This window comes from Halococcus morrhuae DSM 1307, from assembly GCF_000336695.1.
Taxonomy (GTDB): Archaea; Halobacteriota; Halobacteria; order Halobacteriales; family Halococcaceae; genus Halococcus; species Halococcus morrhuae.
This window is the reverse complement of sequence record NZ_AOMC01000046.1, coordinates 1-53797: the sequence shown is the minus strand read 5'-3', so window position 1 is coordinate 53797 and position 53797 is coordinate 1. Positions and strand designations below refer to the sequence as shown.

The 53797-nt window shown below is 65.9% G+C and carries 58 protein-coding genes, 2 tRNA genes and 3 pseudogenes (1 of these 63 cut by a window edge); 34 read left to right on the top strand and 29 right to left on the bottom strand.

The window, feature by feature from the left end:
- Positions 1 to 28 carry the 5' end (the start) of a histidine phosphatase family protein gene (locus C448_RS02770; protein ID WP_004051751.1) on the bottom strand. The gene continues 584 nt to the left of window position 1, outside the view, so the window shows 28 of its 612 coding nt (coding positions 1-28); its start codon is at positions 26 to 28; its stop codon lies beyond the left edge, outside the window.
- Positions 29 to 130: 102 nt separating this feature from the next.
- Here C448_RS02770 and glmM point away from each other — a divergent pair, with 102 nt between their 5' ends.
- On the top strand, positions 131 to 1459 hold the full coding sequence (glmM, locus tag C448_RS02765; protein ID WP_004051750.1) for a phosphoglucosamine mutase: 1329 nt from the start codon (positions 131 to 133) through the stop codon (positions 1457 to 1459).
- Here the strand turns inward: glmM and C448_RS16235 are convergent.
- Complete coding sequence (locus C448_RS16235) at positions 1456 to 1614, bottom strand: DUF7563 family protein (RefSeq protein ID WP_004051749.1); 159 nt, start codon at positions 1612 to 1614, stop codon at positions 1456 to 1458. The two genes, glmM and C448_RS16235, sit on opposite strands and share 4 nt — an antisense overlap.
- Positions 1615 to 1811: 197 nt before the next feature.
- On the opposite strand from C448_RS16235, the gene C448_RS02760 reads away from it, so the two are divergent.
- From C448_RS02760 to C448_RS02750, 3 genes are read left to right on the top strand one after another with little or no spacing between them, the layout of a single operon-like run.
- The gene (locus tag C448_RS02760) at positions 1812 to 2897 is read left to right on the top strand and encodes an ABC transporter ATP-binding protein (protein WP_049916030.1); all 1086 of its coding nucleotides are present in this window, start codon (positions 1812 to 1814) and stop codon (positions 2895 to 2897) included.
- A complete protein-coding gene (locus C448_RS02755) occupies positions 2890 to 3675 on the top strand; it encodes an ABC transporter permease subunit (protein ID WP_004051747.1) in 786 nt (261 codons plus the stop codon). Before C448_RS02760 ends, C448_RS02755 begins: the two co-directional genes overlap by 8 nt.
- The gene (locus tag C448_RS02750) at positions 3672 to 4475 is read left to right on the top strand and encodes an ABC transporter permease subunit (RefSeq protein WP_004051746.1); all 804 of its coding nucleotides are present in this window, start codon (positions 3672 to 3674) and stop codon (positions 4473 to 4475) included. The genes C448_RS02755 and C448_RS02750 overlap by 4 nt, the downstream gene beginning before the upstream one ends.
- Before the next feature lie 170 nt (positions 4476 to 4645).
- Here the strand turns inward: C448_RS02750 and C448_RS02745 are convergent, their stop codons facing one another.
- Positions 4646 to 4813 (bottom strand): hypothetical protein, encoded by a 168-nt coding sequence (locus C448_RS02745; protein ID WP_004051745.1) that lies wholly within the window; start codon positions 4811 to 4813, stop codon positions 4646 to 4648.
- Positions 4814 to 5044: 231 nt separating this feature from the next.
- Here C448_RS02745 and larB point away from each other — a divergent pair, with 231 nt between their 5' ends.
- The 7 genes from larB to C448_RS02715 all read left to right on the top strand — a co-directional run bounded on the left by larB (position 5045) and on the right by C448_RS02715 (position 10703).
- Positions 5045 to 5809, top strand: coding sequence for a nickel pincer cofactor biosynthesis protein LarB (larB, locus tag C448_RS02740; protein ID WP_004051744.1), 765 nt, complete (start codon positions 5045 to 5047; stop codon positions 5807 to 5809).
- A 115-nt stretch (positions 5810 to 5924) separates the two neighbouring features.
- Complete coding sequence (locus C448_RS16230; protein ID WP_004051743.1) at positions 5925 to 6074, top strand: DUF7563 family protein; 150 nt, start codon at positions 5925 to 5927, stop codon at positions 6072 to 6074.
- Between the two features lie 9 nt (positions 6075 to 6083).
- Positions 6084 to 6323 carry a GIY-YIG nuclease family protein gene (locus C448_RS02735; protein ID WP_004051742.1) on the top strand — a complete coding sequence of 80 codons (240 nt, stop codon included), beginning with the start codon at positions 6084 to 6086 and terminating at the stop codon, positions 6321 to 6323.
- Positions 6324 to 6359: 36 nt separating this feature from the next.
- Positions 6360 to 7742 (top strand): phosphohexomutase domain-containing protein, encoded by a 1383-nt coding sequence (locus C448_RS02730; RefSeq protein WP_004051741.1) that lies wholly within the window; start codon positions 6360 to 6362, stop codon positions 7740 to 7742.
- Positions 7743 to 7924: 182 nt separating this feature from the next.
- Positions 7925 to 9085: a multicopper oxidase domain-containing protein gene (locus tag C448_RS02725; RefSeq protein WP_004051740.1), complete on the top strand. Its 1161-nt coding sequence runs from the start codon at positions 7925 to 7927 to the stop codon at positions 9083 to 9085.
- 5 nt (positions 9086 to 9090) lie between these two features.
- Entirely contained in the window at positions 9091 to 10098 is a 1008-nt protein-coding gene (locus C448_RS02720; RefSeq protein WP_049916029.1) for a halocyanin domain-containing protein, read from the top strand.
- 257 nt (positions 10099 to 10355) lie between these two features.
- The gene (locus C448_RS02715) at positions 10356 to 10703 is read left to right on the top strand and encodes a group I truncated hemoglobin (RefSeq protein WP_004051738.1); all 348 of its coding nucleotides are present in this window, start codon (positions 10356 to 10358) and stop codon (positions 10701 to 10703) included.
- A gap of 147 nt (positions 10704 to 10850) precedes the next feature.
- On the opposite strand, the pseudogene C448_RS02710 reads toward C448_RS02715, so the two are convergent.
- Positions 10851 to 11709 (bottom strand): annotated as a pseudogene (locus C448_RS02710) (IS5 family transposase).
- A 227-nt stretch (positions 11710 to 11936) separates the two neighbouring features.
- Between C448_RS02710 and C448_RS15805 the strand changes: the two are divergent.
- A complete protein-coding gene (locus C448_RS15805; protein ID WP_152415507.1) occupies positions 11937 to 12434 on the top strand; it encodes a hypothetical protein in 498 nt (165 codons plus the stop codon).
- Between the two features lie 133 nt (positions 12435 to 12567).
- On the opposite strand, the gene C448_RS02700 is transcribed toward C448_RS15805, so the two are convergent.
- Genes C448_RS02700 through C448_RS16085 form a run of 3 tightly spaced genes read right to left on the bottom strand, consistent with a single transcriptional unit; the run spans position 12568 to position 14636 of the window.
- A complete protein-coding gene (locus C448_RS02700) occupies positions 12568 to 13290 on the bottom strand; it encodes a hypothetical protein (protein ID WP_004051736.1) in 723 nt (240 codons plus the stop codon).
- A 60-nt stretch (positions 13291 to 13350) separates the two neighbouring features.
- The gene (locus C448_RS02695; protein ID WP_004051735.1) at positions 13351 to 13743 is read right to left on the bottom strand and encodes a DUF5611 family protein; all 393 of its coding nucleotides are present in this window, start codon (positions 13741 to 13743) and stop codon (positions 13351 to 13353) included.
- A 26-nt stretch (positions 13744 to 13769) separates the two neighbouring features.
- Entirely contained in the window at positions 13770 to 14636 is an 867-nt protein-coding gene (locus C448_RS16085) for a DUF7093 family protein (protein WP_080503146.1), read from the bottom strand.
- 88 nt (positions 14637 to 14724) lie between these two features.
- On the opposite strand from C448_RS16085, the gene C448_RS02685 reads away from it, so the two are divergent.
- Positions 14725 to 15018 carry a DUF6432 family protein gene (locus C448_RS02685; protein WP_004051733.1) on the top strand — a complete coding sequence of 98 codons (294 nt, stop codon included), beginning with the start codon at positions 14725 to 14727 and terminating at the stop codon, positions 15016 to 15018.
- A 37-nt stretch (positions 15019 to 15055) separates the two neighbouring features.
- The gene (ygfZ, locus tag C448_RS02680; protein WP_004051730.1) at positions 15056 to 16138 is read left to right on the top strand and encodes a CAF17-like 4Fe-4S cluster assembly/insertion protein YgfZ; all 1083 of its coding nucleotides are present in this window, start codon (positions 15056 to 15058) and stop codon (positions 16136 to 16138) included.
- On the opposite strand, the gene C448_RS02675 is transcribed toward ygfZ, so the two are convergent.
- The gene (locus C448_RS02675; RefSeq protein WP_004051728.1) at positions 16135 to 17220 is read right to left on the bottom strand and encodes a geranylgeranyl reductase family protein; all 1086 of its coding nucleotides are present in this window, start codon (positions 17218 to 17220) and stop codon (positions 16135 to 16137) included. The genes ygfZ and C448_RS02675 overlap by 4 nt on opposite strands.
- Before the next feature lie 85 nt (positions 17221 to 17305).
- Entirely contained in the window at positions 17306 to 18334 is a 1029-nt protein-coding gene (gene hemB / locus C448_RS02670) for a porphobilinogen synthase (protein ID WP_004051718.1), read from the bottom strand.
- Positions 18335 to 18414: 80 nt separating this feature from the next.
- On the opposite strand from hemB, the gene C448_RS02665 reads away from it, so the two are divergent.
- Positions 18415 to 18942: a DedA family protein gene (locus C448_RS02665; protein WP_004051717.1), complete on the top strand. Its 528-nt coding sequence runs from the start codon at positions 18415 to 18417 to the stop codon at positions 18940 to 18942.
- A gap of 21 nt (positions 18943 to 18963) precedes the next feature.
- Here C448_RS02665 and C448_RS02660 read toward each other — a convergent pair whose 3' ends face one another.
- From C448_RS02660 to C448_RS02640, 5 genes are all read right to left on the bottom strand, one after another.
- The gene (locus tag C448_RS02660; RefSeq protein ID WP_004051716.1) at positions 18964 to 21120 is read right to left on the bottom strand and encodes a heterodisulfide reductase-related iron-sulfur binding cluster; all 2157 of its coding nucleotides are present in this window, start codon (positions 21118 to 21120) and stop codon (positions 18964 to 18966) included.
- Positions 21121 to 21214: 94 nt separating this feature from the next.
- On the bottom strand, positions 21215 to 21529 hold the full coding sequence (locus tag C448_RS02655) for a hypothetical protein (protein WP_004051715.1): 315 nt from the start codon (positions 21527 to 21529) through the stop codon (positions 21215 to 21217).
- Between the two features lie 53 nt (positions 21530 to 21582).
- Entirely contained in the window at positions 21583 to 22287 is a 705-nt protein-coding gene (locus tag C448_RS02650; protein WP_004051714.1) for an energy-coupling factor transporter transmembrane component T family protein, read from the bottom strand.
- Positions 22281 to 22994: an energy-coupling factor ABC transporter ATP-binding protein gene (locus C448_RS02645; RefSeq protein WP_004051713.1), complete on the bottom strand. Its 714-nt coding sequence runs from the start codon at positions 22992 to 22994 to the stop codon at positions 22281 to 22283. The genes C448_RS02650 and C448_RS02645 overlap by 7 nt, the downstream gene beginning before the upstream one ends.
- Positions 22991 to 23572: a biotin transporter BioY gene (locus C448_RS02640; RefSeq protein ID WP_004051712.1), complete on the bottom strand. Its 582-nt coding sequence runs from the start codon at positions 23570 to 23572 to the stop codon at positions 22991 to 22993. The genes C448_RS02645 and C448_RS02640 overlap by 4 nt, the downstream gene beginning before the upstream one ends.
- Positions 23573 to 23677: 105 nt before the next feature.
- Here C448_RS02640 and C448_RS02635 point away from each other — a divergent pair, with 105 nt between their 5' ends.
- Entirely contained in the window at positions 23678 to 24268 is a 591-nt protein-coding gene (locus tag C448_RS02635) for a hypothetical protein (RefSeq protein WP_004051711.1), read from the top strand.
- A 280-nt stretch (positions 24269 to 24548) separates the two neighbouring features.
- On the opposite strand, the gene thiL is transcribed toward C448_RS02635, so the two are convergent.
- A complete protein-coding gene (gene thiL / locus C448_RS02630; protein ID WP_004051710.1) occupies positions 24549 to 25418 on the bottom strand; it encodes a thiamine-phosphate kinase in 870 nt (289 codons plus the stop codon).
- 102 nt (positions 25419 to 25520) lie between these two features.
- On the opposite strand from thiL, the gene C448_RS02625 reads away from it, so the two are divergent.
- Both C448_RS02625 and C448_RS02620 read left to right on the top strand, forming a co-directional pair.
- Positions 25521 to 26540, top strand: coding sequence for a lysylphosphatidylglycerol synthase transmembrane domain-containing protein (locus tag C448_RS02625; RefSeq protein ID WP_004051708.1), 1020 nt, complete (start codon positions 25521 to 25523; stop codon positions 26538 to 26540).
- Between the two features lie 61 nt (positions 26541 to 26601).
- On the top strand, positions 26602 to 27057 hold the full coding sequence (locus tag C448_RS02620) for a 30S ribosomal protein S19e (RefSeq protein ID WP_004051707.1): 456 nt from the start codon (positions 26602 to 26604) through the stop codon (positions 27055 to 27057).
- A 6-nt stretch (positions 27058 to 27063) separates the two neighbouring features.
- Here the strand turns inward: C448_RS02620 and C448_RS02615 are convergent, their stop codons facing one another.
- Positions 27064 to 27906, bottom strand: coding sequence for a polyprenyl synthetase family protein (locus C448_RS02615; protein ID WP_004051706.1), 843 nt, complete (start codon positions 27904 to 27906; stop codon positions 27064 to 27066).
- Between the two features lie 144 nt (positions 27907 to 28050).
- Here C448_RS02615 and C448_RS02610 point away from each other — a divergent pair, with 144 nt between their 5' ends.
- The gene (locus tag C448_RS02610; RefSeq protein WP_004051705.1) at positions 28051 to 29100 is read left to right on the top strand and encodes a phytoene/squalene synthase family protein; all 1050 of its coding nucleotides are present in this window, start codon (positions 28051 to 28053) and stop codon (positions 29098 to 29100) included.
- A gap of 14 nt (positions 29101 to 29114) precedes the next feature.
- On the opposite strand, the pseudogene C448_RS02605 reads toward C448_RS02610, so the two are convergent.
- From C448_RS02605 to C448_RS02595, 3 genes and pseudogenes are all read right to left on the bottom strand, one after another.
- Positions 29115 to 30049, bottom strand: a pseudogene (locus tag C448_RS02605) (electron transfer flavoprotein subunit alpha/FixB family protein).
- Entirely contained in the window at positions 30046 to 30837 is a 792-nt protein-coding gene (locus tag C448_RS02600) for an electron transfer flavoprotein subunit beta/FixA family protein (RefSeq protein ID WP_004051703.1), read from the bottom strand. Before C448_RS02600 ends, C448_RS02605 begins: the two are co-directional and overlap by 4 nt.
- Positions 30838 to 30879: 42 nt before the next feature.
- On the bottom strand, positions 30880 to 31953 hold the full coding sequence (locus tag C448_RS02595; protein WP_004051702.1) for a helix-turn-helix transcriptional regulator: 1074 nt from the start codon (positions 31951 to 31953) through the stop codon (positions 30880 to 30882).
- 98 nt (positions 31954 to 32051) lie between these two features.
- Between C448_RS02595 and C448_RS02590 the strand changes: the two genes are divergently transcribed.
- Together C448_RS02590 and C448_RS15320 are read left to right on the top strand one after the other, a co-directional pair.
- Positions 32052 to 33371 carry a DUF7096 domain-containing protein gene (locus C448_RS02590; RefSeq protein WP_004051701.1) on the top strand — a complete coding sequence of 440 codons (1320 nt, stop codon included), beginning with the start codon at positions 32052 to 32054 and terminating at the stop codon, positions 33369 to 33371.
- Positions 33372 to 33397: 26 nt separating this feature from the next.
- The gene (locus tag C448_RS15320; RefSeq protein ID WP_080503144.1) at positions 33398 to 33868 is read left to right on the top strand and encodes a type IV pilin; all 471 of its coding nucleotides are present in this window, start codon (positions 33398 to 33400) and stop codon (positions 33866 to 33868) included.
- Here the strand turns inward: C448_RS15320 and C448_RS02580 are convergent, their stop codons facing one another.
- A complete protein-coding gene (locus C448_RS02580; RefSeq protein ID WP_004051699.1) occupies positions 33869 to 34489 on the bottom strand; it encodes a methyltransferase domain-containing protein in 621 nt (206 codons plus the stop codon).
- Between the two features lie 382 nt (positions 34490 to 34871).
- Between C448_RS02580 and ahaH the strand changes: the two genes are divergently transcribed.
- The 9 genes from ahaH (at position 34872) to C448_RS02535 (ending at position 43836) form a co-directional block, all read left to right on the top strand.
- Positions 34872 to 35198: an ATP synthase archaeal subunit H gene (gene ahaH / locus C448_RS02575; RefSeq protein ID WP_004051690.1), complete on the top strand. Its 327-nt coding sequence runs from the start codon at positions 34872 to 34874 to the stop codon at positions 35196 to 35198.
- 10 nt (positions 35199 to 35208) lie between these two features.
- Positions 35209 to 37416 (top strand): V-type ATP synthase subunit I, encoded by a 2208-nt coding sequence (locus C448_RS02570; protein ID WP_004051689.1) that lies wholly within the window; start codon positions 35209 to 35211, stop codon positions 37414 to 37416.
- Positions 37417 to 37585: 169 nt separating this feature from the next.
- Complete coding sequence (locus C448_RS02565) at positions 37586 to 37849, top strand: hypothetical protein (RefSeq protein WP_004051688.1); 264 nt, start codon at positions 37586 to 37588, stop codon at positions 37847 to 37849.
- A gap of 13 nt (positions 37850 to 37862) precedes the next feature.
- A complete protein-coding gene (locus tag C448_RS02560) occupies positions 37863 to 38441 on the top strand; it encodes a V-type ATP synthase subunit E (protein ID WP_004051687.1) in 579 nt (192 codons plus the stop codon).
- Positions 38438 to 39499: a V-type ATP synthase subunit C gene (locus C448_RS02555; protein ID WP_004051686.1), complete on the top strand. Its 1062-nt coding sequence runs from the start codon at positions 38438 to 38440 to the stop codon at positions 39497 to 39499. Before C448_RS02560 ends, C448_RS02555 begins: the two co-directional genes overlap by 4 nt.
- A 40-nt stretch (positions 39500 to 39539) precedes the next feature.
- Positions 39540 to 39866 carry a V-type ATP synthase subunit F gene (locus tag C448_RS02550; RefSeq protein WP_004051685.1) on the top strand — a complete coding sequence of 109 codons (327 nt, stop codon included), beginning with the start codon at positions 39540 to 39542 and terminating at the stop codon, positions 39864 to 39866.
- A gap of 3 nt (positions 39867 to 39869) precedes the next feature.
- Entirely contained in the window at positions 39870 to 41627 is a 1758-nt protein-coding gene (locus C448_RS02545; RefSeq protein ID WP_004051684.1) for an ATP synthase subunit A, read from the top strand.
- A gap of 9 nt (positions 41628 to 41636) precedes the next feature.
- On the top strand, positions 41637 to 43097 hold the full coding sequence (locus tag C448_RS02540) for a V-type ATP synthase subunit B (RefSeq protein ID WP_004051683.1): 1461 nt from the start codon (positions 41637 to 41639) through the stop codon (positions 43095 to 43097).
- Positions 43098 to 43122: 25 nt separating this feature from the next.
- Complete coding sequence (locus C448_RS02535) at positions 43123 to 43836, top strand: V-type ATP synthase subunit D (protein ID WP_004051682.1); 714 nt, start codon at positions 43123 to 43125, stop codon at positions 43834 to 43836.
- On the opposite strand, the gene C448_RS02530 is transcribed toward C448_RS02535, so the two are convergent.
- Both C448_RS02530 and C448_RS02525 read right to left on the bottom strand, forming a co-directional pair.
- Positions 43833 to 44126, bottom strand: a complete 294-nt coding sequence (locus tag C448_RS02530; protein WP_004051680.1) for a hypothetical protein — start codon at positions 44124 to 44126, stop codon at positions 43833 to 43835. The genes C448_RS02535 and C448_RS02530 overlap by 4 nt on opposite strands.
- A 40-nt stretch (positions 44127 to 44166) precedes the next feature.
- Complete coding sequence (locus C448_RS02525) at positions 44167 to 44760, bottom strand: DUF6663 family protein (protein ID WP_004051678.1); 594 nt, start codon at positions 44758 to 44760, stop codon at positions 44167 to 44169.
- 69 nt (positions 44761 to 44829) lie between these two features.
- Here C448_RS02525 and C448_RS02520 point away from each other — a divergent pair, with 69 nt between their 5' ends.
- Entirely contained in the window at positions 44830 to 45747 is a 918-nt protein-coding gene (locus tag C448_RS02520) for a cobalamin-binding protein (RefSeq protein ID WP_004051676.1), read from the top strand.
- On the opposite strand, the gene ubaA is transcribed toward C448_RS02520, so the two are convergent.
- A complete protein-coding gene (gene ubaA / locus C448_RS02515) occupies positions 45744 to 46556 on the bottom strand; it encodes an SAMP-activating enzyme E1 (protein ID WP_004051675.1) in 813 nt (270 codons plus the stop codon). The genes C448_RS02520 and ubaA overlap by 4 nt on opposite strands.
- Positions 46557 to 46647: 91 nt before the next feature.
- On the opposite strand from ubaA, the gene C448_RS02510 reads away from it, so the two are divergent.
- Positions 46648 to 47418: a DUF7282 domain-containing protein gene (locus tag C448_RS02510; RefSeq protein ID WP_004051674.1), complete on the top strand. Its 771-nt coding sequence runs from the start codon at positions 46648 to 46650 to the stop codon at positions 47416 to 47418.
- A gap of 201 nt (positions 47419 to 47619) precedes the next feature.
- Here the strand turns inward: C448_RS02510 and C448_RS02505 are convergent.
- Together C448_RS02505 and C448_RS02500 are read right to left on the bottom strand one after the other, a co-directional pair.
- Positions 47620 to 47692 (bottom strand) — tRNA-Ile (locus C448_RS02505).
- Positions 47693 to 47841: 149 nt separating this feature from the next.
- Positions 47842 to 47914 (bottom strand) — tRNA-Asn (locus C448_RS02500).
- An 84-nt stretch (positions 47915 to 47998) separates the two neighbouring features.
- Here C448_RS02500 and cca point away from each other — a divergent pair.
- Positions 47999 to 49348, top strand: a complete 1350-nt coding sequence (cca, locus tag C448_RS02495; RefSeq protein ID WP_004051671.1) for a CCA tRNA nucleotidyltransferase — start codon at positions 47999 to 48001, stop codon at positions 49346 to 49348.
- Here cca and C448_RS02490 read toward each other — a convergent pair.
- From C448_RS02490 to C448_RS15790, 4 genes and pseudogenes are all read right to left on the bottom strand, one after another.
- Complete coding sequence (locus C448_RS02490) at positions 49327 to 50337, bottom strand: histone deacetylase family protein (RefSeq protein WP_004051669.1); 1011 nt, start codon at positions 50335 to 50337, stop codon at positions 49327 to 49329. The genes cca and C448_RS02490 overlap by 22 nt on opposite strands.
- 34 nt (positions 50338 to 50371) lie before the next feature.
- Positions 50372 to 50818 (bottom strand): histone family protein, encoded by a 447-nt coding sequence (locus C448_RS02485; protein ID WP_193363106.1) that lies wholly within the window; start codon positions 50816 to 50818, stop codon positions 50372 to 50374.
- A gap of 45 nt (positions 50819 to 50863) precedes the next feature.
- Positions 50864 to 52303, bottom strand: coding sequence for a single-stranded DNA binding protein (locus C448_RS02480; RefSeq protein WP_004051666.1), 1440 nt, complete (start codon positions 52301 to 52303; stop codon positions 50864 to 50866).
- A 314-nt stretch (positions 52304 to 52617) separates the two neighbouring features.
- Positions 52618 to 52719: pseudogene (locus C448_RS15790) on the bottom strand (IS5/IS1182 family transposase); the annotation flags it as partial.
- Between the two features lie 134 nt (positions 52720 to 52853).
- On the opposite strand from C448_RS15790, the gene C448_RS15315 reads away from it, so the two are divergent.
- On the top strand, positions 52854 to 53279 hold the full coding sequence (locus tag C448_RS15315; RefSeq protein WP_080503143.1) for an NAD(P)-binding protein: 426 nt from the start codon (positions 52854 to 52856) through the stop codon (positions 53277 to 53279).
- The last annotated feature ends 518 nt before the right edge of the window (positions 53280 to 53797 follow it).

The following is a 53797-nucleotide window of genomic DNA, read 5'->3' as shown; positions in this document are numbered from 1 at the left end:
CGCCGTGGCGAACGAGTACGATGGTCATGATCTGTGTGCGTCGGCCGTCCGAAAGAACGTTCGTATCCGAATCGCGGGGCGGCGTGGTCGCGTGAGTCAGCGTTTTGTATGGCTCGACATTCGAACGACTATGTTCGGCACCAGCGGTATCCGGGGACCGGTCGGCGAGGAAGTCACCGCGGCGCTCGCCCTCGACGTTGGGCGCGCGCTCGGCATCGACTCCGAGCGTGTCGTCGTCGGACGCGACCCGCGCGCAAGTGGCCGTCTCCTGACCGACGCGCTGACGGCCGGCCTGCGCGAGTCCGGCACCGACGTCCTGGACGCGGGGCTGGCGGCGACGCCGACGGTGGCCCGGGCTGTCGGCTGGCAGGATGCCGACGCAGGCGTCTCGGTGACGGCGAGCCACAACCCGGCACCGGACAATGGACTCAAACTCTGGCAACCGAGCGGACAGGCCTTCGACGAGGAGCGACGCGAGGAGATCGCCCGGCGCGTGCGCGATGGAGAGTCGAGCCTCGTCCCGTGGGACGAGCTCGGCGAGCGATGCGAGATCGACGCGGGCGAGCACCACCTGGACGTGCTCGGCGAAGTCGAGATCGACGACCCGCCGTCGGTGATCGTCGATCTCGGCAACGGTGCCGGCGGGCTCACGGTCGAGGCGCTCCAGGAACTCGGCTGCGAGGTCGAGACGCTCAACGCCCAGCCCGACGGCTCCTTCCCGGGACGACCCTCGGAGCCCACCGCCGAGAATTGCGAGTCGCTTCGCGCGCTCGTGGAGGCGAACGACGCCGCGGTGGGACTCGCCCACGACGGCGACGCCGACCGCATGCGTGCCGTGACCGGCGAAGGGGAGTTCATCCCGGGCGACGTCCAGCTCGCACTCTTCGCCCGCGAGGCAGTCGCCGAGAGCGACGTCGACGACCCCCAGGTTGCCGTCCCCGTCGACACGAGCCTCGCGGTCGACGACGCGCTCGCGCCGGCGGCATCGGTGACACACACGAGGGTGGGTGACGTCTTCGTCGCCGAGCGCGCGACCGATGCGGACGTGGTCTTCGGCGGCGAACCGAGTGGCGCGTGGATATGGCCCACACAGACTCTCTGTCCCGACGGCCCGCTCGCGGCCGTTCGGTTGGTGGCCCTCGCCGCCGAGCGTCCGCTCGCCGAACGCGTCGCCGAGATCGAGACGTACCCGATTCGCCGCGAGAGCGTCGAGGTCGCGGAGAAAGGCCAGGTGATGGAGCGCATCGAGAAGCAGGTGACTGCGGAGTACGACGACGTGCGGACGCTCGACGGCGTTCGGATCGATTTCGACGATGGCTGGATCCTAGTGCGAGCGAGTGGGACACAGCCGCTCGTGCGGATCACCGCCGAGGCGCGCGACGAGGGGCGCTGTGAGGAACTGTTCGAGCTGGCGAGCGCTGTCGTCGCGGATGCACGTCAGAAGGAGGGGTCGGGTTAACTTCGCCGCGTCGAGCGCGCCTGTCTGACGTCCGCGCCGTCGCGGATCTTGTCCTCACACTGGGGACAGACGCGTGGTTCGTCGATGCCGCTTGGGGTGAACACTCGCGCATACGCCGCCGTCACGAACGCACCACAGTTCTGGCATTCCGGCATACAGTGTCATTTCGTGCCATCCAATATATAGGCGACGATACGCTCGCGGCCGGTCTCCGGGTTCCTGTCGGCCGTACGACCGCTCTTCGTGGCAGTCTCGTCGTGGAGCGAAAATCGCGGATCGAGCGGTCGTGAAAACGAATCGGACGAACGTTCATGTGTTCATCGAGCGTAGCGATCGGGACGGGCCGAGAACCATGGCTGCAATCACAACCGAGGGGCTGACCAAACACTACGGCGACGTCCGGGCCAACGAGGAGCTCTCTTTCGAGGTGCGCGAGGGCGAGGTGTTCGGCTATCTCGGGCCGAACGGCGCGGGCAAGTCAACCACGATCCGTACGCTGATGGGCTTCCAGTCGCCGACGAGCGGGAGCGCAACGGTGTTGGGCCACGACGTCACCGATCGGAAAGCGATGATCGAGGCCAAGCGCCACCTGGGATACGTTCCCGCCGAGATGGGGTTCGACGAGGACGTCACCGGCAACCGATTTCTGCGCTACCAGGCGTCACTCAAGGGTGACAGCCGGAGCGAAGAGTTGTTGGAGCTGTTCGATCCCCCGATGGACCGGGAGATCGGCGAGTATTCGACAGGCAACAAGCGCAAACTCGCCATCGTGCTCGCGTTCATGCACGACCCTGATCTCGTCATCATGGACAAGCCCACCTCGGGGCTCGATCCGCTGATGCAGGAGCGCTTCTACGAGTTCATCCGCGACGAGCAGGCGAGGGGAAAGACGTTCTTCTTCTCCTCGCACATCCTGAGCGAGGTCCAGAAGATCTGCGATCGGGTTGGCGTCATCCGGAACGGCCATCTCGTCGAGCTCGAAGACGTCGAAACCCTGCTCGATCGTGGCGGCAAGCGCGTCTCGGTGCGCGTCGCCGACCCCGTCGACAGAGAGGCGTTCGCCATCGAGGGCGCACACGACGTGAGCGTCGCCGGTGACGAGCGATCGCCCCAGCCGACCACGGCCGATGGGGGCGAGAGCGGCGACGGGGCGCGAACCGCGAGCGATCGGCCGTCGTCCGCCGACGAACCATCCGGGAACGGGAATTCCTCGTCGGGCGGCCGCGACGGCACGAGCGTGAGCTTCACGTTTACCGGCGACTACAACGATCTCCTCTCGCATCTCGTGGCGTACGATATCCTCGATCTCGACATCGCGGACGCGCCCCTGGAAGACGTGTTCATGCGTTTCTACGGCGAGGTCGATCCCGACACGGAGTCGGCGGCCGGCGGGACGGCCGAAGCGGAATCGAGCCCGGAGGAGAGCGCGGATGTTTGAGGTCGCGCGCTACGAGGGCGAGCGCCGGGCGATGCTCGCGCTCACGATCGTGGTCGCGGCGGCGTTCTACGGCACGATGTTCGTGGCGATCGCCCCCTCGTTCACCGACCTCGATCTGGCGAGCCTCTTCGCCGAGCTCCCCAAACAGCTCACGGAGGGGCTCGGCATCGAGAGCATGAACACCCTTTCCGGCATCCTCTCGGTCGAGCTCTACCAGGTCGGCTGGCTGCTCGTGCTCGGCATCTACCTCGCGTACAACGCGGCCTCGATGATCGCCGGCGAGATCGAGTCCGGCCGGATCGACAGCCTGCTCGCCGCGCCGGTTTCGCGGACGCGACTCGCCGGCGAGGAGTTCCTCTCGCTACTGCTCCCGATCCTCGCGATCAACGCGGTCACACCGATCGTGCTCTTCGTGGCTGCGAGCTTCCTCGACGAAACGCTCGATCCGGTGAACCTCGTCGTGCTGCACGCGCTCGCCGTCCCCTACCTGCTCTGCTGTGCGGCCGTCGGGTTCGTCTTCTCGGTGTTCCTCACGGACGAGAGCCACGCACGGATCGCCGCCGTCGGAACCCTCGTCGTCACGTATCTGCTCGAAACGGTGTTCATCGGCACCGATTACGAGGTTCTGGGAACCATCGCGCCAATGAACTACATCGATCCGACCGCGATCCTCGTCGACGGCAGCTACGACTTCGCGGGCGGGGCGATCCTGCTCGTGGCCGCGGCGGTGTTGGTGCTCGCCGGTCTCGTTCGGTTCGGGAGGATGGATATCGGATGACGCTCGACGTCTTCCGGTACGAGGGCGAACAACGAATCGCCGCCGCGCTCGGCCTCAGCGCGGCCTTCGGGCTCATGGGGCTCGCGTTCGTCGCCACCGCGCCGCTCGTGACGTCCGACGTCGCCACGAGCGCACAGTTCGAGCAGCTCACCACGCAGCTGCCACAGCCGTTCGTTCAGGCGTTCGGCCTCGAAAGCCTGTCGAGCGCCGAGGGGTTGCTCGCCGGCGAGTTCTACACCCTGTTCTGGAGCCTGTTCTTCGGCATCTATCTCGCCTACACCGCGGCGGGGTCGATCGCCGACGACGTCGAGACCGACCGGATGGACGTGCTGCTCTCCGCGCCGATCTCGCGGGGCGCGGTGGTGTTCGAGAAGTTCCTCGCGCTGCTCGTCCCGATCGTCACCGCGAGCGTCGTCACACCGGTGGTGATCGTCCTCGCTGCCGCGTACATCGACGTCACCGTTCCTCTCGCGGAGCTCGCCGTCCTCCACGCGCTCTCGATCCCGTATCTGCTCTGCTGTGGGGCGATCGGACTGGCGCTCTCGGTGTCTCTCGACGACGCCGACACCGCGAGAAACGCCGCCATCGGGCTGCTGTTCGCGCTGTATCTCTTCCAGTCGTTCGTTCCCGTGACGGACGTCGGCTGGCTGGCGAACGTCGCCCCGATGGCCCACTTCGACCCGAACGACATCCTGCTGGACGGTGTGTACGACGTCGCCGGCGCGGCCCTCCTGCTCGCCGCCACAGTCGTTTTGGTGGGACTGAGCCGGCTCCGCTTCATCCGGATGGACATCCAATGACACGTCCCGCGACGCGGCCCTGACGATCGAATCGGACTGTGACCATCGCCATTCGGTAAACGGATGAACGGGTTCGGCGATGACGCTACTGGCGATACTGCATTGATGTTCGACACGCCATAGCCGTCGCTGATCGGCGGTAAAATAGTTCGAAAATCGAGAGTTCGACCTTACAGGTCGCGCGGCTGCACGGTCTTGCGGTCGTTCTCGTCGGCGCGACGGGCGGCGTTTTCGAGCAGCGCCGAAACCTCCTCGTCGAGGGCATCGTAGAAGTCCGACGAGACATTCATGTCACTCAGCTCATCCTTCACGGCGGCTTTGACGATCAGGTCTGCCATACAGGGCCGTTTTCAAAAGGGCGCTTTATAAATATTGCCATAATCGCTCGATATCGGCGCTCTCGAAGCGGTTCATCCGGTCACCCGGGGTGATGGCGACGCCGGCGGTCGGAAAATACCACGATCGGCGTCGTGGAATCTACCGACGACGGCCGAAGCGGACCGCTGGTCGACGGCGGGCGGCCGTCGGAAAGACGACGAGGAGTAGTACGTCCAGCACCCAGGGAGCGCATGCGCGAAACGCTGGCCGCCCTCGCGGCGGGCGAGATCTCGATAGCGACCGCCGAGGCGCGCCTCGCGGGCTACGCGACGGGCGAGGCGGGACGGTTCGACGCCGCCCGCGAGACACGAAGCGGGGTGCCCGAGGCGGTGTTCGCCGAGGGAAAGACGACCGACGAGATCCACGAACTGCTCGATCTCGCCCTCGAAACGACGGGACGAGGGTTGGCCACCAGGATCGACGACGACACCGCCACGACGGTGCGTGACCGATTCGTCGACGACCGACCCACGGCGGAGATCGATCACGAGGCACGGGCGAACGTCCTCCGGGTGCGGACGGCCGATTTCGAGCCGCCAGTCCTGGAGGCGACGATCGGGATCGTCACCGCCGGCACGGTCGATGCGGGGCCGGCGGGCGAGGCGGCGGCCGTCGTCGGCGAGATGGGAGCCACCGTCGAGCGCTACGACGACGTCGGCGTCGCCGGCGTCCATCGGCTGTTCGACGAGCTCGACGAGCTCCGGGGAACGGACGTACTCGTGGTTGCCGCCGGGCGCGAGGGCGCGCTGCCGACCGTGATCGCCGGGCTCGTCGACGTTCCGGTGATCGCCTTGCCGACCGCCTCGGGCTACGGCTATGGAGGCGAGGGTGAGGCGGCGCTCGCCGGCGCGCTCCAGTCGTGTACCGCGCTCACGACCGTGAACGTCGATGCGGGGTTCGTCGCGGGCGCGCAGGCAGGGTTGATTGCACGGGCGCTCGACGGAGCACGAAAATGAGCGAAGACGGGCACGGAGGAGAGGGTTGTGCAGGGCCGATACCGCCGCGGAAAGGGTATTTACCGCGTGAGACCCTACAATCTACGTTGGCGAAACCACTGCCAGCACACCACACATGCCAGAATGTGACTACTGTGGCGAGCACGTCTCGGAGCAGTTCGAGCGGGTGTTCGCCGACGAGGACGGGCGGCTGTTCGCCTGTCCCGGCTGCGCGGCGAACGCCGGCATCGCCGAGGCGGCCAAAGAGCGTGCGAAAAACGCCTGAACGCCCTCCGTGAGCCACCACGTCTACATCGTCGAGTGTAGCGACGGCTCCCTCTACACCGGCTACACGACCGACGTCGAGCGACGGGTGGCCGAGCACAACGCCGGCACCGGCGCGAAATACACCCGCGGGCGGACGCCCGTCGAGCTGCGCTACACGGAGACGTTCGACTTGAAAGGGGCGGCGCTGTCGCGCGAACACGAGATCAAGGGGCTCTCGCGCAGCCGGAAAGAACAGCTGTGCGAGTGACGGGAAGTTTTTGTTCACGGCGGCGACACCGGAGGTATGGACGCTATCTCGTTCGGTACCGACGGCTGGCGGGCGACGCTCGACGTCTTTACCGCCCCTCGTGTGCGGATGGTCGGCCAGGCGGTCGCGACCCATCTCGACGGGCGCGACGCGCCGGTCGGCGTCTGCTACGACGCCCGTGAAAGTTCGCGTGGGTTCGCCGAAGAGCTCGCGCGCGTGCTCGCGGCCAACGGGTTCGACGTCCTCCTCCCCGAACGTGATCGCCCGACACCGCTGCTGGCCTGGGCGATCGACGATCGCGACCTCGCCGGCGGGCTGATGGTCACGGCCTCGCACAACCCCGCAGACTACAACGGCGTGAAGTTCATCCCCGACGACGGCGCGCCCGCGCTGCCCGAAGTCACGGAATCGATCGAGGCGAACCTCGCCGAGCCGGAACCGCTCCCCGAAGCGGAGTGGGGCACGATCCAGGAAACGGGTTTCGTCGCCTCGCACGCCGAGCACGCCCACGATCTCGTGGCGGAGTACGCCGACGAGGCCGCCCTCGACGACCTGACCGTCGCCTACGACGCCATGCACGGCAGCGGCCGTGGCGTCACCGACGAACTGCTCTCGGAGGCGGGTGCGTCGGTCGAGCGCCTGCGCTGCGAGCGCGCACCCGATTTCGGCGGCACGCCACCAGAACCGAGCGCCGAACATCTCACCGAATTGGCGACGCGCGTCCAGAACGGGGACGCGAGCCTCGGCATCGCCAACGACGGCGACGCCGACCGGCTCGCCGTGGTGACACCCGAACGGGGCCACCTCGACGAGAACCTGTTTTTCGCCGCGCTGTACGACTTCCTCCTGGAATCGGCATCGGGGCCGGCGGTGCGAACCGTCTCGACGACGTTTCTCATCGATCGGATCGCCGAGGCCCATGGCGAGTCGGTCGTCGAGACGGCGGTCGGGTTCAAGTGGGTCGCGCGGGCGATGGCCGAGGCGGGCGCACTCGTCGGCGGCGAGGAATCGGGTGGTTTCTCGGTCGACGGTCACGTCCGCGAGAAGGACGGCGTGCTGCTGGCGCTGCTCGCGGCGGCCGCCGAACGGGAGGAATCGCTCGACGACCGTGTCGATCGCCTGCTCGACGAGCACGGGGAGATCCACCAGTCGAAGATCAGCGTCGACTGCCCGGACGACGAGAAGGCGCGCGTGCTCGACGAGCTGGAGGGTGGGCTGCCCGATCGTGTCGCAGGCGAACCGGTCGCGGACATCGTGACCAAGGACGGATTCAAGACCGTACTCGAAAGCGGTGCGTGGCTGCTCGTCCGACCGAGCGGGACGGAGCCCGTACTCCGGGTCTACGCCGAGGCCGAAAGCGGGGAGCGGGTCGCGGCGTTGCTCGACGCTGGCGAAGAGCTGGTCGCGCCGCTCGTCTGAATCAGGCAGCGGCTATCGGACCGTCGGCGGGATGGCGCGCTCGTCGAAAGCCGATCGTGACGGAAACGTGCGAGATCGGCATGGAAATATATATCACTATCGACCACCAGTGGGCCGGTTCTCACTGGATGAAAATCGGGTTCGCGGTTTATTCAACTCTCATTCGAACGTACAACTGTATCATGACCGACCGCATCGGCGCTCCGGGGACGGGCATCTCACGGCGGGAGTTTCTGGCGGCGAGTGGTGGTGTCGGCACGGCGATGCTCGCCGGCTGCACGGCGGGCGGGCGGCAGTCGGCGACGAACCCGACGGTCGGCGAGCCGCCGGCGAACGTGAGCGGGAGCGACGGCAAGCTCCCGTACACATCCCCGCCCGAGGTCGTCCAGGTCGACGATCAGGGCGGGGAGGTGACGCTCGCCACCGAGCAGTGCAGACACGCAGTGCATCCGAAGGAGACGATGGGCGGGCCGATCGAACTTCCGCAGGTCTGGGCGTTCAAGGCCGACGACGGGCCGGCGAGCGTGCCGGGACCGATCCTCCGGACCACCGAGGGCAACGACATGGCGGTGACGCTCGACAACACCGACGGAATGCGCCCGCACACGGTCCACTTCCACGGCTCACAGAAGACCTGGAAGAACGACGGCGTGCCGACCACGACCGGGATCCAGGTCGAGCCGGGGGAGAAACACACCTACTCCATCCCGGCGAACGTCCCCGGCACGCACTTCTATCACTGCCACTACCAGACCCATCGCCACATCGATATGGGGATGTACGGCATCCTCCGCGTCGACCCGAGGGGGTACGAACCGGCCGACAAGGAGTACTTCATGACGGTCAAGGAGTGGGACTCCCGGCTCAATCGGATGATGGCCGGCGGGGACGCCCAGTACAGCCCGCGCGATCGCAACCCCGACGTGTTCACGATCAACGGCAAGAGCGCCCCACGCTCGTTCCACCCCGAGGACGGCTCGCCGATCATCGTCGACAAGGGCGACACCGTTCGGGTCCACTTCGTCAACGGCGGCTACATGTCCCACCCGCTGCACACCCACAACCACCGCTTCGAGGTGATCGAGCACGACGGCGGCGTGATTCCCGAGGTCGCCCGCTATGATCAGGACGTCACCAACGTCGCGCCCGCCGAGCGCCGCGTGATCGAGTTCACCGCCGACGCCGACCCGGGCATCTACCTCCTGCACTGCCACAAGGTCAACCACGTGATGAACGGCGACAGCTATCCCGGCGGGATGCTCGGCGCGATCGTCTACCGCGAGGCGATGGATTCCGACATCTTCGGCCAGCTCATGGAGTATGCCGGCTACGACGGGAAGTGATCGCGATGCAGGGAACCACAGCGGACCCGAGCGCGGCACGATGCGGTCGACGGGGGTTCCTGAAAGCCGCCGGCGGAACGGCCGTCGGCATCGGGGCGATCGGCGCGACGGCAGGGACCGCGAGCGCACAGGAGGGCGGCGCTGCGGGCTGGTTCGACGGCGTCAGCAATTTCGAAAAGGTGGTCGACAAGACGGGAACGAAGCAGACCGAAGTGGCCGTCGGCGCGAAAGGTAACGGCGGGAACTTCGCGTTCTCGCCGCCAGCCATCCGCGTCGATCCCGGGACGACGATCACGTGGAAGTGGACCGGCGAGGGCGGCGGCCACAACGTCGTCGCCGAGAGCGGGGCCTTCGAGAGCGAGATCGCGAGCGAGGCCGGCCACACGTTCGAGCACACTTTCGAGGAAAAGGGAGCGGTCAACTACGCCTGCGTACCCCATCGGAGCATGGGGATGCGCGGGGCGGTCCTCGTCGGGGCCGATGCAGCCGTCGGGAGCGGCGCGGAGAACGGTAGTGAGGAGTCGTCGTCGCCATACGGTGGCTGGCTCGACGATGTCGATGGTTTCGAGGAGGTCGTCGACGGAACGGGTCGCGATCGCGTCGAGATCGGGGTGGGCGCGCCGGGCAACGGCGGGATCTTCGCGTTCGACCCGCCGGCGATCCACATCGATCCCGGGACGACGATCGTCTGGCGACGGCTGGAGGAGAGCGAGGCGCTCACGGTCGTCGCCGACGACGAGTCGTTCTGGACCGATTTCAGCGGGACGGACGGGGAGACGTTCGAGTGGACGTTCACCGGCAATCGGGTGGTGAAATACTCCTGTCCGGCCTACGAGGAGCTCGGGATGAAGGGGTTGCTCGTCGTCGGCAACCCCGATCTCCCGTCGGCCGGCGACGTGCTCTCGACGCCGTGGGGCGGCGCGCTGGCCGGGAGCGGGCTGATGGCCGTTCTCTCGCCGCTCGTCTTCGGCGGGTTCCTCGCGGTTCGGAGGAGCCGCGATCGGGAGCCGTGAGCCACCGAATCGACGGGAAGCACCGATTCGCCGTCGGCCGGAACCCTCATCGTTCGCCGTCGGTGCGATGCCCGTCGATCGGTATCGAGCCAGTACCGTCGAACCACCATATCAGTATAATGAAGATCTGTGCGAGCGGGATTGGTGAAGGACGGTATTGTGGACCGTGGTTGTGATAGTCATTCGTCCCGAACGGGTTCGGGTGAAACTATTACCGTCTCCCCCACCTCGTCCTGATGATGCCAGCACGGAGTTCGATGTATCAGGAGATCGGTGGCAGCGAAGCCGTCGAAGCGGTCGTGGCGAACTTCTACGAGCGCGTCCTCGACGACCCGCTTCTCGAACCGTATTTCGAGGGCTACGACATGGAGGCGCTCTTCGCGCACCAGGTCCAGTTCGTGAGCGCCGTCGCCGGCGGCCCGGTCGATTACAGCGGCGACGACATGCAGAGCGCCCACGAGGGGATGGGAATCACGGGGACGGCGTTCTCGCACGTCGCCGGCCATCTCGCCGACGCAATGCGTGCGAACGGCGTCGCGGAACCCCACGTCGAGAGCATCATCGACGAGGTCGCGGCGCTCGAAGACGATATCGTCGGTCAGTAGCCCGTCCACTCACCGTCTCACCGTGGGATAGCCAAACGGGGTGTGATCGTACGGCCGTGTTTAATCGCATGACGGAAGTGGAATTTCCTGTTTTGCGGCCTCCTTAATGTTGTACACCGCACACATCAACGCGATCTCNGGCCGTGTTTAATCGCATGACGGAAGTGGAATTTCCTGTTTTGCGGCCTCCTTAATGTTGTACACCGCACACATCAACGCGATCTCACGAAATTCTCGATACCATGTCCGCGCTCGCAGGGCGACGCCCAGCGAGCGCTTGACCGAGGAGAAGACGGTTTCTGACATGGAGCGCTGGTGGTAGAGATCGTCGTCAATTCGGGCGTTGTGGGCGTGATCGTAGGGCTTGTTGATGCAGTGCTTGATCAACGGTCGGAGGTCAAGATCCTCACGGAGGTACTCACGCAGCCACGTGCAGTCGTAGCCTTTGTCAGCAGTGAGGATCTGCAACTCGTCCGCCTGCCGGCGGGCGNTGCTTGCAGATGTCGGCGTCACTTCCCTCTCTGGTGGTCGTACAGTGCAAATCGAGGATGATGTTTGTTTCTGTATCGACGAGTTTCGTGGCTTTGAGGTCCTGTACTTCGTATTTTGTCTTGTTGCAGTACGAGCGGCTCGCAGGCGAGCGCTCGAAGAACGTAGCGTCGATCGCTCCGATCGTCCCAGTGTTATGAAACTGCGCAGACTGCTGGAGAAGTGTCCGACAGACCGCCATCTCAATTCTATCGAAAGCGAGACATAACGTCGAGGGATGCGGGAGATCGGTCGGTTCAAGGCCGATCTCCCGCGATATTCGTGGCATTTCCGTCAACACATCGATCGTCATCCGGTAGGTCGTATCGAGGTAAATCCGGAGACAGTGGATGGATATCATCGCTGCATCGGTGAACCCGCCGCCACCTTCCGGGGCGGCGGGTTCGTCCCAATCATCGGCAACCCTTTTGACGGCGAAGACAACACGTTCGGTGAAGCGGAAGATTTGCGTTGACATACTTCGCCGTCTTCCGCTTCAACTCCGTCACTCTGGCGACCTGATCCGACGTTGTCTAGCGATTAAACACGGCCCTATCTACACCGCCATCGCCGATGTAGCCTTGAATGTAGTACGGATCGTTGTTGTATATCGCATCCGGGTATGTGGCGTTCTCTCTATCGGCTTCGGGACCGAGTTTCATTCCGACTTGATCGACATACACCCGATAATGTGACTCCCCGTCGTTGGCTGCGACGATCGTCAGGTTGTACGTACCGTCGGGTCTCGACCGATCCGTTTGCGTCGAGGACTGCGTCGGGATTGCAGTCGATGTCGCTGTCCGAGTGGCCGTCTTGGTCCGCGTTGGTGTCGATGTCTCCGTTGGCGTGGGTGTTGCCGTCGGCGTTTTCGTCGCCGTCTCCGTTGCAACAGTCGTCGGACTAGCTGTGGCTGTCGCGGTCTCCGTCGTCGTGGTCGCACCGGACGAATCGGGTGTCGCCGTCCCTTCTAGCACTGTTCTGGTCGTTTCCTGTGCGTTTGGATCGTCAGTGAGGCTCGAACAGCCGGCGGAGAGCACGAGCAGCATGATCAATGAGGCGACGACCGTCCGTCGCATCGGCGTGGTCGACATGGGTAGAAACTCATTGCCCTGCCTAATAACGCTACATGAACCACAATCCGCCTGTAGACGACTTCAGATGTCGACGGGCGTGTCTGCATCGTTTTCCACTGCGCGTTTTTGACCTCCATGGTTTTTCGCGCCCCGGACGGTGGCTTCGTGCACGAATCGCTCTTCGCATCTACCGCGTCGGGGGCAACCGCCGAGCTGCTTCCTTTCCTCGCATCGATAGCAACCAGTGAGCGCCGTCGATGCAGCTACGGGGTACAGGAATCCCTCGACTGTGGTTCGACGGTCATACAGAGTTCGCCGTCGTAGTAGACATTCAGCGGCACGTCGCCCTTGTTTTCGAGCGATCCGTAGTAGCCAGTGACGTAGTACGAGTCGGAGCCACCGTCGCCGACGTAGCCGTTGATCGTGATGTACGGTTCGGCGTCGATCCGGCGAATGTCATCGGGATGGTCGGCTTCGCCCGGTCGGTCGGCCTCGGGGCCGTACTTCGCGGAGCCGTCGAAGACCGTTTTGTAGGACGACGCTCCGTCGCCCGCCGCCTCGATGACGAGCACCTTGCGGTTGTCCGACGTCGTCGTTGCGGAGGTCGTCGCTGTCGGCGTTTCAGTTGCCGTCTCCGTCGGTGTCTCAGTTGCTGTCGGCGTTGCGGTGGGCGTCTCGGTCGGTGTTGCCGTCCGAGTGGTCGTCTCGGTTCGCGTCGGCGTGGATGTCGCCGTCTCCGTCGGTGTCGGTGTTGCGGTGGGCGTTTCAGTCGGTGTCTCCGTCGCAACAGTCGTCGGGATCGCTGTGGCCGTCGCCGTAGCCGTCGTGGTCGCGGCGGACGCATCGGGCGTTGCCGTCCCCTCCAAGACTGCATCGGTGGTTTCTCGCTCGATCGGATCTTCGGTGAGTTGCGAACAGCCCGCGGAGAGCACGAGCAGTACGATCAATGCGGCGACGATCGTTCGTCGCGTCGGTGTAGTCAGCATGGATGGGACTCGTCGTCCGCAGTAATAACGCTGTACGAACGTAACCCTCCCGAGACGGCCTCAGACGTTGTCGGGCGTTTCCGCGTCGTCCTCGACCGTGCGCTTCATCGACTCGCGGCGGCTTTTCGCGTCCCGCCCGGTCGCTTCGAGCAGGAAATCGTTTTTCGCGTCCACCGCGTCCGCGGCGGCGTCGGCGTTGCCTTCGGCGATGACCTCCTCGGCGGGTCGTTCCTCGAAATGCACGGCGAGGGTATCCTTCTTCGATCCGTATTCGACCGTACCGGCGACGATACGCTCGAAGACAGCGTTTTCGGGGTCTTCGACCACGTGAAGGTCGCTCCCCTCGAACTCCTCGGTCGCTGTCGGCGGGCCGAAATACTCCTCGACGGTCGTTTCCATCTCCGGAATTCGCTCCTCCAAATACTCGCCGCGGCGCATCTTGTACTCACGCATGGACGCCAGCTTTGCGAGGGGTGAATTTACCCCTTTCGCGTCTCCCACGCCAGATAGCCGCTGCCGCAGTCGGGACAGATGTCGCCCGCACGCAGCGGCGAATCGGCGACGAGTCTGGTGAACCGACACGAGCCACACGAAAGCGTATCGCCCGGCCGGCGGCTCTGGCGCTTCCCACGGGTCGTCGCTTCGGCCTCGTCGTCGGCAACCGCCTCGGGCCCGTCCGTCTCGGGCCAGCTGGCGACGGCTGCGCCACCGTCGGCGAGCGAGCCGGCGTCGTCGGGATCGCCCGTCGTCGCCCCGTCCTCGTCGGGGTCGGTCGGCCACTCACCGGGCGCGCGCGTCGGGCGCTGTGGCTTGCGGTCGTGGCCGATGCGATCGATGGCGACCGACCCCGTGGATTCGTCCTCGACAACCCGACCGTCGTCGGTTTCGGACGACGTTACCGACTCGATTATCTCGGACGAGTAGTTCATCTCCGATTCGGTGTCAGAAGCTCCGAGCGGTTCGACCGACGTGGGCTCGCCGTTCGCTATGGATTCTCCGCTCGATGCGGGCTCCCCGGTCGATGCAGGCTCCTCGACTGCCGTCGCTCCCCCGACCGGCCGTTCGCCGGCGGGGGATTCGATGACGACGTCGCCGTCGATCTCGTCGGTGATCGTCGCCTCGTCGGTCGTGGCGACGACCGTCCCGTCGGGTTCGCGAACCACGCCGGCGGCGGCTTCGAGCGTGGTGACTTCCGTGTTCTCGGAGATCGTTCGCGTCCGCCCGCACTGCCGACAGCGTTCGACCCGTTTGGCCGTCCGGACGACCTCGTCGCCCTCCTCGTCGCGCTCGCGCTCGATCTCGCTCTCGCCGTAGTCGTGCCCGAGCAGCGAACACTTGACTCCCATCGGGATGTGCTTTCGCATCGCGTGCAATAAAGTCTATTGTTAGCCGCCGAGGGATAAGCGTAAGACCGGTCCGGTCGAACCCCGTTCCATGAGGGCAAAGCGCGAGTTTCGCGACCGCGGCGACGTCGAGGTGGCGGTCCTCGACGCGCTGGTCGACCGTCAGGAGGGGCTGACGGTGTTCGAACTCCGCTCGCACGCCGACACCGGCATCGACGAACTCGAAGACGCACTCGCCGCGCTCAACGACGACGGCCTCATCGAGACCGAAACCGAGGACGGACGCTTACACATCACACCCGACGAGCGAGTGGTGCCCGATCCCGACGAGGACAACCACGAGCCGACGTTCTTCGACCGCCTCCGCGAGCGCCTCGGCCTGTAAGACACGCCTTATCCGCGATCAGCCCCAATCGCGGGCAATGACGCTCGCCGAAACGCTCCACGAATCCCACGGCGCGACCTTCGCGGACCGGGGCGGGGTCCGCGTCGCCGCCCACTACGGCCGCCCCGAACGCACCCATCTGGCCGTCAGAAACGTCGTCGGCGTCATCGAGATGGGCTACGGCGTTCTCACCGTCACCGGCGACGACCGGATCGACTTTGTCGACAACGCCGTCTCGAACCGTGTTCACCGCGAGGACGGAACGGGCTGCTACGCGCTTCTCTGTGACCCACAGGGCAAGATCGAGACCGATCTCTACATCTACACCACCGCCGAGCGCCTCCTGGTCTTCACACCGCCGGAGCGCGCCGCCGCGGTCGCCGAGGAGTGGTCGGGAAAGACGTTCATCCAGGACGTCGAGATCACGGTCGCGACCGAGGCGTTCGGCGTCTTCGGCGTCTACGGCCCGAAGGCAACGGAAAAGATCGCGAGCGTGCTCAACGGCGCGAGCTCGCCCGAGGCGGAGCTCGCCTTCGTCCGCGGCTCGATGGGCGACGACGGCGTGACGGTGATTCGCGACGACGGACTCTCCGGCGAGGAGGGCTACACGGTCGTCTGCGACGCCGACGCGGCCGAATCGGTGTTCGATACGCTCATCAACAACGGCCTGAACGCCGCGCCGTTCGGCTACGACACCTGGGAGGCGCTCACGCTCGAAGCCGGAACGCCACTTTTCGAGAGCGAGCTCCGCGGGCAAATCCCGAACGTGCTCGGCCTGCGGAACGCGCTCGACTTCGAGAAGGGCTGCTACGTCGGCCAGGAGGTCGTCTCGCGCGTCGAGAACCAGGGTCGGCCGAGCCGCCGACTCGTCGGGCTCGCGCCCGAGTCGCTCCCGGAAGCGGGTGCAGCGGTCTTCGACGGCGACGCGACCGTCGGCGAGGTGACGCGTGCGGTCGAGAGCCCTGTGCATGAAAAACCGATCGCGCTCGCGCTCTGTGACTTCACTCTCGATGCGGACGAACTGACGGTTCGCGTCGACGGCGAGGAACGTGCGGCGACCGTCGAATCACTCCCGTTCGTCGACGGCAGCGATCGCTCGGCGCGACTCCCCGACTACTAAGATCGCGAGAGCAGCGTTTTGAGGCTCTCCGGCGAGAACAGCGTGGAGGGTTTGTCCATGTGGACGCCGATCTCTCCCGAGAGCGCCGACAGTCCTGCCCGCTGGACGGCATCGGGAAGCGAGTACGCCCGGCGAACCCAGTGGCCGAGGCGGATCTCGCGCACGAGATCCGAACGCCAGGCCTGCTCGTACGCTCCGAGGGTTTCGGGACTCTGGGGGTCGATCTCGTGGGCAGCGTGATCGGCGGCGGTCATCCCGTAGAGGATGCCACCGCCGGTGAACGGTTTGGTCTGTGCGGCGGCGTCGCCGACGAGGAAGGCCCGATCGCTCGTGACGCGCTCGGCCGGCCCGATCGGGATCATCCCGGCACAGGTCTCGCCCGTCTCGACGCCGTATTCGTCGAGGAATCGGTCGAATAGGTCGGTGGCGTTCTCGCCCGGTGCGGCCCCGAGGCCATATTCGACGCCGGCGTCGCCTCTGGGGATGCGCCACGCGAAGAATTCGGGCACCGTGAGGTGGACGTCGACGTGCGAGCCCGGATCGCGCTCCTCGGAAAAGGCGAGGATACCCTGGAGCTTCTCGCCCGGTTCGGGCATGGCGAGCTCGCGACGTACCCGCGAGACCGGCCCGTCACAGCCCGCAATCATCCGTGTACGGACGGTCTCGGTGCCGTCTGGTGTGCGCACTCGCACCGTCACCCCGTCGGCATCTTCGTCGATCCCGACGACGCTGTGGTTCTCCCGGAGGTCTGCCCCCGCTTCGCGGGCCGCGCGCGCGAGCGTGCGATCCAGGCCGACCCTGTCGATGACGTTCGAGATGGTCTCGTCCTTGTAGAACAGGTGGCTCTCGCTTCCGGGGCCGCCGACGTGAAAGCGGGCTCCCGAAACCTCGTTCTGCAACAGCTCGTCGCGTGCGCCTTCGGGCGTGAAGTTCCAGATGTCGGTGCTGACGTGGCCCGAACAGGCGAGCGGCCGTCCAACCTCGCCGCGTTCGAGACAGAGCACGTCGTGGCCCGCCCGCGCGGCCTGTCGTGAGAAGCGCGAGCCGGCGGGTCCGGCCCCCACGACGACGAAATCGTACATCGAGTAGATCTACCCGCCGCCGGCCAAGTATCTTCTCTCTCGCTCCTGCCGCCCTGCTCACCTGCAGATCCGCTGTGCGCAGCTCTCAGAGCGACTCGGCGACGTCCTCGGCGAAGTAGGTCAGGATCAGATCCGCGCCGGCGCGCTTGATCGACAGCAACGATTCGTGCGCGACCGCATCGATGTCGAGCCAGCCCTTCTCCGCGGCGGCCTGCAACATCGCGTACTCGCCGGAGACGTTGTAGGCCGCCACGGGCTGGTCGGTCCGTTCGCCGACACGCTGGACGACGTCGAGATAGGGTAGCGCCGGTTTGACCATCAGCACGTCCGCGCCCTGCTCGACGTCCAGATCGACCTCTCGGAGCGCCTCGTCGGCGTTCGCAGGGTCCATCTGGTAGTGGCGACGGTCGCCGAAGGCCGGCGCACCGTCGGCGGCATCTCGAAACGGCCCGTAGAACGCGCTCTCGTATTTGGCGGCGTAGCTCATGATCGGCACGTCGGTATGGCCCGTCTCGTCGAGCGTTTCCCGGATCGCGCCGACCATCCCGTCGGTCGCGCTGCTCGGGGCGACCATCTCCGCACCCGCCGCAGCGTGGCTCTCGGCGATCTTCCCAAGTAATTCCAGAGTTTCGTCGTTGTCGACAGTCAGGCTCGCTTCCCGCTCGTTCGTCGCTACGCCGCCGTCCGTCTGGGCACCTTCCCAGCGCTCGCGTGCGCCGTCGTCGAGCACCCCACAGTGGCCGTGATCGGTGTACTCGCAGAGACAGACGTCGGTGATCGCGAACACGTCGGTCTCGTCGGTGATGCGCCGGAGCGCGCGCTGGACGACACCGTCCTCGGCCCACGCACGTGTCCCGCGCGAGTCCTTCGACCCGGGAATTCCGAACAGGATCACCGACTCGACGCCCGTTGCCTGAATCTCCTCGACGCGCGGGATCGCCTCGCTCACGGGAACGCGCTCGTGGCCCGGCATCGATTCGATCGGCTCGCGTTCGTCGGTCGTGGCGTCGACGAACATCGGTGCGATGAGGTCGCTCGCTTGCAACTGTGTTTCGCTTACGAGGTCGCGAAGCCCGTCCCGGCGGAGCCGTCGCGGGCGATGCGTGAGGTCCATGCGTTCACTCCGCCCGCGAGCGGCAAAACACCCGCGGCATGACGCAAACGATTTAGGAGCCAGCGGAGTAGCCCCGGTCGATGGCCGCTCCGGTCCTCCAAGTCGCCGAGATGCCGCCCTATCTCCGTGACCTGCTCGACTCCGAGTTCGCCCTCGTCGCGCTCTTCGGCGTGTTCGTCCTCGAAGGAGCCATGCTGATGTACTTCATGCCGAGCGAGGCCATCGTCCCCGTCTCGATCGGCCTGCTCGGCCACTCGGTGCCGAGCATCGCGACGATCATCGGCGTCGCCGTGCTTGGCGCGACCGTCGGGCAGGTCGGGCTGTTCGTGCTCGCCAAGCGCGGCGGCCGCGAATGGCTGCTCGAAAAGCGCTGGTTCCGAGTCAGCGAGTCGACTCTCGACCGCTTCGACGGCTGGTTCGGGCGCTGGGGCCCCGTCGTCGTCCCGGTGAGCAACGCCCTGCTGTTCACCCGCGGGATGCTCACCGTGCCCGCCGGCTTCGCGGAGATGAGCACCCGGAAGTTCGTCGTCCTCTCGGCGATCGGCACCGTGATCTTCGAGTCGGCGCTCGCGGCGATCTCGCTCGGCGTCATCGAAGTCGCGTTTTGAAACTGTTTTCCGAAAACGATCTCAGTCGTCTGCTGGGGCCGCGTCCGCGCCCGTCTCGACCACTCCGGCTGTCGTGTCCGCTTCGAGCGCCTCGGCCAGCAGCTCGGAGAGGCCGACGATCTCGATGCGGTCCTCGAAATCGCCCGTCTTCCGGCCGTCTTCGTACATCGTCATGCACATCGGGCAGGCGACCACGAACTTCTCGATCTCGTTTCCGGCGTCGGTGTCTTCGAGCGCCTCGCGCAGGCGCTCCTCGCTGGGTTTGGGCTCCTCGTCGAAGTCCATCCAGAGTCCGCCACCGCCGCCGCCACAGCAAAACGAGTTCGACCGATTTCGTGGCATCTCGTGGAGGCTCGCACCTGTACGCCGGACGAGCTCCCTCGGAGCCTCGAACTCGTCGTTCATCCGGCCGAGATGGCACGGATCGTGGTAGGTCACAGTATAATCGAGCGCCGTCCCCGAGAGATCGAGCGCGCCGGCGTCGGCGAGCTCCTGGACGACCTGCGTGTAGTGGTGGACGTCGATCTCCCCATCAGAATTCCACTCGACGCCCTCCAGCTCGGGATACTCGTTTTTGAACGTGTTGTAGCTGTGGGGATCGGTACAGACGAGCGTCTCGAACTCGCAGTCCTCGAAGGCGGCGGCGTTGTCCTCGGCGAGCATCTCGTAGAGTCCCTCCTCGCCGACTCGCCGGACGTCGTTGCCGTCGTTCTGTTCGTCCTCGTAGAGGATGCCGTAATCGACGCCCGCGTGCTCGAAGATGGTCGCCACCGAGCGCGCGATGCGCCTGTTGCGCTCGTCGTAGCTCGGATAGTCGCCGACGTACCAGAGGTACTCCACGGGGCCATCGCGCGCGTCGGGCACGTCGAAGTCGAGTTCCTCGACCCAGTCCGGGCGCTTGCGCTCGGGCTCGCCGAACGAGTTGCCCTGCTGGAAGACGTCCATCATCGTCTCCTGGACGTTGTCGTCCATCTCGCCCATCTCGGTCAGCCGGCGGTTCATCTCGGTGAACTGCGGGACGTGCTCGATATCGACGGGGCAGGCGTCCATACAGGCCATACAGGACATGCAGGACTCCATCGTGCGCGAGTCGATGACGCTCGCACCGCCATCGGCGACGATCTCCTTCGTCTCGCCGCCGGCGTCCACCGACTCGCGATAGTTCTTGAGGTCGAGGATCACGTTCCGCGGATCGAGCGGCCGGCCCGACGCCTTGGCGGGACAGACCGACGAACAGCGCCCGCACTTGGTACAGGCGTCCTGGTCGAGCATCTGTTTCCAGGACATGTCCTCCACTTCGGTGAAGCCGATCTCGTCGGGGTCCTCGTCGGCCGGCACTCCCGGGAGACGGACGCCCGATTTCTCGTCGCGCGTGACGACGTTGGCGAAACTCGACAGCATGTGGAACGGTTTGGCATACGGCACGGCGGCGACGAATCCGAGCGCGAGCAGCGAATGCGACCACCACGCGGCCGGATACACCGTGGTCGCCAGCTCCTGGGAGATGCCAGCGCCCTGGAAGACGAGCGCGACGAACCAGCCGACGAAGCTCACCGTCTCGAAGTCGGGGAAGCCGGTCGCGAGAATGCGCACGCCCTCGACGAGATAGCCGCCGACGCCGAGCAAGAACAGCGTCCAGACGAACGCACCGTCTTCGAGGCTCGTGTGCCGATCCCAGAGTCGCTCGTTGCGGACGCCGTACCGCCGGTAGATCGCCATTCCGAGGCCGACGACGAACAGCAGCCCCAGCGCGTCCATCACCAGCGAATAGGAGAGATAGAAGTCGCCGATGAAGAACGACTGGCTTTCGCCCAGAAGACCGGTGACGAGCTGGTAGCCGTCCATGTCGATCATCAGAATGGTCGTGCCGATGAGGAGGGTCAGAAATCCCCACATGATGAACGCGTGCATCAGCCCGCCGTAGAGGTCGCGGTTGAACTGCTTCTCGTTCGAGAGCACGATCTTGACGGCGCTCGCCACTCGTTCGGGCAGATCGTCGAGTCGGGCAACGGCGTCGTCGGTGCCCCGGAGATAGCCGGCGAACCGATCGTAGACACCGTAGAGCAGTATCGCGATCGCCAGGAAGGCCAGGAAGTAAAACAGCGCCTTCCCGACCGGGCCGATCCGCCAGAAGGTCTCCCGGGTGATGGTTTCGCCCGCCTGCAGCACGAGTGTCATTGATTATCGTTTGAGAGCCGGGCGGCCGGGTTAAGTCTTGCCAACGCACACCGTCTGCCTGCTGTCCGTCGGGAACGAAAAACTAGTTCATCGTTTACCGATCCACCGTTCGATAGTATGCAACCGACGTGTCGTCCTCTTGTCGCACACGCTTTTCGAGCGTCCCGTCGGCGACGAGCCGTTCGAGCGCCGTCTCGACGAGCAGCTCCGAGCGATTCTTCGACGTCTGCCAGTCGAGCGCCTCGACGAGCGCTGCCAGCGGTTCGAACCGCTCCGAGTCCGGGCCGGCATCGCGGAAGAAATCCCCGACGCAGTACGCCCGCCCGTCCTCTTCCAGGATCTCTTCGACACGCGCACGGACGTCCCGTGTCGGCTCGGCCGCGTCCCACTCCGATTCGGTAAGTACCATGCACCCCGTTTTCCCTCAGTTGCTATACGTTTGCTGCCGGCGGCTCGACCCGTTTAGGACAGCGCCCAGACGAACAGCGCGAGCGCGAACGCGAGAGCGGGACCGTCGATCGCGGCGAACCGCAGCGCCGGCAGCGTCGGGTTCCAGGCGAAACAGCGGGCACGGAGCGCCACCGCGAGCCTGTCGGCCCGCCCGTCCGCACGGCGAACGCCCGCGATGGCGACGAGCTTCATCCGTTTGGCGAGCGAGCGTTCACTCCCGAGGCGTGCACGCATTGCCGCCCGCGCCCGCGAGAGGTCGCCGAGCACCACCGGCAAAAAGCGGAAGACGAGCGCCACGCCGACGCCACAGAGCCGCCCGAGTCGCCCCGGCAGCAGCCGCTGGACGGCCGCCCGCGAGTCGCGCACCGGCGTCGTCCTGACGTACGCGACGCTCACGACCAACACGAGCAGGACGCGATAGCTCGCGAGCGCCGGTGCGATCGCCTCAGCGGGGACGATCCACGGTGGAGCCGGCGAGAACGCGGCGAGCAGCGGCCCGGCGAGCACGAACGGGAGCGCGTAGCGGACCTCCCAGACGGCGACCTGCGGGGGGAGCTCCGCGACCACGAGAACGATACCCGCCAGCACCGTCCCGATCGCGAGCCCGCGCGGGCTGGTGTGGGCAAACGCCGCGAGCGCGAACCCGATCTGCACGGCGAGTTTCGCCCGCGGGTCGAGCCGGTGGGCGATCGACTCTCCAGGCTCGTAGCTCAGCACGGCGCGCGAACGGCGAGTCCCGCAAGCTCTTCGCGCGCGAGTTCGGGGTCCGCATCGAGCGCCACGCGCCCCTCGTTCATGACGAGCACACGGTCGGCGAGCGCGAGGACGTCCCGCAGGTCGTGCGTGACGACGACGATCCCCGTTCCCGCGGCACCGAGTGCTTCCAACCGCGAGAGCACCGACTGGCGCGCCGGCTGGTCGAGTCCGGCGAACGGTTCGTCGAGCACGAGATGGTCGGGCTCCATCGCGAGCGCGCCCGCGATGGCGACGCGTGCCTGCTCACCACCCGAGAGTCGGTCGATGCGCTCGTCGCCACGCCCGTCCATCCGCACCGCAGCGAGCGCGTCCGCGACACGCTCGTCGATCTTTTCCCTCGCGAGTCCGAGGTTCTCCGGCCCGAAGGCGACGTCGGCGGCCACCGTTGCGGCGACGAACCCGTCGCGGGGGTCCTGAAACGTCATCGCCACGGCCGTCCGGGCGGCCACGACGTTCTCGTCGACCGCCTGGCCGTTCACCAACACGTTCCCCGAATCGGGGTCGAGCAATCCGTTGAACTGCCGGACGAGCGTCGACTTGCCCGACCCGTTCGGGCCGGCGAGTACGACGAACGAGCCATCTCGAATCGTGAACGAGACGTCGTCGACGGCTGGAGGGCCCGATTCATCACTTCCGTACCGAAAGGTCAGTTCGCGCGTCTCGATCATGCGGCGGTCATCGCGTCGCTGCGGACGATGCCGACGGCGGCGGCGATCTTCAGTAGCTCGGCCGGGACGAACACCGCCGCCCCGACGAGAAACGCCTCGACGGGCCCCAGACTCTGGACGATCATCATCCCGGCCACGCCGATCGCGTAGATCACACCCGTGCCGAGCGCCAGCCCGCCGACCAGTCGACCGAGCCCCACCGCTCCCGGATCGACGGGTGTGCGACCGCCGTGGACGACGCCGCCGATGACGGCTGCCGCGAGCGGATAGGAGAGGAGATAGCCAGCCGTCGGGCCGACCAGAACGCCGATCCCTGCCGCCCCGCCGGCGAAGATCGGCGCGCCGAGCGCGCCCGCGAGCAGATACAGCCCGCAGGCCACGCCGCCCCACAGCGGCCCGAGGAAGATCCCGGACAGGAAGACGCCGAGGACCTGCAGCGTCACCGGTGCGGGTGAGACCGGGTTCGGAAAGCTCACATACGCGAACGCGCCAGTCAGGGCGGCGAACAGCGCCGCACGGGCGAGGTTGCTCACCACTTCGTCGCCGACGATCTCGGTGTCGGTGTTCTCGATGCTCATACTCCCACCCTTCCGTCAACCCATATAATACGATCGGTTGACGAACGCGCTGTTGCCGGCGGCAGGCTTTTACCGATAGCTCGCCGACAGTTCGGTCCCCCACCGATGGACGAGAAAACGGAATCGCTACGCGACATCTTCATCGACGTCACCGAGGAGTCGACCGTGACCGAACACCAGGAGGACGTGCGCGGCTCGCTCACGCGCGAGGGCTCGACCGAGGACCGCACCGCGGACGTCATCGCGGCGATGGCCGACCGCTACGACCTCCCGACGAGCCTCGACGACGCCCAGCGCGTCGATCTCGTCGCGGCGTTCTACGCGGGCGCGGATGACGACTCCATCGCCGAATCGCTCGATACCACCACGGAGACCGTCGAACGCACTCGCCTCGCGCTCCACCTCGTCCGCGACCGCGAGACCGACAGCCCGATCGAACCGAGCGACCTCCGCGAACGCCTCGCCGACGCCGACGTCGCAACGGTCGCTGCCGATCTCGACACCACCACCGAAACCGTCGAACACCATCACCGTGTCGCCGAGACGCAGGCCGCCCGCCGCGCCGTCGGCGATCGCTTCCGCGAAGCCTTCGACGAGATCTATCTCGACGCCGACCTCGCCAGCCACACCGACGACGTCACTCGCGACGGGCTCGACGAGGCGACCGAAGGGATGGAGAACGAGCTCTCACTATGAAGTACCTTTTTACTTCGGGGCATCGCTCGCCTTCGGCTCGCTCAACCCCTCGCAAAAAGCTACGCTAAAAACACCCCGCTCGCTCGGCCTCCGGCCTCGCTCACGGTGAACCGCGCTCACTGCGTTCGCGCGGATACTCGCCCCCGCACAGCACCGCCGAAGCCCTCGGCACGCGCTCACTTCGTTCGCTACTCGCTCCCTGCGGTCGCTCGCGTACCTCGCCCTTCATCCACCAGGCCCGCACCGCCGGCCGCAGCCAGCAGCCGCGACCGCCTCGGACCTACCCGTGAGTGAACCCGCGGTCGGGAAGGCGGTCGCCGTCGAGCGCGACGCTGTCCTCGACGACCGTTCCGATGCGCGTGACGGCCACGGGTGAGTTCTCCTGGACGGTTTCGAGATCGTCCTCGGGAACCGTGAACACCAGCTCGAAGTCCTCGCCGAAGAACACGCCGAGTTCGTGAGCCTCGTCGGGATCGTCGGCGACCTCCGTGACCGATTCATCGATTGGAAGTGTCTCTGAAACCCTCATCCCGCACTCGCTTGCGTCGGCCAACTGGTGCAGCGAGCGCGCGAGCCCGTCGCTGCTGTCCATCATCGCGGTTGCCTGCTGTCCGATGGCCCGACCGGCCGCGACCCGCGGGCTGAATCGGAACAGTTCGTTCGCGCGTGCGTCGTCGCCGCGCTCGAACAGCCTGAGTGCCGCCGCGCTCCGCCCGAGCGTCCCGGTGACACAGATCGCCTCGCCGGGGCTCGCGCCGGAGCGGAGGACGGGATTTTCGGCCCGTCCGAGTACCGTCGTCGCTGCGGTGAACTCCTCATGGGTATCGAGATCGCCACCGACGTACTCGGCAGCGACCGACTCGCAGACGTCGCTGGCTCCCTCGACGAACGCCGTCAGTTCGTCCTCGTCGAACGCGGGGGCAGCGTAGATCGCGACCGCTGCGCTGGCCGCCCCGCCCATCGCCGCCACGTCCGAGAGCGAGGCCGCGACCGCTCGCCAGCCGGCCGTGTATCTGGTCGTGCCGTCGGGGAAGTCGGTCGTCTCGTGGAGCATGTCAGTCGTGAGCAGCGACTCGTCGAAGACCGCACAGTCGTCGCCGGCTCCCGCGACGCGCCCGGAGAGCAGCGCGAGCGCCGCCCGTTCGTCCATGCTCCGGATGACGGGGCGGCGACCAAAACCGGTCCGGTTCGCCCGAGCGGCCGCCGGCGGGCGTTCCGGAGGGTTCATGCCACGGTCGGTCCTTCGGCGGATATGATACGTGGCGGTAACCTCAGAGCGACGCTCGTCGGTTTCGCGGGCGCGCTCGTCGCTCTCGCCGCCCTCTCGTTGCTCGTCGGTATCGAGGATATCCTCGGTGCGCTGTCGCTGGCCGACCCCTCGGTGATCTTCGTCGTGATCGCCGTCGCGGTCTGCTGGCTCACGGCCTGGGGACTCTCGCTGCGCACAGTCTTGGGCGTTCTCGGCGCGCCGATCACGGCCCCGGTCGCCGTGCTCGTCTTCGCGGGCGCGACCTTCGCCAACAACGTCACGCCGTTCGGCCAGGCTGGCGGCGAACCGGTGAGCGCGCTGCTGGTCTCGCGGGCCTCCGACAGCGAGTACGAGACCGGGCTGGCGGCGATCGCCAGCGTCGACGCGCTCAACTTCGTCCCCTCGATCATCCTCGCACTCATCGGGCTGGGCTACTTCGCGACCAGGATCACCTTCGGCGAGAACCTCCTGCTCGTCTCGGCCGTCGTCGTCGGCTTCGCGATCGCGCTGCTCCTCGCCGTCTACTTCGGCTGGACGAACCGCTATCGCGTCGAACGCGTCGCCGTCGACACGCTGACGCCGCTCGCCAGACGGGTCGGCGGGGTCGTTCCGGGGCTCTCACCGCCGAGTCGAGCGGGGCTCGAACGCCGCATCGAGGGCTTCTTCACCGCCGTCGAGCGCGTCGGCACCAACCCCCGGGGACTGCTGCTCGCGCTCTGCTTCTCGGCGGCCGGCTGGGTCGGTCTCGCTACTTCTCTTTGGCTCTCGCTGTTCGCGCTCGGCCACACCGTCCCGGCGGCGGTCGTGCTCGTGGCGATCCCGGCGGGCGCGATGGCCGGCGTCACGCCGCTTCCGGGAGGGTTGGGCGGTGTCGAGACGGTCCTCGGTGTGCTCGTGACCGCGACGACCGGCGGCATTCCGGCGGCGACGGTTCTGGCGGCCGTCCTCATCCATCGCGGAGCGACTTACGCGCTGCCTACGGTCGTCGGCGGGGCCACCGCGGCGGTGCTCGCCGACCGGTGACACGGACCGGCGGTCGAACGCTAACGACGCGTTTAAACCCCGCGCCGAGCGTTTTGGAAGCATGGCAACTCTCTACGACGTTCCGGCGAACGAGCTCATCGCGGCCGTCGCCGCGGAGCTCCCCGATTCGGTCGATGAACCCGACTGGGCACGGTTCGCCAAGACCGGCATGAGTCGCGAACTCCCACCCGAACAGGACGACTTCTGGCGCACCCGCGCTGCAAGCCTCCTCCGACGCGTCGCCATCGACGGCGAGATCGGTGTCGACCGACTCACGACCGCCTACGGTGGCTCGAAGGGCGGCTCGAACCGATACACGGTCGCGCCGACGAAATCCACCGAGGGAAGCGGGAAGATCATCCGCACCGCACTCCAGCAGCTCGAAGAAGAGGATCTGGTCGAGACCGCCGAAGGTGAGGGTCGGCGGGTCACGCCCGAAGGTCGCAGCTTGCTCGACGAGACCGCCGGCGACGTGCTCGCCGATCTCGATCGCCCGGAACTCGAACGCTACGCCTAAAATTTCTCAGCGCTCGCGCTCCACGACGAACTCCGCGAGATCACGGAGATAGCCCGCGGCCCGTTCGTCGGCCAGCTCGACGGAATCGAGTGCCGACAGCGCTGCATCGGCCTTCCGCCGTGCGCGCTCGGTCCCCTCCTCGGGTGTGAGATTGGTGATCTCAACGAACGACGGTCGCTCCATCGCGCTGTCCTGGCCGGTCGGTTTGCCGAGATCATCGGCGTCAGCGGTCGCGTCGAGCACGTCGTCGCGAATCTGGAAGGCAACACCCACCCCTTCGGCGTACTCGCCGAACGCCTCGACGGTGCGCGCGTCGGCGTCGGCCGCCACCGCGCCCAGCTCCGCGGCCGCACGAAAGAGCGCACCCGTCTTCCGGCGCGCGAGCTCCATGTACTCGTCCTCGGCCGTCGGGTGGTCGACGAGTTCGGTCGCTTCACCCTCACCGAGCTCGACCAGCGCCTCGCTGACGACCTCCATCGCGCGCTCGTCGGTGGCGAACAGCGCGAACGCCTCGCCGAGCAGGCCGTCCGAGGTGATGAGTGCCGGGCCGTAGCCGAACGACGCCCACGCGCTGTCGGTCCCCCGGCGAACGGCCGAATCGTCGATGATGTCGTCTACGACCAGCGACGCGCTGTGGACGAGTTCGATGCCGACCGCGAAATCGACAGCCGCCTCGCTATCGCCGCCGGCGGCCTCGCAGGCCAGCATCGTGACCGTCGGGCGGACGCGTTTGCCGCCCGAGAGCGCGACGTGGGCGATCCGCGCGCCGAGCGTGTCGGGTTCGACCACCTCGCAGACGGCTTCGAGGCGGTCCTCGACGAGCGCCCGCCGACGTTCGAGATCGTCCATCGTCCGATGTTGGATCGGCGTGTGAAAGTAGGTGACGATCCCGCCATCGATCCCCGCCGCCAGCGACGATATCACCCGTGTCACTCCTGAACGTATGGTTCGTATTTCTCAGAGCTTTTGTAGTTCAGACGCCTATGAACAATGATGATTGCTGATACACCGACCGGTTCCGAGCGCGAGTGGTGTCACGAAGCGCTCGACGGTACCTCGCGAACCTTCGCCATCACCGTCGATCTGCTCGACGAACCGATGGCGACGCAGATCTGTGTCAGCTACCTGCTCTGCCGGATCGCGGATACGATCGAGGACGCCGGCCACATCCCGCCGAACGTCCAGAGTACGCTCCTTCGCAACTACGATCGAGTGCTCGATCCGGACGACGACCACGCGGTCGAGGCGTTCGAACACGCCGTCGAGCCGTGGCTCCCCGACGACGGCGGCGAGGACTGGCGCGTCGTCGCCAACGCACCGCGGGTGCTCCGGGCGTTCGAATCGCTCGCGCCCGATGCGCGTGCCGCGGTGCTCGACCCGATTCGCGAACTCGTCTCCGGGATGGCGCTGTTCGTCGAGCGTCACGCCGACACCGACGGCCTCCGGATCGAGACGATCGAGGAACTCGAAGAGTACTGCTGGTACGCCGCCGGGACGGTCGGCACGCTCGTCACGAACCTGCTCGCGCGCGACGCCACGCCCGAGCGAACCCGCAAACTCCGCGAGACCGACCGTTCGTTTTCGCTGCTCCTCCAGCTCGTGAACGTCGCGAAGGACGTCAGCGATGACTACCGCGAGGAGAACAACGTCTATCTCCCGACGGAGTGGCTCCGCGCCGAGGATGTCGATCCCGAGAACGTCTGTGAGCCGTCGAACACGCAGTCGGTCGCGCGCGTCATCCGTCGTGTCACCGATCGGGCGGAGAGCTACGCCGACGACGCACGGCGCTATCTCGCCGCTGCACCCGAGACGAACGGCAACACGCTCGCGGCGTGGGCGGTACCGTACCTGCTCGCGATCGGGACGCTGCGCGAACTCGACGCCCATGCCGAGGACGTGCTCCGCGAGGGTGGGGTGAAGATCTCCCGTGCAGAAGTGCTCGCGATCGTGGGCCAGTTCGCCGCCGACGACAACCCGCCACTCGAACGGCTGCGGACGGAGATCGAAGCGCAGCCGTACGATCTCGCGGTGGCCGAATCCTGAAAAGAAGAATCGCCTCAGAGCGCGGGTGGTTCGCCACCGAACTCCTCGATAAGCGCGGGAACGACGTCGAAGAGATCGTCGGCGACGCCATAGTCGGCGAGATCGTAGATGGGGGCGCTCGCGTCGGTGTTGATGGCGACGATGGTGTCAGCACCTTTCATGCCGGCGACGTGCTGAACGGCTCCCGAGATCCCGATGGCGATGTAGATATCAGGAGTGACGACTTTCCCGCTCTGGCCGACCTGCCGATTTTTGGGGAGCCAGCCGTTGTCGACGATCGGGCGCGACGAGGAGAGCGTCGCGCCGAGGGTGTCGGCCAGCGCTTCGACGAGCGCGATGTTCTCCTCTTCCTCGATACCGCGGCCGACGCTCACCAAGACATCAGCGTCAGTGATATCGACGTCACCGCCGCCGACCTCTTGGAAGCCCGTGACCGTCGAGCGGACAGAGGATTCGTCGATATCCACGTCGAACTGACTGATTTCGGCATCGCCAGTACCCTCGGCGGGAGGCCACTCGCCGGGGCGAATCGTCAACGCCACCCGATCGGCGTCGACCTCGACGACGGTTTCGACCTTCGAGCCGTACATCTCGCGGGTGACCGAGAGAGTGTCACCATACTCGACGTCGATGGCGTCGGTCACCAGCGGGAGCGACAGGCCGTTCGAAACGGCGGGCGCGTAGTCGAGCCCATTGACCGTGTTGGGCAGCAGGAGCACTTCCGGAGCCAGTTCGTCGTAGAGCGCTTCGACGGTCTGGGTGTAGACGTCGTGATTGAACTCCTCGCCCTCGGCGACGGTGTGGATGGCGTCGACACCCTCGCGGTTCAGCTCGTCGGCAAACCCGTCGACATCGCCGCCGATGACGGCCACGTGGAGGTCGCCATCGGCGGCGTCGGCGAGNGAAGATCGCCGCGGCGGTGTTCGGCGACGGCCAGAATATCGCTCATGCTTCGACCCCCTCGTCGCGGAGGAGTTCAGCGAGCTGGTCGGCCTCCTCGTCGGGGCTGCCCTCGAAGAGGGTGGCATCGCTTTCGGTTTCCGGCTCGTAGAGCTGCGTCAACGAGACGTCACTGTCGGTGACGCTAGCGTCGAGACCCAGCTCGTCGAGGGTCTTGGGAGCGATCTCTTTGGACTGAGCCTGTCGAATCCCGCGCAGGCTCGCGTAGCGCGGTTCGTTGATCCCCGTCTGGATCGTGAGCACGGCCGGGAGTTCGACGTCAGTGAACTCCTCGACACCGCCTTCGAGTTCGCGATGAACCGACGCGGTGTCGCTTCCTGGCTCGTATTCGAGATCGTTGACGACGGCGGCCCACTCGAAGCCGACCTCTTCGGCGAGGGCAACACCCGTCGCGCCGAAGGCGGTGTCGTCGGACTGAACGCCAGCGAGCACGAGATCGGGCTGTTCGTCCTCGACGACAGCTGCGAGAACGTCGGCTTTGGTCCCGCTGTCGAGATACTCCGTTCCCTCCAGATTTTCGTCCCAGACACGAATGGAACGGTCGACGCCTTTGGCGAGTGCCATCCGAATGGTCTCGTCGGCGCGTTCGGGCCCGATCGTCACCGAGACTACTTCGACGTCGTCGCCGGCTTCCTGGAGCTGGACGCCCGCCTCGACGGCGTAGTCGTCCCACTCGTTGAGGTCGTAGTTCAGGTACTGCTCGTCGATGGCCAGCCCGTCGATTGCGAACTCGTCCTCGACGTCGGCCACCTCCGCCACTGCCACCAGAACCTTCATGAACGATTCACCCATCGCGTGGCTGTTAACGGTTCCGGAGTGTCACCCTTCCCCATCATCCGGGAGGCTGATGAGGTTCTCGCGCCCGATGCGGAGTTTCTCGACGCGGCCCTCCTCGGCCATCGCCGAGAGCAGCTGTGAGACCTTCGCGTTCGACCAGCCGGTCTCGGTGACGATGGCGGCCTGTTTCATCCGCCCGTCGTTGCGTTCGAGCAGATGCTCGACGCGCTCCTCGTCGGAGAGCAGTTCGGTCTCCGTCTTCGTCGGCGGTGGCGCGGCAGGTTCGCTCGCCGTCGATTCGTCGGGGGGTGCCGCGTCGGCCGTCGACGCGTCACCGCCGTTGTGCCGTGCGAACGCGTAGACTCCGACGACGGTGAGTGCGACGATCCCGACGCCGACCGCCAGCGCGGGCAGCGATGCCAGCGGGCCGCCGGATTCGGTCGTCCGATTTGCGCTCTCACGGCTCGTGAACACGGCTCTCGGCGAGCCCGGCTGGAAGGTTTCCGGCCCGTTCCAGACGAGCGTGCCGTTGGTGAATCCGACCGGCGAGCGGGTGACGATGTACCGTGGTGGTGACTCGACGATCAGGGTCTGATTTGCGGTGAGACCGGGCAGCCACGTCCCGCGGGTGGTGTTGAACGCGTCGCCGACGATCAGCCGATCGCCGCTCGTTCGGGCGAATCCCGTCCACGTGAACCCCAGGACGAGCCGTCCGGTGTCGGGCCCGCTTGCGTTTTCGCCGACGATGGTCGCGTTTCGTGTGACGTTCGTTACGTTCATCGACCGGCCGGTGACGATGCTCGATTCGTTGGCGGCCCGCCGGAAGGTTTCGACCGAGAAACCGGCGCTCCCCTCCTCGAACCGCCGTCCAAGCGCGCGAAACGCCGACGAGTCGTTCGTATCGTCGAGGACGAACCCCGTCGACACCCTGAACCGTGCGTCACCGTTCGGCCGTGGGTGGATGGCGATGGTCGTGTTGTTCGCGCCGCTGGGTTGGCCGGCATCCGCCTGCGCCGTCGGTGCGAGCTCCGCTGTATCGGGCGTGACCCCTCCGGTCACCGGAGTGGTGACGACGGCCACGAGGGCGAGGACGACGAGTACCGCCCGGACGCGCATACGGGCCGTCCTCGGGCCGACGCGAAAACGGTTTCCATCCCTGACCTGTTCGTCGTCGGCGACATGGTTTTAATAGCAGCCGTTCGTTTCCCCTCTCAATGCGTCGTGCGCTCGCCGTGGTGGTGTGCTGCTGTCTGCTCGCCGGGGCTGCGGTCGCGGTGCCGAGCGCCGGCGATCGGCAGGGCGCTCGGCCGGCGACGCCGGCAACGAACACGAGCGAGTATCTGACGATCGGCCCGGATGCGGCTGAATCGACCGGCTATCAGCGCGCGACGCTCGACGTTTCGGGGACGCTCGCGCTCGATACGCGCGGTCTCGACGGCCGCTATCGACAGCTCGTTCTCGACGAGCGCTTCGCCGCGACCGACTCGACGGCCAAACGCCGGGAAATGCTCCAAACGAACGCCGACCGCATCGAATCGCGTATCGACGGGCTGCAGCGCCACCAGTCGACGGCAGTGCGCGAGTACAACAACGGGACGAGCACGGCCCGGGAGTTCGTCATCGAACTCGCGCGCATCCACACGGCGGCCGGACGGCTCGGCGTGGCTGCCGGCCGTGTGGCCGATCGCGCACGCTCGATTCCCGGCTCGACTATCGACGGCCAGCCGGCAGTCAGCTGGGCACGCAACCGTGGCGTCGAACTCGGTCCGCTGCGCGGCCCGGTTCGTGAGAGCATCGCCACGACGCTGCGCGGGCAAAACACGGCTCCGCTCGACGCGTCGACCGCCCCCGATCTCGAAGCTGCGCAAACGGCACCCGACGAGCGCCTCGAAGCGCTCGATCTGTACGTTGCAACCGCAAACGAAGGCGTCGTACTGGCGACGGTCGACGATGGTCGCCACTCCCGCGAGGCGTATCTCCCGAGCGAACGGGCCAACGAATCGGCGGGCAGCCTGACCGACATCACCGCCGCGCTCGATCGCGTTGCCGATCGCTACCCGTGGGCGTGGAACAACTCCGTGTCACGGGACGCGAGCGGTGATCGCCAGGCGGGCGTCTATCGCTTCACGCTGTTTTACGATCACGGCCGACTGACGACCAACCTCGACAGCCGCTCGGGCGCGGTGTTCTCGGAACAGCAGCGAAACCGTCTCTCGGCCATGCCCACGACCGATCCGCTTCGCCGGACCAGCGGCGACCTCCGACTGACCGTCAACCGTACCTATCCCACGGGACCGGTCGAACTCTCGCTCACGGACCGCGCGGGCGAACCGGTCGATGGGCGCATCACGATCGCCAACCACTCGGTCGGTCGCACCGGTACCGACGGCTCGCTCTGGGCGGTCGCGCCACGGAACAGCGCCACCGTCGTTGCCCAGGCGAACGGCGACACCGTCCGGATCGAGACGGAGTTCTCCCCGGCGAGCAACCGGACGACGACTGCCGCTGGCTCACCATCTACGGCCGAACGTTGAAATAGCAGGCCGAGGCCAGCCGTGGTGTGTCACGCCGTGCCGTTGCCCCGGTCGTCGGTGTCGTCCTCCTCGTCGGCGTCACCGTCGTACTTGCGGCCATCGTCGGGGCGTTCGCCATCGGCATCGGCCAGACCGATGATGTACCGAAAGCTGCTATCTCCGCTGACATGGCAACCGGTGAAACCTATGGCAATCCGGAAATTCTCCTCACTCATGTTAGCGGTGACGAACTCATCGTTCGAAACCTTACTATCCGAATTTTCGTCGATGGAGAACCGTTAGAACCCCAGCCACAGGTTCCCGTTGCCGCAGGGATGAATGGTTTCTTTGGAGCTCCATCTGCTCCACTGCAAAAAGGAAAGGATAAAACCTGGACCGCTGGAGAGGAGACCTCACTGGTAATTGCTGGAACGAATTCCCCACAGCCGACCGCTGGCTCACAGGTCACGGTCAAAATCTACACCGAAGGCGAACCGGTGGCGACGGCGCGAACCTGACTACTCGGGCACGCGCGCGAGCGTCGTGATCGCCCGCGGGCTCCCGGGGTTGGCCTGCTGGATGCGGTGTTCGACCACGTCGAGATCGGCCGCGGCGAACATCCGATCGGCCTCGTCCTCGTCGTAAAACAGCATGATCGCGTCGGCGAGTCGGCCGACCACCGAGGTCTTCGGCGCGTCGGGGCCGACGACCAGCACGTTGCCGCCCGGCTCCGTGACGCGCCGGCACTCGCGCAGGGCCGCCACGGGGTCGGGCCAGTATTCGATCGAACCGGACGACCAGAGCGCGTCGAACGTATTGTCTTCGAACGGCAGGCGCTCGGCATCGCCTCGGTAGAATTTGACCGGGCCATCCCGTCCGAACTTCCCGTAGGCACGTTTCAGCTGGTGGGCGCTCTGATCGAGTCCATGTACGCGCTCGGTGTGTTCGAGTAATCCCTCGGTGCCGAAGCCCGTCCCGCAGCCGATGTCGAGCACGCGGTCGTCCTCGTCGACGTCGAACAGTTCGAGCGCCTCCGCACGCATCTCGGCGTTCCAGACGAACGGGTTGATCTCGTCGTAGACGTTCGAGAGGTACTTGTAGAACACCTGTGCGCGCGCCTTGTTCTCGAGGATACCCATTGGCAGCTCTCCGATCGCCGCCGGGATAAACTCCCACCTTTTTAGACGGGGGCATCGCGCTCGCTTCCTTCGGTCGCTCGCGCTCAACCCCCGACCAAAAAGCTGGATCAAAAACTCCCGCTCGTTCGCGCTTCGCGCTCACTCCCGGCGAACCGCGCTCACTGCGTTCGCGCGGATGCTATCGCTTACCGTACCGCGACAGCCACAGACCTCCCCAGCCGATTCGCTCCGTTCGGGCTTCGCCCTCACTTCACTCATCCCTCGCGCGTTCTCCGGCCTCCGGCCGGATTCATCGCGCGCCACAGCAGTCTCGGGAGCGTTCACGATGACTGACGGACATTCGCAACTACCAAATAGCCGCTCACACAACCCTCGCAGAAGAATGGCGAGACCAGAGGTTCTCGACCGAATCCAGGACGCCGAGCGGGAGGCCGACGAGATACTCGACGAGGCCAAACGCGAGCGCGAGGAACGCATCGCCGAGGCCCGCGAGGAGGCCGAGGAGATCCGCGAGGAGGCCCGCGAGGAGGCCGATGAACTCGAAGAACAGCGCTTCGAGGAGGCCCGCGCGGAGATCGAGGCCGAGCGCGAGGAGATCCTCGCCGCCGGCGAGGGCGAGCGCGAACGGCTCGAAGCCGAAGCACGAGAGCGCAGCGACGAAACCGTCGAGTACGTCGTCGAGCGCTTCGTCGAGAAGGTACATGCTTAGGCCAGAGCGGATGAGCCGGGTGTCGGTCACCGGCGCGGACCGCGTGCTGGAGGACGTCATCGAGACGATCCACGAGCTCCGGCTGGTCGACGTGACCGACTACGACGGCGCGTGGGACGGGTTCGATCCCGGCGATCCGATCGCCGGTGCCGACGAGGCCGCCGAACGCCTCGTCACCGTCCGCTCGCTCCAGTCGCTGCTCGACGTCGATCCCGAGCGCGAGGGACGAATGGGATCGGTTGACGTCGCCGACCGTCTCGAATCGATCCGCAGGGAAGCCAACACGCTCGATGACCGTCGCGAGGAGTACCGCGAGGAACGCCGCTCGGTCGACGAGCGCATCAGCGCGATGGGGCCGCTCCGGGCGCTCGGTATCGATCTCGACCTGCTCTCGGGCTACGACACCCTCGAAACGCGCGTCGGCGAGGGCGAACCCGACTCCGTCCGCGCGGCGCTCGACGCGGCCGACGACGTCGCCCGACACGAACTGTTCGTCGAGGACGACGCCATCGCAGTGTTCGCCGAACCCGCCGCCGGCGAGGAGGGAGTGCTCGAAGACGTGCTCGTCGGCGCGGAGTTCGCGGCGATCGACGTGCCGGAGGGCGACGGCGCGCCCGCGGAGTACGTCTCGGAGCTCGAATCGCGCCGCGACGAACTCAATCGGGAGACCGACGATGTCGAGAACGAACTCGACGCGCTGCGCGAGGAGCACGCCGACTTCCTGCTGGCGGCCGAGGAGCAGCTCGCCATCGAGGTCGAAAAGCGCGAGGCACCGCTCTCCTTTGCGACGACCGAGAACGCCTTCGTCGCCGAGGGCTGGATCCCGACCGAGCGATTCGTTGATCTCGCCGAGGCGCTGGGTGACAGCGTTGGCGAGCACTGCGAGGTCGAGGAGCTTGAACGTGCCGCCTACGATAGCGACGGTCGTCTCATCGATCGCGAGCAGACCGACGCCGACGAGGGCGGCCGTGGTGAGCCGGAGACGGCCGCCGACGGCGGTGTCGCGGTCGAAACCGACGGTGGCAGCGCCGAGGCCGACCGACCGATGTCCGGTAGCGAGCCACCGGTCGTCCAGGAGAACCCCGATCCGGTACGACCGTTCGAGATGCTGGTCAACCTCATCGACCGGCCGAAATACTCCGAACTCGACCCGTCGGTCGTGCTCTTCCTGACGTTCCCGGCGTTCTTCGGGTTCATGATCGGCGACTTCGGCTACGGGCTGCTCTATACGGCGATCGGCGGGCTGGTCTACATGCGCTTCGAGAGCGACGGGATCCGCAGTCTCGGCGCGATCGGCCTCTGGGCGGGCGGGTTCACGATGCTGTTCGGCATCCTCTACGGCGAGGTCTTCGGACTGCATCTCATCGCCGACTACGTCTGGGGCGGCCACCCACCGATCGAAAAGGGGCTGTCGCCGGCCGGCGTCGAGTGGGCCCAGCTCTGGCTCGTTGTGAGCCTCCTCGTGGGGCTGCTGCACATGACCGTCGGCTATCTCATCGGCTTCGTCGAGGAGTTCATGGAGGCCGACCTGCGCACGGCCGTGCTCGAATCGGGCTCGTGGCTCATCCGGATGCTCGGCATCTGGATCTGGATCTTCAGCGAGTCGGCCGCCGACTCCAAGCCCGACTTCCTCTTCACCGTCTTCAACGGTGAGCCGTTCGCGCTCGGCTTTTCGGGCTTTTCGGCGACCGTCGGCATCGTCGGGCTCGTCGGCGGCTTCCTGCTCGGCGTCGTGCTGTTCATCATCAGCGAGGTGGGCCACTTCGGCGTGCTGCCGGGGATCGTCTCGGGCGCGCTCGAAAGCCTCCAAGTGCTCGTGAACGTGCTCTCGTACACCCGTCTCGCGGCGGTGTTGCTGGCGAAGGCCGGGATGGCGTTCGTCGTCAACCTGCTCTTTTTCGGTGCCTACCGGGAAGGCCCCGCGGGTGCACAGGAGTTCCACTTCCTGCTTGATCACGGCCCCGGCTACGTCGACGGGCTCGGCTCCGGGGCCGAGCTGATGTTCCCCGGGCTGGTCCACATGGGTATCGGCGGTGTGATCGGCGGGATCGTGGTCCTCGTCTTTGGACACGTGGTCGTGCTCGCGCTCGGGGTCACCAGCGCGGGCCTGCAGGCGATCCGCCTCGAATACGTCGAGTTCCTGAACAAGTTCTACGAGGGTGGCGGCGATCGGTACAATCCCTTCGGTCGCGAGCGCGAACACACGGCCGAAAACTGACGGATCGTCCCCCGAACGAGGGGGGTGTCACTCCAACCGTTTCTCTCGGCTGTGTGGGGTTATGAGCCTGTCCATCCACGGTTGACGGGATTTTTTGGGAAGCTTTATGAATCCGGTCGCGGGAGTAGACACTGTTCGGACACGAGCGAACACGCAACGGAACTAATCCATGATAGGACTCGAACTCACGGCTGCGTTTATCGACGCGATGGTACTGCTTCAGCAAGGTGGCCCGGCGATCACCGGGACCGGCGTGGCGGCGCTGGCGGTCGGGTTGGCCGGCTTCGGCGCGGGCTACGCTGAGCGCGGGATCGGTGCGGCGGCGATCGGTGCGCTCGCCGAGGACTCGATCTCGTTCGGTATCGCCCTGGTGTTGACCGTGCTGCCGGAGACGATCGTGCTCCTCACGCTGGTCACACTGTTCCTGCAGTAGCGCCCTCCCATCAATGAGTCTCGATACGGTCGCCGAAGACATCAAAGACGACGCTAGGGAGCGCGCCGAGCGCATCGAACGCGAAACCGACGAGCGCGCCGACGAGATCCTCGCCGAGGCCGAGAGCGATGCAGACGAGATCATCGCCGAGCGCGAGGACGATCTCGATTCGCGGATCGAGCAGGAACGCGAGCAGAAACTCTCCAGTGCGAAGCTGGAGGCCAAACAGAAACGCCTCGAAGCCCGCCGCGACAGCCTCGCCGACGTCCGCGATCGGGCCGAGGCGGCGGTTGCGGACATCTCCGGTGACCGGCGCGAGGAGCTGACCCGCGAGCTGCTCGACGACGCCGCGGGGGAGTTCGACGACGGCCCCGTCACGGTGTACGGTCGCGACGACGACGCTGCACTCATCGAATCGATCGTCGCCGACTACGACGGCTTCGAACACGCCGGCTCGGTCGACTGCCTCGGTGGCATCGTCGCCGAGAGCGACGCCTCGCGCCTGCGGGTGAACAACACCTTCGACTCGGTGTTCGACGCGGTCTGGGACGAGGAGTTGAAGGCGGTCAGCGAACGACTGTTCCAGCAATGAGCACGCGAACGAACGGATCGGGGTCGAACTACGAGTACGTCACCGCGCGCGTGCGGTCGCGCCGGGCAAAACTGTTCGACGAGGACGATTACCGAAAGCTGATCCGGATGGGACCAGGCGAGATCGCCCGGTTCATGGAGGAATCGGAGTACGAGGAGGCGATGAACGCCCTCGGCGCGCGCTATTCGGGCGTCGATCTCATCGAGCACGCCCTCCACCGCAACCTCGCGAACCACTTCGACGATCTGCTTCGGTTCGCCGAGGGACGACTGTACGACTACATCGCGCGCTATCTCCGGCAGTTCGACGCCTGGAACATCAAAACGGTGATGCGCGGGATCTACTCGGACGCCGAGCGCGAGTCGGTCGAGACCGACCTCATTCGTGCCGGCGAGTTCTCCGAGCGGCGCATCGAGCGCCTGCTCGGCGCGGAGTCGATCGAGGCGGTGATCGACGTGCTCGCGGACACGATGTTCGGCGACGCGCTCGCCGGTGCTTACGGCGAATACGAGGAGCGAGCGGTGCTCGTCCCCCTCGAAAACGCCGTCGATCGGGCGTTCTACGAGGCGCTGATCGCGGGGCTCCCCTCGGAGCCGAGCCGGGCGACACAGCTGTATATCGATTTCCTCGAAGCCGAGATCGACTTCCGCAACATCGAGAACGCGCTGCGGCTCTCGCGAAGCGGTGCGGACGTCGACCCCGCTGAATACTACATCGACGGCGGGCGGCTGTTCGACGAGGAGGGGATCGGCGCGCTGGTGGCCAACACCGACGAGCTCGTCTCGCGCCTGCGCGAGAGCACGTACGGCGACGATCTCGACGCAGCGTTGAACGAGCTCGAATCAGCCGAGGGCCTCTCGGGCGTCGAGCGTGCGCTCAACAGGGCGCTGCTCGAATACTCCCGGACGCTCTCGAACCGGTATCCGCTCTCGGTCTGTCCGGTGTTCGCCTACGTGCTGGCGAAGATGCGCGAGGTGGACAACGTCCGCGCGATCGCGCGCGGCAAGGAGGCGGGGCTCGACCCCGAGACGATCGAGGAGGAGCTGGTGATGGTATGAACCGACAGGCCGAAACCGGCGCAGTCCCGATGGGGGACGCATGAGCCAGGAGATCGCCGTCGTCGGCAGCCCGGAGTTCACGACGGGCTTTCGGCTCGCAGGCGTCAGGGCCTTCGAGAACGTTCCCGACGACGAGAAAGACGCGGCACTCGATGCGGCCGTCGAGCGGGCGTTCGACGACGAGGAGATCGGTATCGTCGTGATGCGAGAGGACGATATGGAGCATCTCTCGCGCGGCGTCAGACAGAACGCCGAGACGAGCATCGAACCCACATTGGTAACCCTCGGCGGCGAGGGGGCCGGCAGCGGCGGACTGCGCGAGCAGATCAAACGCGCCATCGGCATCGACTTGATGGACGAGAACTAATTTATGAGTCAGGCAACCGATACACAGGGTGACGAGGACGGCACGATCGCGAGCGTGAGCGGCCCGGTCGTCGTGGCGGCGGACCTCGGCGCGCGGATGAACGACGTGGTCTACGTCGGCGACGAAGGGCTGATGGGCGAGGTGATCGAGATCGAGGGCAACCGGACGACGATCCAGGTCTACGAGGAGACCTCGAACGTCGCCCCCGGCGAGCCCGTCACGAACACCGGCGAACCCCTCTCGGTCGATCTGGGGCCCGGCATGCTCTACTCGATCTACGACGGCGTCCAGCGCCCGCTCGACGAGCTCGAAGACCAGCTCGGCGCGTTTCTCGACCGCGGTGTCGACGCGCCGGGCATCGAGATGGACGAGAGCTGGGAGTTCACGCCCACCGTCGAGGAGGGTGACGAGATCGAGGCCGGCGATATCGTCGGCACGGTCCCGGAGACCGAGAGCATCGAACACAAGGTGCTCGTGCCGCCGGACTACGAGGGTGGCGCAGTCACGAACGTCGAGGAGGGCGCGTTCACCGTCACCGAGACGGTCGTCGAACTCGACTCGGGCGAGGAGGTCACGATGCATCAGGAGTGGCCGGTGCGCGAGGCCCGCCCGACGGTCGACAAGGAAACGCCGAAGACGCCCCTGATCACGGGACAGCGCGTCCAAGACGGGCTGTTCCCGCTCGCGAAGGGCGGAACGGCGGCGATCCCGGGACCCTTTGGCTCCGGGAAGACCGTCACTCAGCAGAGCCTCGCGAAGTACGCCGACGCCGATATCGTCATCTACATCGGCTGTGGCGAGCGCGGCAACGAGATGACGGAAGTGATCGACGACTTCCCCGAGCTCGAAGACCCCAACACCGGGAAGCCGTTGATGAGCCGGACCTGCCTCATCGCCAACACCTCCAACATGCCGGTCGCGGCGCGCGAGTCGTGTGTCTACACGGGCATCACGATCGCCGAATACTACCGCGACATGGGCTACGACGTGGCGCTGATGGCCGACTCCACCTCACGGTGGGCGGAGGCGATGCGCGAGATCAGTTCGCGCCTGGAGGAGATGCCCGGCGAGGAGGGCTATCCGGCCTACCTCGCGGCGCGCCTCTCGGAGTTCTACGAGCGCGCGGGCTACTTCCAGAACATCAACGGCACTGAAGGATCGATCTCGGCGGTCGGCGCTGTCTCCCCGCCGGGCGGTGACTTCTCCGAACCCGTCACCCAGAACACGCTGCGCATCGTGAAGACGTTCTGGGCGCTCGACGCCGACCTCGCCGAACGCCGGCACTTCCCGGCGATCGACTGGGACGAGTCGTACTCGCTCTATCGCGACCAGCTCGACCCGTGGTTCGAGGAGAACGTCGCGAGCGACTGGCCCGAGGTGCGCCAGTGGGCCATCGACACGCTCGACGAGGAGAGCGAGCTCCAAGAGATCGTCCAGCTGGTCGGTGAGGACGCGCTGCCGGACGACCAGCGGCTCACCCTGGATATCGCGCGCTATCTGCGCGAGGCGTTCCTCCAGCAGAACGCGCTCGACGACGTGGATGCCTACTCCGCGCCGGAGAAGACCTACCTCATCATGCAGGCGATCAGGACCTACAACGACGAGGCGTTCGCGGCGCTCGATGCGGGCGTGCCGGTCGAGGAGATCACGGATATCGACGCCGCACCGCGGCTCAACCGCATCGGCACGACTGCGGAGTACGAGGCGTTCATCGACGACGTCGAATCGAACATCGAGAGCCAGCTCCGGGAGAAATACTGACGACCGAAAATGAAAGAATATCAAACCATCGAGGAGATCAGTGGGCCGCTCGTGTTCGTCGAGATCGACGAACCGGTGGGCTACGACGAGATCGTCGAGATCGAGCTACCGAACGGCGAACAGAAGCGCGGCCAGGTGCTCGAATCGAACGAGGAGTTCGCCTCGATCCAGGTGTTCGAGGGGACCGACAGCATCAACCGCGAGGCCTCGGTCCGGTTCCTCGGCGAGACGATGAAGATGCCCGTCACCGAGGACCTCCTCGGCAGAGTGCTCGACGGCTCGGGCCGCCCGATCGACGACGGCCCCGAGATCGTCCCCGAGGAGCGCGAGGACATCATCGGGGCGGCGATCAATCCAACCGCCAGAGAGTATCCCGAGGAGTTCATCCAGACCGGTGTCTCGGCGATCGACGGGATGAATACCTTGGTACGGGGCCAGAAACTGCCGATCTTCTCGGCGTCCGGCCTCCCGCACAACGACCTCGCGCTCCAGATCGCCCGACAGGCGACGGTGCCCGAGGAGATCGACGAGGAGGGCGATGACGAGGATGGCTCGGAGTTCGCAGTGGTGTTCTGTGCGATGGGCATTACGGCTGAGGAGTCGAACGAGTTCCTCGCGGACTTCGAGCGCACCGGCGCGCTCGAACGATCGGTCGTCTTCTCGAACCTCGCGGACGACCCTGCCGTCGAGCGTCAGATCACGCCGCGGCTCGCGCTCACCACGGCCGAGTATCTCGCCTTCGAGAAGGACTATCACGTGCTCGTCATCCTGACGGACATGACCAACTACTGTGAGGCGCTGCGCGAGATCGGGGCCGCCCGCGAGGAGGTGCCCGGTCGGCGTGGCTATCCGGGCTACATGTACACCGACCTCGCCCAGCTCTACGAGCGCGCGGGCCGGATCAAGGGTCGCGAGGGCTCGGTGACGCAGATCCCGATCCTGACGATGCCCGGCGACGACGATACGCACCCGATCCCCGATCTGACTGGGTACATCACCGAGGGCCAGATCATGATGGATCGCAACCTCAACTCGCAGGGCGCGCAGCCGCCGGTCAACGTGCTGCCGAGCCTCTCGCGGCTGATGGACGACGGGATCGGCGAGGGGCTCACGCGTGAGGATCACGGCGACGTCTCCGACCAGCTCTACGCCGCCTACGCGGAGGGTGAGGACCTGCGCGACCTGGTGAACATCGTCGGTCGCGAGGCGCTCTCCGAGCAGGACAACCGCTATCTCGATCTGGCCGACCGCTTCGAGACCGAGTTCGTCGATCAGGGCTTCGACAACAACCGCGACATCGAAGACACGCTCGACATCGGTTGGGACCTGCTCTCGACGCTCCCGAAATCGTCGCTCAACCGCATCGACGAGGAGCTCATCGAGAAATACTACCGCGAGGATGCTGGCGAACCGGACGAGGAATCGACGAGCGACGAGAGCGACGCGGCCGAGTCCGAGGCCGAAGCTTAAGGGTCTCGGTCGACTATTTCAGGCAATGGCAAACGACGTCAAACCCACGCGCAAGGAGCTGATGGCGATCGAGGATCGCATCGATCTCTCCGAGCGCGGTCACGACACCTTGGAGCAGAAACGCGACGGGCTCATCATGGAGTTCATGGACATCCTCGATCAGGCCCAGGACGTGCGATCGGGTCTCGGCGACGATTACGAGGAGGCCCAGGAGACGATCGACATGGCGCGTGCGATCGAGGGTGATCTCGCGGTGCGCGGGGCGGCCGCGGCGCTCAAAGAGCACCCCGAGATCACCATCCAGTCGAAGAACATCATGGGCGTCGTCGTCCCCCAGATCGAGTCCTCGAAGGTGCAGAAGGGGCTCGACGAGCGCGGCTACGGCATCCTCGGCACGAGCGCGCAGATCGACGAGGCTGCCGACGCCTACGAGGAACTCATCGACTCGATCGTTCTCGCCGCCGAGGTCGAGACCGCGATGAAGAAGATGCTCAACGAGATCGAGACCACCAAACGGCGGGTCAACGCTCTCGAATTCAAGCTGCTGCCCGAACTCCACGAATCACAGGAGTACATCGAGCAGAAGCTCGAAGAGCAGGAGCGCGAGGAGATCTTCCGGATGAAGAAGATCAAGAACAAGAAGGAAGAAGAGGAGCGCGAGGCCCGCGATGAGGTCAGCGCCGAGGAGAGCGAGGAGACCGACCGCCCCGAGGGCGAAGTCGCTGTCACCTCCGATTAATCATCGGTACGCTCGCTGTAGGCCGCATATCGCAGCAGGTTCATGCTCCATTCTTCCGGGAGATCGTCGACGAGTTCGGTGACGCTTTCCTGGCCGTAATCACCGTCGAGCAGCGCCGCGATGTGATCGGCAGCTTTCCCGTAGGCGACGCTCTTGCCTTCGGCGTCGCCCGCGTCGTGCTCGGCCATCCCGTCGCCGTTCTCGATCGCGTCGAGTTTGTGCATCCCGCTCAGCACGCGCAGTCGCAGTCGCACGTTCTCCAGGTCCTTGCGGTCCGTCTCGTCGAGCATGGGTGGTCGCGTTTGGATAGCGTGGCGTATAAACGACGCGTCAGAGGCCGTCGTAGCTCTCGATCATCGTCTCGGCGAACTGGCCATCCCGATCGGCCGCGATGACCACGAGAACGAACGGTTCGTCGGCCGGTTCGAGGACGAACACCGCGAACGGTGGGTCGGCGCTCGCAGCCAGCCGGCCGATGAGCGGCTCCAGCGGCGTGATCCCGTCGGCGAACTCGTCGTAGAGGCGTCGCTGACCGGCCTGTTTGGCGAACGTGTAGACGACGCCGTTGGCCTCGTTGTCGGTGTTGCGCGTCGTCCGTGCGTTCATCGCTCGGCCCTCGCGTTCGGCCTCCTGCCACGTCTCGTGGGCGACCTCGAAGATGCCGGTCGCGCCGTCGGCGAACTCGACCGTCGTGCGTGTCTCGATGTCGGTCTCGGCGAAGCGGGGCGTTCCGTCCGTCCAGGAGAGCGTGGCGGCGATGCGGTTGCCAGGTTCGACGTCGTCGACCGTCCGTCCGAGATCGCCGTCGTAGCCCTCGGTCGTGACGTAGGTCGGGTCCTGTGAGCTCGTGTCGAGCAGAAGGAGTTCGGCCGGATCGCGTGGACTGGCGAGCACGCGGAAGGTGCCGCTCGTCGTCGATTGCATACGTGCTGGTGGCTCCGTACGGTGAAACCGTTCACGAAGGGCTATGGTCGTCGCGCCCCTCGATCGGGCATGCGCGTCGTTTCGTTACTCCCCTCGGCGACCGAGATCGTCGCGGCACTCGGCATCGAGCCGGTCGGCGTCTCCCACGAGTGCGATCATCCCCCGCGAATGGCCGAGAAACCCGCCGTCAATCGCTCACGGGTCGATCCCACCGCATCGAGCGGGGAGATCGACGAACAGGTGCTCGAAGCCGAGCGGTCGGGCGGCGTCTACGATATCGAACTCGACACGCTCGCACGCCTCGATCCCGATCTCGTCGTCTCACAGGGGATCTGCGAGGTCTGTGCGGTCGACGCGGTGGCCGTCCGTGAGGCGGTCGACGAGCTACAACTCGACTGCGAGGTGCTCACGACCGATCCCCACAGCATCGGCGACGTCTTCGACGACATCCGTCGCATCGGCGCGGCGACCGGGACTGAGGACCAAGCGTCGGCACTCGTCGCCGATCTCGAAGCGCGCGTACAGGCCGTCGAGCGAACGGCCGAGATGACCGACGAGCGCCCGCGCGTGGCGGTGCTTGACTGGACCGATCCCACAATGGTCGCCGGCCACTGGATCCCCGAGATGGTCGAGCTGGCCGGCGGTTCCTATGGATTGACGGACCACGGAGCGGCCTCGCGCCCGGTCGAGTGGGAGACGATCCGCGAGTACGACCCCGAGGTGCTGGCCGTCGCGCCCTGTGGATTCGATCTCGATCAGACGACCGAGAACCTCGCTGACCTGACCGATCGTCCGGGCTGGGACGAACTCACCGCCGTCCAGGACGGTCGGGCGTACGCCATCGACGGCCACCAGTACGTCAACCGGCCCGGAACCCGGTTGGTCGACTCGCTCGAACATCTCGCCGGCGTGATCCACCCTGAAGCCTTCGCACGCCCGCCGGAGGAGGCTGCGCGCCCGCTATCGGCGTTGCTCGTCGAGTCCTAGTCGGCGACCGCACAGGAACCGGCGTACTCGATCTCCTCGATCGAGTCGATACCGCTCTCGCCACAGACCGGACAGTCGGGGTTCGCCCCGAGCGGGAGCTCCTCGAAACTCATCGCCAGCGCGTCGTAGGAGAGCAGTCGGCCGTCGAGGCGCTCGCCGATGTCCATCAGGGATTTCACCGTTTCGGTCGCCTGTATCGTGCCGATCACGCCGGGGAGCATGCCGAGCACACCCGTCGTCGCACAGTCGGGCACCGTTCCCGCCGGTGGTGCCTCGGGGAACAGACAGCGATAGCATGGCGACTTGCCCTCGAAAGTCGTCACCTGGCCCTCGAAGCGGTAGATCGCGCCGTGCGAGAAGGGGATCCCGGCGAGCGTGCAGGCATCGTTGACGAGATATCGCGTTCGGAAGTTGTCGGAGCCGTCGACGACGAAGTCGTACTCGTCGACGAGCGAGCGGACGTTGTCGGGACCCAGTCGCTCGTCGTGAGGTTCGACGATCACGTCGGGGTTCAGCTGCTCGACGAACCGGGCGGCGCTGTCGACTTTCTTCTCGCCGACGTCGTCGTCGCCGTGGACGATCTGGCGCTGGAGGTTGCTGCGCTCGACCACGTCGTCGTCGACGATGCCCAGCCGGCCGACGCCCGCGGCGGCGAGATACTGGATCGTCGGCGCGCCGAGCCCGCCCGCGCCGACGACGAGCACGCGCGCGTCGAGCAGCGACCCCTGGCCAGCGGGACCGACCCCGTCCATGATGATGTGACGGGAATACCGGTCGAGCTGGGTCGCGTCGAGGCTGAGATCGCTCATACGACCCCTACGTCGCCGGCGGAATAAACGCGCGGGTCGTCCGACCGATATCTCTACATTTATGTCGGATGGATTTGTAGACGCACTCAGTATGCAACCACGTTCGATCGCCATCGCTCTCGTCGCGGCCCTCCTCGCCGTGAGCGCCGGTACGGGCGGCGCGCTCGCCGTCACCGACTCCCTCCACGCACAGCAGTCACCGGCCGGCACGACCGACGCGGGCACGGCAACGAGCGGCACGGGCGACTCCGCAACCGGAACGAGCGGTCCGTCCGTCACGTTCGACGACCAGAACAGCAGCGGCGAGAGCGTGCTCATCTCGTCGGCAACGCTGCCCGAGAAGGGGTTCGTCGCCATCTACGACAGCACCCGCTCGGGCAACGAGACGAACCAGGTCGTCGGTGCCTCCTACCCGCTCAGCGCCGGCACGTCGGACAACATTCGCATCCAGCTCGACGAGCCGGTCAACGGATCGACATCGCTGACGGCGGTCGTCCACACCGACAGCAACGGCAACGACCAGTTCGATTTCGTCTCCTCGAACGGCCAGCAGGACCCCCCGATCACGCAGGGTGACCGCCGCGTCGTCGACATCGCCCAGGTCACCGTCGAGGACGCCGGGAACGCCGGCGCAGCGACGGACTCCGCGAGCGACGACAGCGCCGCCACCGACACCGGCGGCGAAGCGACCGAGGCTGGCGATGCCGACAGTACCGAAGCCAACGCTAACGCCAGCGGCAACGAAAGCGGTGGCGGGAACGGGAGCGGCGACGGTAGCAGTTCGTCCGGTCCCGGCTTCGGCCTCGCCGTCGCAGTCGTCGCGCTGCTCGCGGTCGCACTGCTCGCAACGCGCCGAAACTAAACACACGACCCTCTTTTCACTCGCAGCGAAGTCGAGAATCCTTCGCGAACCACTCACAGCGCTGCCGAACCGCCCATCGTAGCGGAATCGAAAGGGATGGGCCCTGTCGGATTCGAACCACGGTCGTTTCGCCCGCTTCACTCCCTGCTCCGAATCCTCGGCCACTGATTTACGGCTCGCTATCGCTCGCCGGAGAATCGATGGGCCCTGTCGGATTCGAACCAACGACCACTCGGTTATGAGCCGAGCGCTCTTACCACTGAGCTAAGGGCCCGTCTACGGGCATAGTCATCCATCGTGGCATAAAAGTGCGTCTGTTGGCGAAATCGGGGTCGTACGGCCGGCACAGCCCGACGAATCCGCTGATGACCTTCGCTGTTGTCCCGAAGTTGCACTACGCGGATCGAAATCCAAGAATTTTGACGCCGCCGCCAGGGCTCGAACCTGGGACAACCTGGGTAACAACCAGGTGCTCTACCAACTGAGCTACGGCGGCCCTGTCTTGACAAAGCGGGAGTTCGTTCATAGCCGTTTCGCTTTCGACCGACACGCTTTCGCCCGGTGCCCCGGGAGGGACGACATGACCGACGCCCTCGACACACTCCTCGCGCGGGTCCGCGAGCGCGTCACGCCCGACGGCGACGAGCGAGCCCGTCTCGACGCCGCAACCGCCCGCCTCGACGAGCGCGTCGCGGCGGCCATCGACGACTGCCCCGTCGCGGCCGACACCCTCCACGTCGGCTCGACCGCCCGCGGGACGTGGCTGCCCGGCGACCGCGACATCGACCTGTTCGTTCGGTTCCCACCGGACCTGCCGCGGGCGGAGCTCGAACAGTACGGGCTCGCCATCGGCCACGCCGTGCTGCCCGATGGCCACGAGGAGTACGCCGAACACCCCTACGTCACCGGCGAGTTCGAGGGGTTCGCCGTCGATCTCGTCCCCTGCTATCGCGTCGAGAGCGCGACCGCCATCCGGTCGGCCGTCGATCGCACCCCATTCCACACGCGCTATCTCGCCGCCCGCCTCGACGACGCGCTCGCGACCGACGTCCGCGTCGCCAAACGATTCCTCACGGCGATCGGCGTCTACGGCAGTGACCTCCGCACCCGCGGGTTCTCGGGCTATCTCACCGAACTGCTCGTGCTCGAACACGGCGGCTTCCGGGAACTCGTCACCGCGGCCGCCGACTGGCAGCCACCCGTGCGTTTCGACCCGGAAAACCACGGCACGCGGCGCTTCGACGACCCGCTCGTGGTGATCGATCCGACCGATCCCGAGCGCAACGTCGCGGCGGTACTTTCGGCCACCAATCTCGCCCGCTTTCAGCACCACGCGCGGCGATTGCTCGCCGATCCCGACGACGATCGCTTCGCTCCTCGTTCGGCAACGGCGCTCTCGTCGGCAGACGTTCGACGTGAACTCGATCGCCGCGGGACGACACCCGTCGCCATCCGGTTCGACGCGCCGGCGCTCGTCGACGACCAGCTCTACCCACAGCTCGAGAAATCGCTCGCGGGCGTTCGCACCGCCCTCGACGACCACGGCTTCGACGTGCTCCGCTCGCGGGCGTTCGCCGACCGCGCGGGAGTCCTGCTCTACGAACTCGCCGTCGCCGAGCGCCCCGCCGTCGAGCGACACGAGGGCCCGCCGGTGAGCGCGCGCGAGCACGCCGACCGCTTCTACGAAACCTACGCGACCGCCGACTGCGATGGCCCGTTCGTCGACGGCGACCGCTACGTCGTCGAGCGCGAACGCGACTACCGGACGGCAGACGACCTTCTCGCCGACGGGTTCGACGGTATCGCACTCGGGACCGATATCGAACGGGCGATCGACGACGGCTACTCGGTTCTCGTCGGTGACGACGTCCCGGCGCTCGCCGACGAGTTCGGCACCGATCTCGCCGACTACTTCTCGCCTAGCCCGTGAGCCGTCCGCGCATCGTCGAGGATCGATCGTAGCCGATCGTCGACCTCACCGTCGGGCGCGACCGGCTCGTAGCCCTCGAACACCTCGTTCACTTTGTTGATGCTCTCCGAGAGCGTCTCCAGACCGTAGCCGCCTTCGAGGACAAAGCCGAGACCGGCATCGCAGCGCTCGGCGAGATCGCGGACGCGTGCGGCCAGTACGCCGTAGCCCTCCGTCGAGACCGTCATCCGCGAGATCGGGTCGTGTTCGTGGGCGTCGAAGCCAGCGCTCACGAGCAGCAGGTCCGGATCGAATTCGGTAAGCAACGGCGCGAACACGTCGTCGATGGTGGCGAGGTAGGCGTCGTCGTCGCCGCCGGCCGGGAACGCCACGTTCGCGGTCGTCCCCTCGCCGTCGCCCTCACCTGTTTCGCCGACCTCGCCGGACCCTGGGTAGAGCCCCCGTTCGTGAATCGAGCAGTAGAACACGTCGTCGCGGTCGTAGAAGATGTCCTGGATGCCGTTGCCGTGGTGGACGTCCCAGTCGATGATGGCGACGCGCTCTGCGGCCCCGTCGAGCGCCGACTGGGCGGCGATGGCGGCGTTGTTGAGGAAGCAAAACCCCATCGCGTCGTCGGCGACCGCGTGGTGGCCGGGCGGCCGACCGATGGCGAACGGCGTCTCCCGTCCCTCGGTGCCATCGAGGGCTTCGTGCGCGCTCCAGACGGCCTGGCCGGCGCTCTTGAGCGCCGCCTCCCAGGTTGCCTCGACGGCCACCGTGTCGGGGTCCCACTGGCCGCCGCCATCGGCGCAGAACTCGCGAACCTCCTCCACGTATTCGTCGTCGTGGACCGCGCGGGCCTGCGCCTCGTCGATCGCGTCGGCCTCGACGTACTCGACGCCGTGACGGCTTGAGAGCCCTTGGCGAATGGCGCGCAGGCGATCGGGACTCTCGGGATGACGCGGGCCGGTGTCGTGGTTCAGACAGTCGCTCGAATAGCCGTACCTCATCTTCCCCACCCCATGGCGGTTCGATCGACTGGGCTCACGACGCCTCCTCTGTCGGGTAGTACGGTTCGAGCTCGAAATACGCCTCGACGTCGGCGAGCGTGATCGTCCGCCGGTCGGCGTGGCGCGCGAGAACGGCTGCGGCCGACGCGACCCGACCCGCGTACCGTTCGAGAATGCCCGCGAGTGCGACCCGCGCGTCCATCGAGACGCGATATCGTTCGTCGATGTCGAGCCGGGCGATGCGATCGACGGGCGCGATCGGGAGCTCCGAGTCCGTCGAGCCGTCGCCATCGAAGTCCGCCACGCGCAGCGTCTTCCGGTCGTCGTCGGTCGCCCGATCGGCGGCCTCGCTGGCGAGTCGCGCACCCTGCCGCTGGATCCGGCGTGCGAGTTCCTCGGTGGCCTCGCTACTCACGCGCAACGAGCCCGCGTGCCGCCGGATGATCGCGTCGACCGGGGCGAACGGGAGCTCGACACTCATGGCCATACGGGAGTCTGTTTCGGTCTTAAGGGTTTCCGTGCCGGCTCAGAACAGCTCGTCGGCGTCGAGTCGTCCCTCCGAAACCGACCCGCGAGCGGTGAGCTCCTCCCCGAGACCGACGTCGGCGTCCGTCACGACGCGCATCGTCTCGCTGCCGTTGTCGAGAACGACCGGATCGCCCGCCTGAACGACCGTCCCGGTGAACTCCGTCGGCTCGCCGTCCTCGTCGCTCCCGCTGTCTCCACTTCCTCCATCTCCGCTTTCGTCGCCCGACACTGCTCGGTCACTTCCCGACTCGTCGCTTGTCCCAGCCTCCGTATCGCCGCCACCGAACGCGTCCAGCCCGTCCGCCGAATCGTCCTCTTCGTCGGCGCTCGTGGCCGCCCCACCGTCGATGGCGAACACGCTTGTGCGCCAGCCGGCGGAGGCTTCGAGATCGTCGCGCCAGCCGTCCTGGATCTCGACGTCCGCGAACTGGAGTTCGTCGCCCGCGGCGATATCGCGGTCGGCTTTCTCGCCCCAGAGCGCCACGCGGATGTCGCCGCTGTCGTCCTGGATCCGGACGTTTCTGACCTGGCCCTCCGAGCCGTCGTCGCGATCGAAGGTGCGTTTCGGATCGGTCGAGCGAACCACGCCACCGATGTCGGTGATCGTATCGATCTCCAAATCCTCGATCGGTGTCGTCTCGGGGACGTACTCGACATCGGCATCGACGGGTTCGAGCGTGCTCCGTGCGCTCAGATGGACTTCGAGTTCACCGTCGCGCTCGCGAACGTAGCCGTCGACGAGTTCGACCGTCGTTCCCGGATCGAGTTCGTCGGCGTGCTCGGTTTGCTCGTCCCAGAGCGTTACTCGAACCTTTCCCGTCTCGTCGCCGAGCGTGAGGTTTGCCACCTTCCCCTCCGAGCCGTCGTCGCGCTCGAAGGTCCGGATCGAGTCGGTGTCGAGCACGACGCCTGTGAGCGTGACGTCGGACTCGCCGAGCGTGAGTCCCTCGATGCTCTCCGCGCCGTCGAGGTCGACGTCGATCTCGACGTCCGCCGGCTCGGCGCGGTCGGCGCTCACCTCGATCCCGTTGTAGCCCTCGCGCGGTCGACCCGCGATCTTGAGCACGTCGCCGGGTTCGAGCTCCTCGACGGCCCCCTCTGCGGGTTCGTCCCAGAAGGCCACCCGCACTCGCCCCGTCTCGTCGGCGACCTCGACGTTGACGACCTTCCCGTCCTCGTCCTCGTCGTCTCGCTCGAAGCTACGGAGCTCGCCGACGTGCGTGACCTTCGCCGCGAACTTCGCCTCCTCCATGCCCGCCTCGATGTCCGCGATACCCTCGATCTCCCCGTCGGCGAGTTCGTGGGCGATGAGCATCGCCGCGGTCTCCTCGTCGGCGAGCCCGCCCATCTCCTCGACCTTCTCCTCGACGGCCTCGCGGAACTCCGTCTCGGGGACCTCGGCATCGAGGTCCGCATAGATGTCCGCTATCGCACCCATTGAACGAAACCATAGGCGGTGGCCGCTTAAGCGTTGTCGTCGCCGAACAGCCCGCCGCTGGCCGTCGATTTGTCATTTCCTTCGTTCGCACGATACGCCTTCGGTACGGCCCTCACGGGGTCGCGGTCGTCACCGTTTGCTCTGTTGATCGACAGACAGCGAAGGGGTGGGGTAGCTGAATACACCTCTTAGCGGCTCTAACCGACGATTCGACGTGACACACGNTCGACCGCCTCACTGATCGGCTGAGTTTCGCCGTCTCATGGATCGAGAAATTCCTCGCTCCGTATCTTCAGAAGTTATCCAAATGACTATCCGTTGCCGGCAGGATCGCTGATCTGGATCAGCGCTGCATCAGTAAGTTTTCGTGCGATCGAGACAGCCTGTTTGACGAAGCGGAAGAGAATCTTCTGCACAAAGACTCCTCTTCCGCTTTATCTCAATTGTTCTAACGACTCACCCCGACGCCGTCGGCGGATTCAATAGAGCCGAGTCGAACACATCACGTAGATATTAGTGGGCTCGTGATTAGAAGTCTGTACGCAAACCAATGACCAATCCAGAGCTAGAGAGGCTTAGAGGTCACATTCTACTCGCGGGTTGTAGTGACCTCACTGAGATAATCCTTGAAGAACTTCCGCGAACCACGGATGTGCTAGTGGTTGCACAAGACAGTCCACAGGATCAACTCTTTGCAGACAGTAATCGCCATTTTCTCAGTGGGGATCCTACCGATGAAGAGATTCTCACTCAAGCATGTCTTAGCGATGCACAAGCAATTCTGGTTGCTACGGGTGATGATGCTGAGAATGCACTTGTAATCTTAACAGCACGCCACTCAGATACTGATATCCACATTGTCTCCTCTTCGTCAAATAGTGAAAATATAGCAAAACTCAAGCGAGCCGGAGCAAACACTGTCATCAGCCCTCAAAGCATGGCTGGGCAACATCTCGTCCGATCCACTCTTGGCTGACAGCATGGAATGATCAGCCAAAGACAATATCAATATCTATGTAAGATAGGCCTATCAACTCCGGTAACCTTGGAGAGTGAAAACCTCAAAATATCGACAACACGTGCTGAGTGCAATCCTACAAACAAAAATGATTCAGCACGTCAACTCCAACGTCGACTATGGCCGATCAGTCGCGACACAGATTCCATCGGCGGAACGCGGTAAAGACACTTGGGAGTCTGGGTGCCGCCGGCCTACTCAGCGGCTGTAACTCAAATCTTGATATCCTCCCGAAGAGCGATTCGCAGAACGAACGCCGCAACATGCTCTGTTGATCGACAGACAGCGAAGGGGTGGGGTAGCTGAATACAACTCTTAGCGGCTCTAACCAACGATTCTACGTGACACACGATACAGAAACATAGATTTGCGGTTGGGTTAGAATTGACAGATTTGATAAAGATCGGCGGATGGATCGGCGTATCGCTGGTGATGCCTCTCAGACCATCTGACAGAGAAAGAGCGGGCGGCGGCGT

What these genes read in the sequence shown, in the direction of transcription:
- glmM (WP_004051750.1), top strand. Translation starts at nt 131, where the DNA reads ATGTTCGGCACCAGCGGTATCCGGGGACCGGTCGGCGAGGAAGTCACC.
- C448_RS16235 (WP_004051749.1), bottom strand. Translation starts at nt 1,614, where the DNA reads ATGCCGGAATGCCAGAACTGTGGTGCGTTCGTGACGGCGGCGTATGCG.
- C448_RS02760 (WP_049916030.1), top strand. Translation starts at nt 1,812, where the DNA reads ATGGCTGCAATCACAACCGAGGGGCTGACCAAACACTACGGCGACGTC.
- C448_RS02755 (WP_004051747.1), top strand. Translation starts at nt 2,890, where the DNA reads ATGTTTGAGGTCGCGCGCTACGAGGGCGAGCGCCGGGCGATGCTCGCG.
- C448_RS02750 (WP_004051746.1), top strand. Translation starts at nt 3,672, where the DNA reads ATGACGCTCGACGTCTTCCGGTACGAGGGCGAACAACGAATCGCCGCC.
- C448_RS02745 (WP_004051745.1), bottom strand. Translation starts at nt 4,813, where the DNA reads ATGGCAGACCTGATCGTCAAAGCCGCCGTGAAGGATGAGCTGAGTGAC.
- larB (WP_004051744.1), top strand. Translation starts at nt 5,045, where the DNA reads ATGCGCGAAACGCTGGCCGCCCTCGCGGCGGGCGAGATCTCGATAGCG.
- C448_RS16230 (WP_004051743.1), top strand. Translation starts at nt 5,925, where the DNA reads ATGCCAGAATGTGACTACTGTGGCGAGCACGTCTCGGAGCAGTTCGAG.
- C448_RS02730 (WP_004051741.1), top strand. Translation starts at nt 6,360, where the DNA reads ATGGACGCTATCTCGTTCGGTACCGACGGCTGGCGGGCGACGCTCGAC.
- C448_RS02725 (WP_004051740.1), top strand. Translation starts at nt 7,925, where the DNA reads ATGACCGACCGCATCGGCGCTCCGGGGACGGGCATCTCACGGCGGGAG.
- C448_RS02720 (WP_049916029.1), top strand. Translation starts at nt 9,091, where the DNA reads ATGCAGGGAACCACAGCGGACCCGAGCGCGGCACGATGCGGTCGACGG.
- C448_RS02715 (WP_004051738.1), top strand. Translation starts at nt 10,356, where the DNA reads ATGTATCAGGAGATCGGTGGCAGCGAAGCCGTCGAAGCGGTCGTGGCG.
- C448_RS02700 (WP_004051736.1), bottom strand. Translation starts at nt 13,290, where the DNA reads ATGCTGACTACACCGACGCGACGAACGATCGTCGCCGCATTGATCGTA.
- C448_RS02695 (WP_004051735.1), bottom strand. Translation starts at nt 13,743, where the DNA reads ATGCGTGAGTACAAGATGCGCCGCGGCGAGTATTTGGAGGAGCGAATT.
- C448_RS16085 (WP_080503146.1), bottom strand. Translation starts at nt 14,636, where the DNA reads ATGGGAGTCAAGTGTTCGCTGCTCGGGCACGACTACGGCGAGAGCGAG.
- C448_RS02685 (WP_004051733.1), top strand. Translation starts at nt 14,725, where the DNA reads ATGAGGGCAAAGCGCGAGTTTCGCGACCGCGGCGACGTCGAGGTGGCG.
- ygfZ (WP_004051730.1), top strand. Translation starts at nt 15,056, where the DNA reads ATGACGCTCGCCGAAACGCTCCACGAATCCCACGGCGCGACCTTCGCG.
- C448_RS02675 (WP_004051728.1), bottom strand. Translation starts at nt 17,220, where the DNA reads ATGTACGATTTCGTCGTCGTGGGGGCCGGACCCGCCGGCTCGCGCTTC.
- hemB (WP_004051718.1), bottom strand. Translation starts at nt 18,334, where the DNA reads ATGGACCTCACGCATCGCCCGCGACGGCTCCGCCGGGACGGGCTTCGC.
- C448_RS02665 (WP_004051717.1), top strand. Translation starts at nt 18,415, where the DNA reads ATGGCCGCTCCGGTCCTCCAAGTCGCCGAGATGCCGCCCTATCTCCGT.
- C448_RS02660 (WP_004051716.1), bottom strand. Translation starts at nt 21,120, where the DNA reads ATGACACTCGTGCTGCAGGCGGGCGAAACCATCACCCGGGAGACCTTC.
- C448_RS02655 (WP_004051715.1), bottom strand. Translation starts at nt 21,529, where the DNA reads ATGGTACTTACCGAATCGGAGTGGGACGCGGCCGAGCCGACACGGGAC.
- C448_RS02645 (WP_004051713.1), bottom strand. Translation starts at nt 22,994, where the DNA reads ATGATCGAGACGCGCGAACTGACCTTTCGGTACGGAAGTGATGAATCG.
- C448_RS02640 (WP_004051712.1), bottom strand. Translation starts at nt 23,572, where the DNA reads ATGAGCATCGAGAACACCGACACCGAGATCGTCGGCGACGAAGTGGTG.
- C448_RS02635 (WP_004051711.1), top strand. Translation starts at nt 23,678, where the DNA reads ATGGACGAGAAAACGGAATCGCTACGCGACATCTTCATCGACGTCACC.
- thiL (WP_004051710.1), bottom strand. Translation starts at nt 25,418, where the DNA reads ATGGACGAACGGGCGGCGCTCGCGCTGCTCTCCGGGCGCGTCGCGGGA.
- C448_RS02625 (WP_004051708.1), top strand. Translation starts at nt 25,521, where the DNA reads ATGATACGTGGCGGTAACCTCAGAGCGACGCTCGTCGGTTTCGCGGGC.
- C448_RS02620 (WP_004051707.1), top strand. Translation starts at nt 26,602, where the DNA reads ATGGCAACTCTCTACGACGTTCCGGCGAACGAGCTCATCGCGGCCGTC.
- C448_RS02615 (WP_004051706.1), bottom strand. Translation starts at nt 27,906, where the DNA reads ATGGACGATCTCGAACGTCGGCGGGCGCTCGTCGAGGACCGCCTCGAA.
- C448_RS02610 (WP_004051705.1), top strand. Translation starts at nt 28,051, where the DNA reads ATGATTGCTGATACACCGACCGGTTCCGAGCGCGAGTGGTGTCACGAA.
- C448_RS02600 (WP_004051703.1), bottom strand. Translation starts at nt 30,837, where the DNA reads ATGAAGGTTCTGGTGGCAGTGGCGGAGGTGGCCGACGTCGAGGACGAG.
- C448_RS02595 (WP_004051702.1), bottom strand. Translation starts at nt 31,953, where the DNA reads ATGCGCGTCCGGGCGGTACTCGTCGTCCTCGCCCTCGTGGCCGTCGTC.
- C448_RS02590 (WP_004051701.1), top strand. Translation starts at nt 32,052, where the DNA reads ATGCGTCGTGCGCTCGCCGTGGTGGTGTGCTGCTGTCTGCTCGCCGGG.
- C448_RS02580 (WP_004051699.1), bottom strand. Translation starts at nt 34,489, where the DNA reads ATGGGTATCCTCGAGAACAAGGCGCGCGCACAGGTGTTCTACAAGTAC.
- ahaH (WP_004051690.1), top strand. Translation starts at nt 34,872, where the DNA reads ATGGCGAGACCAGAGGTTCTCGACCGAATCCAGGACGCCGAGCGGGAG.
- C448_RS02570 (WP_004051689.1), top strand. Translation starts at nt 35,209, where the DNA reads ATGAGCCGGGTGTCGGTCACCGGCGCGGACCGCGTGCTGGAGGACGTC.
- C448_RS02565 (WP_004051688.1), top strand. Translation starts at nt 37,586, where the DNA reads ATGATAGGACTCGAACTCACGGCTGCGTTTATCGACGCGATGGTACTG.
- C448_RS02560 (WP_004051687.1), top strand. Translation starts at nt 37,863, where the DNA reads ATGAGTCTCGATACGGTCGCCGAAGACATCAAAGACGACGCTAGGGAG.
- C448_RS02555 (WP_004051686.1), top strand. Translation starts at nt 38,438, where the DNA reads ATGAGCACGCGAACGAACGGATCGGGGTCGAACTACGAGTACGTCACC.
- C448_RS02550 (WP_004051685.1), top strand. Translation starts at nt 39,540, where the DNA reads ATGAGCCAGGAGATCGCCGTCGTCGGCAGCCCGGAGTTCACGACGGGC.
- C448_RS02545 (WP_004051684.1), top strand. Translation starts at nt 39,870, where the DNA reads ATGAGTCAGGCAACCGATACACAGGGTGACGAGGACGGCACGATCGCG.
- C448_RS02540 (WP_004051683.1), top strand. Translation starts at nt 41,637, where the DNA reads ATGAAAGAATATCAAACCATCGAGGAGATCAGTGGGCCGCTCGTGTTC.
- C448_RS02535 (WP_004051682.1), top strand. Translation starts at nt 43,123, where the DNA reads ATGGCAAACGACGTCAAACCCACGCGCAAGGAGCTGATGGCGATCGAG.
- C448_RS02530 (WP_004051680.1), bottom strand. Translation starts at nt 44,126, where the DNA reads ATGCTCGACGAGACGGACCGCAAGGACCTGGAGAACGTGCGACTGCGA.
- C448_RS02525 (WP_004051678.1), bottom strand. Translation starts at nt 44,760, where the DNA reads ATGCAATCGACGACGAGCGGCACCTTCCGCGTGCTCGCCAGTCCACGC.
- C448_RS02520 (WP_004051676.1), top strand. Translation starts at nt 44,830, where the DNA reads ATGCGCGTCGTTTCGTTACTCCCCTCGGCGACCGAGATCGTCGCGGCA.
- ubaA (WP_004051675.1), bottom strand. Translation starts at nt 46,556, where the DNA reads ATGAGCGATCTCAGCCTCGACGCGACCCAGCTCGACCGGTATTCCCGT.
- C448_RS02510 (WP_004051674.1), top strand. Translation starts at nt 46,648, where the DNA reads ATGCAACCACGTTCGATCGCCATCGCTCTCGTCGCGGCCCTCCTCGCC.
- cca (WP_004051671.1), top strand. Translation starts at nt 47,999, where the DNA reads ATGACCGACGCCCTCGACACACTCCTCGCGCGGGTCCGCGAGCGCGTC.
- C448_RS02490 (WP_004051669.1), bottom strand. Translation starts at nt 50,337, where the DNA reads ATGAGGTACGGCTATTCGAGCGACTGTCTGAACCACGACACCGGCCCG.
- C448_RS02485 (WP_193363106.1), bottom strand. Translation starts at nt 50,818, where the DNA reads ATGAGTGTCGAGCTCCCGTTCGCCCCGGTCGACGCGATCATCCGGCGG.
- C448_RS02480 (WP_004051666.1), bottom strand. Translation starts at nt 52,303, where the DNA reads ATGGGTGCGATAGCGGACATCTATGCGGACCTCGATGCCGAGGTCCCC.
- C448_RS15315 (WP_080503143.1), top strand. Translation starts at nt 52,854, where the DNA reads ATGACCAATCCAGAGCTAGAGAGGCTTAGAGGTCACATTCTACTCGCG.